The 44,087-nt window shown below is 50.2% G+C and carries 41 protein-coding genes and 2 pseudogenes; 21 read left to right on the top strand and 22 right to left on the bottom strand.

Annotated elements, in window-relative coordinates:
* Positions 1-201, top strand: a pseudogene (locus CFK45_RS12325) (3-octaprenyl-4-hydroxybenzoate decarboxylase); the annotation flags it as partial.
* A gap of 421 nt (positions 202-622) precedes the next feature.
* Here CFK45_RS12325 and CFK45_RS12320 read toward each other — a convergent pair.
* The gene (locus CFK45_RS12320) at positions 623-2,107 is read right to left on the bottom strand and encodes a trypsin-like peptidase domain-containing protein (protein WP_096086737.1); all 1,485 of its coding nucleotides are present in this window, start codon (positions 2,105-2,107) and stop codon (positions 623-625) included.
* On the bottom strand, positions 2,094-2,708 hold the full coding sequence (locus tag CFK45_RS12315; RefSeq protein WP_192870763.1) for a hypothetical protein: 615 nt from the start codon (positions 2,706-2,708) through the stop codon (positions 2,094-2,096). The genes CFK45_RS12320 and CFK45_RS12315 overlap by 14 nt, the downstream gene beginning before the upstream one ends.
* A 130-nt stretch (positions 2,709-2,838) precedes the next feature.
* On the opposite strand from CFK45_RS12315, the pseudogene CFK45_RS12310 reads away from it, so the two are divergent.
* Positions 2,839-3,210 (top strand): annotated as a pseudogene (locus CFK45_RS12310) (3-octaprenyl-4-hydroxybenzoate decarboxylase); the annotation flags it as partial.
* Between the two features lie 103 nt (positions 3,211-3,313).
* Here CFK45_RS12310 and CFK45_RS12305 read toward each other — a convergent pair.
* From CFK45_RS12305 to CFK45_RS12280, 6 genes are all read right to left on the bottom strand, one after another.
* Positions 3,314-4,495, bottom strand: coding sequence for a heme biosynthesis HemY N-terminal domain-containing protein (locus tag CFK45_RS12305; protein ID WP_096086735.1), 1,182 nt, complete (start codon positions 4,493-4,495; stop codon positions 3,314-3,316).
* Complete coding sequence (locus CFK45_RS12300; RefSeq protein WP_096086734.1) at positions 4,492-6,024, bottom strand: uroporphyrinogen-III C-methyltransferase; 1,533 nt, start codon at positions 6,022-6,024, stop codon at positions 4,492-4,494. The genes CFK45_RS12305 and CFK45_RS12300 overlap by 4 nt, the downstream gene beginning before the upstream one ends.
* Positions 6,011-6,787 (bottom strand): uroporphyrinogen-III synthase, encoded by a 777-nt coding sequence (locus tag CFK45_RS12295; RefSeq protein WP_096086733.1) that lies wholly within the window; start codon positions 6,785-6,787, stop codon positions 6,011-6,013. The genes CFK45_RS12300 and CFK45_RS12295 overlap by 14 nt, the downstream gene beginning before the upstream one ends.
* 5 nt (positions 6,788-6,792) lie before the next feature.
* Positions 6,793-7,719, bottom strand: coding sequence for a hydroxymethylbilane synthase (gene hemC, locus CFK45_RS12290; RefSeq protein ID WP_096086732.1), 927 nt, complete (start codon positions 7,717-7,719; stop codon positions 6,793-6,795).
* Between the two features lie 99 nt (positions 7,720-7,818).
* Positions 7,819-8,547 carry a LytR/AlgR family response regulator transcription factor gene (locus CFK45_RS12285; RefSeq protein ID WP_096086731.1) on the bottom strand — a complete coding sequence of 243 codons (729 nt, stop codon included), beginning with the start codon at positions 8,545-8,547 and terminating at the stop codon, positions 7,819-7,821.
* An 18-nt stretch (positions 8,548-8,565) separates the two neighbouring features.
* The gene (locus CFK45_RS12280; RefSeq protein ID WP_096086752.1) at positions 8,566-9,627 is read right to left on the bottom strand and encodes a sensor histidine kinase; all 1,062 of its coding nucleotides are present in this window, start codon (positions 9,625-9,627) and stop codon (positions 8,566-8,568) included.
* 79 nt (positions 9,628-9,706) lie between these two features.
* Between CFK45_RS12280 and argH the strand changes: the two genes are divergently transcribed.
* From argH to CFK45_RS12255, 3 genes are all read left to right on the top strand, one after another.
* Positions 9,707-11,104, top strand: coding sequence for an argininosuccinate lyase (gene argH, locus CFK45_RS12275; RefSeq protein ID WP_096086751.1), 1,398 nt, complete (start codon positions 9,707-9,709; stop codon positions 11,102-11,104).
* 188 nt (positions 11,105-11,292) lie between these two features.
* Positions 11,293-13,776 (top strand): DUF1592 domain-containing protein, encoded by a 2,484-nt coding sequence (locus CFK45_RS12260; RefSeq protein ID WP_143247572.1) that lies wholly within the window; start codon positions 11,293-11,295, stop codon positions 13,774-13,776.
* 18 nt (positions 13,777-13,794) lie between these two features.
* Entirely contained in the window at positions 13,795-15,141 is a 1,347-nt protein-coding gene (locus CFK45_RS12255; RefSeq protein WP_096086727.1) for a DUF1552 domain-containing protein, read from the top strand.
* Positions 15,142-15,225: 84 nt separating this feature from the next.
* Here the strand turns inward: CFK45_RS12255 and CFK45_RS12250 are convergent, their stop codons facing one another.
* On the bottom strand, positions 15,226-15,990 hold the full coding sequence (locus CFK45_RS12250; protein ID WP_096086726.1) for an exodeoxyribonuclease III: 765 nt from the start codon (positions 15,988-15,990) through the stop codon (positions 15,226-15,228).
* Between the two features lie 325 nt (positions 15,991-16,315).
* Between CFK45_RS12250 and pyrE the strand changes: the two genes are divergently transcribed.
* Positions 16,316-16,960 carry an orotate phosphoribosyltransferase gene (pyrE, locus tag CFK45_RS12245; RefSeq protein ID WP_096086725.1) on the top strand — a complete coding sequence of 215 codons (645 nt, stop codon included), beginning with the start codon at positions 16,316-16,318 and terminating at the stop codon, positions 16,958-16,960.
* A gap of 13 nt (positions 16,961-16,973) precedes the next feature.
* On the top strand, positions 16,974-17,606 hold the full coding sequence (locus CFK45_RS12240; protein ID WP_143247571.1) for a hypothetical protein: 633 nt from the start codon (positions 16,974-16,976) through the stop codon (positions 17,604-17,606).
* 42 nt (positions 17,607-17,648) lie between these two features.
* On the opposite strand, the gene slmA is transcribed toward CFK45_RS12240, so the two are convergent.
* Genes slmA through coaBC form a run of 4 tightly spaced genes read right to left on the bottom strand, consistent with a single transcriptional unit; the run spans position 17,649 to position 22,913 of the window.
* Positions 17,649-18,242, bottom strand: coding sequence for a nucleoid occlusion factor SlmA (gene slmA, locus CFK45_RS12235; protein ID WP_096086723.1), 594 nt, complete (start codon positions 18,240-18,242; stop codon positions 17,649-17,651).
* Positions 18,243-18,266: 24 nt separating this feature from the next.
* Complete coding sequence (gene argB / locus CFK45_RS12230) at positions 18,267-19,160, bottom strand: acetylglutamate kinase (RefSeq protein WP_096086722.1); 894 nt, start codon at positions 19,158-19,160, stop codon at positions 18,267-18,269.
* Positions 19,160-21,709: a phosphomannomutase/phosphoglucomutase gene (locus tag CFK45_RS18725; protein WP_096086721.1), complete on the bottom strand. Its 2,550-nt coding sequence runs from the start codon at positions 21,707-21,709 to the stop codon at positions 19,160-19,162. Before CFK45_RS18725 ends, argB begins: the two co-directional genes overlap by 1 nt.
* 10 nt (positions 21,710-21,719) lie before the next feature.
* Positions 21,720-22,913: a bifunctional phosphopantothenoylcysteine decarboxylase/phosphopantothenate--cysteine ligase CoaBC gene (gene coaBC / locus CFK45_RS12220; protein WP_096086720.1), complete on the bottom strand. Its 1,194-nt coding sequence runs from the start codon at positions 22,911-22,913 to the stop codon at positions 21,720-21,722.
* A 124-nt stretch (positions 22,914-23,037) separates the two neighbouring features.
* On the opposite strand from coaBC, the gene radC reads away from it, so the two are divergent.
* From radC to mutM, 4 genes are all read left to right on the top strand, one after another.
* Positions 23,038-23,712, top strand: coding sequence for a RadC family protein (gene radC / locus CFK45_RS12215; RefSeq protein WP_096086750.1), 675 nt, complete (start codon positions 23,038-23,040; stop codon positions 23,710-23,712).
* Between the two features lie 183 nt (positions 23,713-23,895).
* A complete protein-coding gene (gene rpmB, locus CFK45_RS12210) occupies positions 23,896-24,132 on the top strand; it encodes a 50S ribosomal protein L28 (protein ID WP_096086749.1) in 237 nt (78 codons plus the stop codon).
* Positions 24,133-24,144: 12 nt separating this feature from the next.
* Positions 24,145-24,300: a 50S ribosomal protein L33 gene (rpmG, locus tag CFK45_RS12205; protein ID WP_096086719.1), complete on the top strand. Its 156-nt coding sequence runs from the start codon at positions 24,145-24,147 to the stop codon at positions 24,298-24,300.
* A 507-nt stretch (positions 24,301-24,807) separates the two neighbouring features.
* Complete coding sequence (gene mutM, locus CFK45_RS12200) at positions 24,808-25,620, top strand: bifunctional DNA-formamidopyrimidine glycosylase/DNA-(apurinic or apyrimidinic site) lyase (protein WP_096086718.1); 813 nt, start codon at positions 24,808-24,810, stop codon at positions 25,618-25,620.
* Positions 25,621-25,804: 184 nt separating this feature from the next.
* Here the strand turns inward: mutM and rph are convergent, their stop codons facing one another.
* On the bottom strand, positions 25,805-26,524 hold the full coding sequence (gene rph, locus CFK45_RS12195; RefSeq protein WP_096086717.1) for a ribonuclease PH: 720 nt from the start codon (positions 26,522-26,524) through the stop codon (positions 25,805-25,807).
* A gap of 106 nt (positions 26,525-26,630) precedes the next feature.
* Here rph and CFK45_RS12190 point away from each other — a divergent pair, with 106 nt between their 5' ends.
* The 4 genes from CFK45_RS12190 (at position 26,631) to CFK45_RS12175 (ending at position 31,169) form a co-directional block, all read left to right on the top strand.
* On the top strand, positions 26,631-27,500 hold the full coding sequence (locus CFK45_RS12190) for a YicC/YloC family endoribonuclease (RefSeq protein WP_096086716.1): 870 nt from the start codon (positions 26,631-26,633) through the stop codon (positions 27,498-27,500).
* A 362-nt stretch (positions 27,501-27,862) separates the two neighbouring features.
* Entirely contained in the window at positions 27,863-28,687 is an 825-nt protein-coding gene (locus tag CFK45_RS12185) for a hypothetical protein (protein ID WP_204378469.1), read from the top strand.
* Positions 28,684-29,124, top strand: coding sequence for a hypothetical protein (locus CFK45_RS12180; RefSeq protein WP_096086715.1), 441 nt, complete (start codon positions 28,684-28,686; stop codon positions 29,122-29,124). Before CFK45_RS12185 ends, CFK45_RS12180 begins: the two co-directional genes overlap by 4 nt.
* Positions 29,115-31,169 carry an AAA family ATPase gene (locus tag CFK45_RS12175; RefSeq protein WP_096086714.1) on the top strand — a complete coding sequence of 685 codons (2,055 nt, stop codon included), beginning with the start codon at positions 29,115-29,117 and terminating at the stop codon, positions 31,167-31,169. The genes CFK45_RS12180 and CFK45_RS12175 overlap by 10 nt, the downstream gene beginning before the upstream one ends.
* A gap of 259 nt (positions 31,170-31,428) precedes the next feature.
* On the opposite strand, the gene CFK45_RS12170 is transcribed toward CFK45_RS12175, so the two are convergent.
* The 4 genes from CFK45_RS12170 to CFK45_RS12155 form a co-directional block, all read right to left on the bottom strand.
* Entirely contained in the window at positions 31,429-32,724 is a 1,296-nt protein-coding gene (locus tag CFK45_RS12170) for a type II toxin-antitoxin system HipA family toxin (RefSeq protein ID WP_096086713.1), read from the bottom strand.
* On the bottom strand, positions 32,714-33,007 hold the full coding sequence (locus CFK45_RS12165; protein WP_096086712.1) for a helix-turn-helix domain-containing protein: 294 nt from the start codon (positions 33,005-33,007) through the stop codon (positions 32,714-32,716). The genes CFK45_RS12170 and CFK45_RS12165 overlap by 11 nt, the downstream gene beginning before the upstream one ends.
* Positions 33,008-33,163: 156 nt before the next feature.
* Positions 33,164-34,924 carry a gamma-glutamyltransferase gene (gene ggt / locus CFK45_RS12160; protein WP_204378468.1) on the bottom strand — a complete coding sequence of 587 codons (1,761 nt, stop codon included), beginning with the start codon at positions 34,922-34,924 and terminating at the stop codon, positions 33,164-33,166.
* Between the two features lie 86 nt (positions 34,925-35,010).
* Entirely contained in the window at positions 35,011-35,745 is a 735-nt protein-coding gene (locus tag CFK45_RS12155) for a hypothetical protein (protein ID WP_096086710.1), read from the bottom strand.
* A 61-nt stretch (positions 35,746-35,806) separates the two neighbouring features.
* Here CFK45_RS12155 and CFK45_RS12150 point away from each other — a divergent pair, with 61 nt between their 5' ends.
* The 6 genes from CFK45_RS12150 to CFK45_RS12125 all read left to right on the top strand — a co-directional run bounded on the left by CFK45_RS12150 (position 35,807) and on the right by CFK45_RS12125 (position 41,863).
* The gene (locus CFK45_RS12150) at positions 35,807-36,337 is read left to right on the top strand and encodes a protein disulfide oxidoreductase (protein WP_096086709.1); all 531 of its coding nucleotides are present in this window, start codon (positions 35,807-35,809) and stop codon (positions 36,335-36,337) included.
* A 124-nt stretch (positions 36,338-36,461) separates the two neighbouring features.
* Entirely contained in the window at positions 36,462-37,094 is a 633-nt protein-coding gene (gmk, locus tag CFK45_RS12145; RefSeq protein WP_096086708.1) for a guanylate kinase, read from the top strand.
* A gap of 149 nt (positions 37,095-37,243) precedes the next feature.
* Positions 37,244-37,528 carry a DNA-directed RNA polymerase subunit omega gene (gene rpoZ / locus CFK45_RS12140; protein ID WP_096086707.1) on the top strand — a complete coding sequence of 95 codons (285 nt, stop codon included), beginning with the start codon at positions 37,244-37,246 and terminating at the stop codon, positions 37,526-37,528.
* A 17-nt stretch (positions 37,529-37,545) separates the two neighbouring features.
* A complete protein-coding gene (locus CFK45_RS12135) occupies positions 37,546-39,681 on the top strand; it encodes a RelA/SpoT family protein (RefSeq protein WP_096086706.1) in 2,136 nt (711 codons plus the stop codon).
* Between the two features lie 31 nt (positions 39,682-39,712).
* Entirely contained in the window at positions 39,713-40,096 is a 384-nt protein-coding gene (locus tag CFK45_RS12130) for a RidA family protein (protein WP_096086705.1), read from the top strand.
* A 9-nt stretch (positions 40,097-40,105) separates the two neighbouring features.
* Positions 40,106-41,863, top strand: coding sequence for an SLC13 family permease (locus CFK45_RS12125; protein WP_096086704.1), 1,758 nt, complete (start codon positions 40,106-40,108; stop codon positions 41,861-41,863).
* A 71-nt stretch (positions 41,864-41,934) separates the two neighbouring features.
* On the opposite strand, the gene CFK45_RS12120 is transcribed toward CFK45_RS12125, so the two are convergent.
* From CFK45_RS12120 to rrtA, 4 genes are read right to left on the bottom strand one after another with little or no spacing between them, the layout of a single operon-like run.
* Positions 41,935-42,246, bottom strand: coding sequence for a DUF1244 domain-containing protein (locus tag CFK45_RS12120; RefSeq protein ID WP_239923670.1), 312 nt, complete (start codon positions 42,244-42,246; stop codon positions 41,935-41,937).
* A gap of 50 nt (positions 42,247-42,296) precedes the next feature.
* Entirely contained in the window at positions 42,297-42,959 is a 663-nt protein-coding gene (locus tag CFK45_RS12115; RefSeq protein WP_096086703.1) for an SDR family oxidoreductase, read from the bottom strand.
* Positions 42,960-43,015: 56 nt separating this feature from the next.
* The gene (locus tag CFK45_RS12110) at positions 43,016-43,444 is read right to left on the bottom strand and encodes an MAPEG family protein (protein ID WP_096086702.1); all 429 of its coding nucleotides are present in this window, start codon (positions 43,442-43,444) and stop codon (positions 43,016-43,018) included.
* A complete protein-coding gene (gene rrtA / locus CFK45_RS12105; protein WP_096086701.1) occupies positions 43,441-44,085 on the bottom strand; it encodes a rhombosortase in 645 nt (214 codons plus the stop codon). Before rrtA ends, CFK45_RS12110 begins: the two co-directional genes overlap by 4 nt.
* Between the last annotated feature and the right edge of the window lie 2 nt (positions 44,086-44,087).

Here is a 44,087-nt window from a genome sequence, read left to right as displayed (position 1 = left end):
AAAAAAATGGTCGATAACACCCCCATCGACTACCTCGACTTCGCCTCCCCGGTCAGTGGCCTCGGTTCAAAAATGGGTATAGACGCCACCAATAAATGGCCAGGCGAAACGGATAGAGAATGGGGTGAGCCGATTGTTATGGATGACGAAGTTAAAAATAAAGTTGATGAGCTTTGGCCAGAGTTAGGAATTACATTTTAGTTTTTGGCGCCGTGAAAACCACTCTAAGGCATCACGGCTCTGCTAACCACTGATAAAAATAAGGTAAAACGCAGTGTTAATAATAGAGTCCGTCTGTAGTGCTCGTAGACAAAGGAGGCCTTAAATGCAAGGATTTGGTGCAGTTTGGCAAACCAGTACAAATTGTTAATAGTAGATCCTCCTACCCAAATCATTCGGTATTTGGATCTCACCAAAGTCGATATCACCAGTAGCACCACCCTTATTAACTTCAAGTATGCTCAGGAAGGTATTAGACAAAAAGCTCAGTTCTGAGCCGGGCAATCATTGATTCTTCGATAGTTGAGTCATCATCATGAAAAGTCTAAGGCCAGCTTGCTTATTACCCGCCAATCGTAAATTAGGTCAACTGCCCCCAGAATGCAGAAAAATTAACCACTTACTAAAAAAGAGGCTCATTCAACCAACTGTGAACACTTTCAAACATTGAGGAGCGGGCTTGTTCTTCGGTTAGAACACTAACAAAATCTTTGATTGCGATCTTCTGTATACCTGTATCAGCATCTGCAACATCCAGGTATTCGAGAGCATCCGCTATTGGAATTAGATAGTTTATGTTTAATGAGGCGCCCTCTCGAGTCATTACTGATGAAACTGCAATTGCAATTAACTCTCCGTACTCATTGAAAACCGGGCCACCAGAATTACCGAAGTTAATTGCAGCATCCGTTTGTAGGTACTCAAGCCCTCTCATAGTGCGCTTGGCAGACACTATCCCCCGGGTAATCGTGTGGCTAAACTTTAAATCCAGTGGAGTCCCAATCACGTACAACTCTTCACCAACGTCTGCGGGGGATTTACTAATTGAGGCCGGCATAACAGACCCAGAACCATCTGCAAGCCTTAACAAGGCAACATCTCGGGCTTGGTTCTGACGCACCATCTGCGCCTTAAAATTTCCTTTCAACGTTTGAATCGTTACCACTGGCTCTTCATCAACGACATGGGCATTGGTTAACACATAACCTCCACCAGCAACGAATACACCGCTTCCATGACCACCGTCGGTTTTTACAATGACTGTCTTTTCCTTCAGGGATTTAGCTTTGGCTTCAAAGCGGCCACCGCCATTTGAGTATTTTAAATCTAAAGTCAGCAGTTCGGATCTAAGTCGCTCAGCATCTCTATCGACAGACTCTCCGAGGATTCCAATAAATTGGGGACGAGAAAACAAATCGGCGATCGACATTTCAAACGCTGCATTAAAACTTTTTGCACGGCCATCCACCACTGCGCGTGCGTTAATTCCATGATGAGAGCCTCTGGTTTCAGCGGTCATAACCACTTCATCCGTTAGAGGGTCGTAGATAGTCCACTCAATTTTTATATAGCTGCTATCGCTTGAAATATTTCGCTTTTTCGACTCGACGCAGGTATTAAAGAACATACGTTTTATCTTTCCAGACAACACGAGCTCTCCAGCTTCTCTTACCGCAGGACCATAGGCTGCACTATAACCATAGCTCTCGACAATACCCGAGAATTGCGGCCCAACAAGGTCATTGTCCAGATGGATATAATTATTGGTCCAGTACAAATCAACCGGCCTGCCGCACACAACACGACCCACTAGTAGGTCTTTGTAATCCATACCAGGAAGATCAAGAGCTACTCCTGAAAGAACAATTCTTCTAGTCTCGCCACCATCAGCATTTATAATCGGCTCTTGAGACTCAACTGCCGGTACAGCGTACTTATCTTTAATAACAACTTTTTCAGCTCGTGATTTATCTTCTCGAGCCATATCACCATAGTGAACTTTTCCATTCTCATCAGTCCACTTATAGACTTCCGCCAAGAGGGAAGCAGACGAAATAAGGCAAGAAAATAGAAAAATCAGAGATACTGAGCAATTATATGCTTTCATACAGAAAGCCCTCACGGATTCGTTGTATTGCGCTCCAGCCACCCCACACCATCAGTGCAACACCCAAAGCAAAACCTTTACGGATAACCGGGTCAGGAAACGGAGAATAATATGCTATTAACCCACCCCCAAAGACCAAGACTAGTATCGGTATGAGTAGAGACCTCACGTAACTTAGAGCAACGGTCAAGGCCATAGCCTTTTTCTTAACTGCATCATATTGAACGATGGATTCATTTTCCGCCGGTTCATCTTGAGAGTCAGGGGTAGTTTTTTCTACATCTTGAATGGACTCAAGGTAAAAGGCATTGCCTTCTAGTTGAGCAGGTTTGGGAGGAGGAGGAGTTTGAACAAGCTCTACAATCTTTTTTTGATCATCCACTACAACCATCACTAAACCTTCGCGCCGAAGGCGAGAGTAAAGAGCTATAGCACGATCGCGAGACACCCCACGCTTGACAACAATTTTTCCACCGGAAAATAATTTTTCAACTTGCGCTTCAGGCAAGCCCATATTTTTGCGCAGATTGTCAGCGACTATATGCTTACTGAGGCCCGACTTAAGCCTTCCAAGGAATACAACGTCAAAACAGTCACTCATAACCAACCCACCTTTAAATAGACATCCTTTTCCGGTAGGCCGTAACCTGTTTCCGGTACACTGGTATTATAGACAGGCCCATCTCTGCATTACCAGCCGAGCTCCCGGAGCAGTTGGAAGCGACAACAACAAAAAAGCCTACCCCGGCCACGCCAAGCGTATTATGCTCGGTGTTTGGTCTTACTTGCGCCAGTTTATGTACACCAAGTTTGTTATTGTCACCGATGACGACGTCAACGCGCGCGACTGGAACGATGTCATATGGGCGCTGACAACCCGGGTCGACCCGAGCCGCGATACCACCATGGTCGATAACACCCCCATCGACTACCTCGACTTCGCCTCCCCGGTCAGTGGCCTCGGTTCAAAAATGGGCATAGACGCGACCAATAAATGGCCAGGCGAAACGGATAGAGAATGGGGTGAGCCGATTGTTATGCACGACGAGGTCAAACAGCGAATAGACGAGTTGTGGCCGCAGCTTGGTATAGAGTTAAAATAGATAAAAGTGCGCCGGCTTGGGTTTAATTAAAAATAACAAAATATAAGCCGGCCGCATAAAAACACATGCGTTAAATCATCCTGATTTAAACTTGCACAGCAAATCAAACCAAACTATTGGCCGCCTTTTTATAAAGCTCATAGCTCAGTGTTTTGTCGCCGACTTGCTCAGCGACCATCGCTTTTAAACTCAAACATTGAGCTTTTGGCTCAAGCTCGTAGCTGCGCTGTAAATAGTCGCGCGCTTTACCCCAGAGTTGATTTTTTATTGCAATCACACCGAGGCTAAACAATAACTCGGGGCGTTCGCCGTAGCGTTTTAACCAGCGCTCGGCGTGATTTAAACAAGAGTCGTTTTTTTCGGTTTTAATTTTTGCGTAGAGCTCAACCAAAGTTTTTTGATATTGATGGTCGACTTCAAATTCAATAAGCTCTTTTAACAAGCTGTGCTGATTTGTTTTTAATAAAAGCTCAGCGTAGCCGGAAAGTAAAAGCTGCTCTCTTCTCAACTTTTTAGGCACTTCGCGCCAGAGCCCAGCCACATCACTTTCGCTTATTTGCCCACTAGCAGCAAGGCCTTCAAGCTGACGTGCGTATTGCTGCACAAGTGAATCCTTGTCGAGCTGCTTGTTTTTTTGCATAGCCGGCAACAGCGCTGCCGACGCTTGAAACTGTTGTTGTTTGCTGAGCAGAAATTGCTCTTGCGTCAACAGCGCGGGATCATTTGGCACAAGGGCTTTTAAGCGCTGTAGCAGCGCTGACGCTTCGTCGTAACGCTCTAATTCAATTAATAAACGCAAGCGCTCAGCAACAATCCAGGGCTGATCTTCGCTGTATAAAAGCTCGGCATCGCTGAGCATGGCAAGCGCTTTATCGTAGTCACCACAACTGGCCAGGCTTTTTGCCTGCACCAACACCCGGATAACGGGTAGCTCTTCTCTGCGGCTAACTTTTTCCAATTGGCGCAAAGCTTCGCGCGGGTTACCGCTTAAATAGTTTAATAAACCCTGGCGATAGTGGTGTTCAACGCGCAGTACACGACGGCCGGAATACCAGCGTGTGCCGCGCAACAATATGCCCAACAAGGCGCCTAGCGAGCGCCATAAAAAAGTGAGCGTTAAAGCCACTAACAGCAAGCTAAATACCGCAAACCAAAAACTTGTTTCAAAACTCAAACCGTAGAGACTAATCAGCACATAACCCGAGTCGCGCTGAATCAGTTCGAGTAGGAATATACCGCCGGCAAAGGCTAATAATGCAAACAGTAAAACACTTAAGCGCTTCACAGCCTGTTCTCCTCTATCGGGTGTTCCGGTATCGGTGCCGAAGTCGGGGCCTGTGTTTTATTGCTATTGTTTTGCCGCTGTTTTAACTGATTTGCAGCAGATGTTTTTTCAAGTTCAGCCAAGCTGTGTAACTCGGCGATATAAGTATTTAACAGTTTTAGTGAATTGCTGATATCTGGCAGTGTTTGCAGCACTTCTCTATCCGCTAATCGCTGCAACTGTTCACGATATTGTTCACGCTGGGTGGTAATTGGAAAATAGCGTTCAAGCCAAATGTCTGCTTCAGTCAAACTGGATTTATAGACTTTGGGTTGTTCCCTAAGAACGGCTAATTGCGCCTGTTCCAGCAACATGCGCAAATTCAACTGCAGGTACTGGCTCTGCTCCGGCGGCATCAGCGCTGCTGGTTTTTCATCGTGTTTGATAATGCGTACGTAATCGCCAAGGCCGCTGATAAAACGGCTGAAGCTATTTTTGATCTGTGCTACTTCCTGCTCTTGGCTCTTGGCTTCCAGCTCGTAATCAAAACTTTGCGGTATAAGTGAAAGCTTTTCGACTTGTTTGCCCAGGGCTCGCAGTTCCAGATACAAACCTTCGCTGTCAATTTTTTCGGCGAGCCTTAGTGCCACCATGTCATCGCGTATTGCGGCTCTTACATCAAATAAGTCGGGGTCGGCAAATTCTTTTAGAATTGCATCCGCCTCTTGTAACAAGGCAATGGCGTTTGTTGCCTGGCGCTCGATCAATACCCGCTGATTAGCCAGCCGCAGTAAGTATTCCGCCTCGGCCAACAACCAGTCTTCTCTCGATGTGGTCGACATCGCCAGCAGGCGTTTTTTCTGACTCAGCTGGCGCTGCTTGAGCTCTTCAACTTCCGCCTGCAACTGCTGATTCTGCTGCTGCATTGTTTGCTGAGACTGTTGTAATTGTTGCTGCTGATTTTGCAAGCTTTGCTCAAAGCCCTGCAGGGTCTGGCTTAGGTTCTGCTGCAGAGTTTGCTGCTCTTTAGCGGCGCTGTCTTTATCGCGAAGGTGCTGCTGCCAGAACCAGTAGGCCAGCGCCGTAAGCGCAATTAACGCAAAGAGCACAACGATGGCAAAGGCCCACCTAAATAAGCGCGCAAGGCCAAATCGTGGTTTTGTCGCAGAGCCGCTGGCCCGCTCAGTATGTTTTTGTTTTGTTTGCGAATTTAAGCCTTCACCTGGCTTATCTACAGCGCCGCGCTTGGATGCTTGCGCTTGTGATGACTTATCGGTGGGGCGTCTATTCGCTGAAGGCTTCTGACTGGCTGAGGGCTTTTTATCCGCTGAAGGCTCATCACCCGCTGAGGGCTCTTTGTTCGCTGAAGGCTCATCACCCGCTGAAGGCGTTTTATCCGCTAAAGGCTCTTCACTAACTGCAGGTGTTTTATCGGCTAAAGGCCCTTTCTCAACCGAGTTGTTTTTGCCAGCAACTGGCTCGCTCTGTGTTTCAGGCTTTTGCTGTTTACCGGTGCCTGGGGGCGTCTCATTGTGCTTATCCGTGCTCATGCTTGTTGTTCTCCAAACGAGCTGCCGCAATGGCTTTAATACTTTGCATCATCGCTGTTTCGCTGGCGTTTTCAGCTTGCTGCACTTTGCTAAAACCCAGTTCTCGGGCTTGTCTTTCTACTCTGGAACTCGGTACAACAAGTTCCAGCTGTCTATTTGCGCAAACCGAGCTGAAGTTTGCAAGCGCCTCACCACTAAACACAGGGACTATGGTGCCATCGTTTACAGGCGTTAGATGTTTAGCTAGATCGCGCGGGCAAAGCCGCCGGTACAACTCGCAGTAATCAACCTGTGCACCGCGTTTTGTCAGCTCTTCGGCAAGTAGAGGCCGGCCACCTTGGCCGCGACAGATTAGAATTTTTTGATGTTGAACCTGCACCAGGCTCTCGAGCTGCAACAGCGCCTCACTATTCATAGCCTCAGTGCATTGAACTTCGCTGTCGAGGCCGAGCTTGTCTAAACCCGTTTTTAGTAACTTTGCTGTCGCCGCGCCAACCGCAATGTAGAGCTGGGCAATAGGCAACTGCGGCCACCAGCGATCAATCAGTGGCAACATCGCGTTGACCGCATTTTGGCTAACAAAAATTAGTTGCTGATATTGATCAAGGTCGGCGACCCGGCCGCGTATCGCAGCGTCGCTGTCGGCATCTAAAAGCTCTATCGCCAGTAGTGGTGCCAGCAGCGGCTGAAAACCTTCGGCGGCGAGCTTTTCAGCCCACTGCCGGTTCTGTGCTTCGGGCCGGCCGGCAACAACCGTTAACATACCGTTCAAGCCTGGCCGTAGACCTTGCTTAAGATTTTATCGGCACCGGCGGCAAGCAATTGTTCTGCAAGCGTAATACCGAGCTGCTCGGCATCGGCGCGCAAAGCGGAGCCCTCAACGCGCAGTATCTCTGTGCCGTCGGGCTCGGCGACCAGAGCCCGCATCTGTAGTTCATCGCCATTTAACACCGCATAACTGGCGATCGGCACCTGGCAACCACCTTCTAAACGGCGGTTTAAAGCGCGCTCGGCTAAAACACAATCGGCGGTATCGGCATGGTGCAGGGGCTGCAAAAGTTCGGCGATTCGATCGTCATCACTGCGCAGCTCAATACCAACCGCGCCCTGGCCACCTGCGGGCAGGCAAAACTCTGCTTCGAGATAGGAGCTAATGCGCTGGCCAAATTCAAGGCGCTTAAGACCGGCCGCCGCGAGGATGATCGCGTCGTAATCGCCGTTGTCGAGTTTGGCCAGGCGCGTGTTGACATTGCCGCGCAGGAAGCGAATTTCAAGCTCGGGGCGCGCCGCTAGCAGCTGTGCCTGGCGCCGCAAACTCGACGTACCGACAACCGCACCGGCAGGCAACTGCTCGATTTGCTCAAAGTTGTTGCTGACAAATGCATCGCGCGGGTCTTCGCGCTCACAAATCGGCCCAAGACACAAACCTTCGGGGAATTCCATCGGCACGTCTTTCATCGAGTGTACGGCAATGTCGGCTTCACCATTGAGCATGGCTGTCTCGAGCTCTTTGACAAACAAACCTTTGCCGCCCACTTTCGCCAGCGGGACATCGAGAATCTTGTCGCCCTTGGAACTCATAGGCAGCAAGCTAACGGTTAAATCGGGGTGGTGGCGCTCGAGCTCGGCTTTAACAAATTCGGCCTGCCAAAGGGCAAGGGCACTTTTACGTGTGGCAATACGGACTTCGGTCATGGCTTCCTCAAGCTCGGCGCTTTGTCGCTAAAGCCGAGCATAATAACAAAGCCCGGGCACTTGCGCTGACGCCGGCCAGTCAGAGCTTCGAACTACTTCTCAAAGGCGCTCAAGAAGTGCGCGCACACCCGGCAAGTGGCGGCGGCTGACCATCGGTTTAAACTCTGTACCGCTGAGTTTTAAGCAGTACTGGCCGCTGCGCTCTTTTTCCATCGCTTCGATTTTATCCTGGGCGACAAGTGCATTGCGGTGCACGCGGGCAAATAAGCGACTGAATTCACTTTCAAGCTCTTTGAGTGTTTCATCAATTAAGGTTTCGCCTTCGCGGTGTACAACGGTGACGTACTTTTGATCGGCGATAAAGCAGTAGATCGAATCGATAGGAATCAGCTCCATGCCTTTGCGGGTTTTCGCAGAGATATGACGCCGAATTTCGCCCTGCCCGTCTTGCAGCTGAGCACTTTGTGGTCGCGTCAGGCGGCGGCTCTTGGCGATCACTTGTTCGAGCTGCTGTTTTTGCACCGGCTTGACGATATAACCCTGAGCCAGGGTATTAAAAGCCTCGAGCGCGTACTCGTCGTAGGCGGTGCAAAACACTACCGCGGGCGGCTCATCGTACTCGGCTAAGCGCTCGGCGACACTCATGCCATCGAGGCCCGGCATGCGCACGTCGAGCATGACCAGGTCGGGTTGGACTTGCTCTATACAATCGAGCGCCTGCTGACCATTTGCCGCTTCGGCAACCACTTCGCAGCCTTCAATGTCCGCGAGCAGACGCTGCAAACGCAGACGAGCCAAATCTTCATCGTCAACTATGACTATACGCATACTTTTTATTCACTAACTTTATCTACGCGCTGGATAACGGACAATGACGGAAAAATCATGCTGACCTTTAACTACTCTCAAGTAGGCATCTTTGCCGTAATAAGCGTCCAGCCTACGTCGGATATTTGCCAGAGCAATACCATTGCCTCCTGTATCAGCCCTCGTTGTATTTAATAACTCCGCCTGGCGGGGGTTACTCACTTTGATAACGATGTCTGCTTTAAGCTCTTTTAGCTCAATTTCGACAGTGCCGCCTTCCGGCAGGGGCTGAATACCATGATAGATCGCATTTTCGAGCAGCGGTTGCAACAGCAGATTCAAAATCTGTGTCTCAGGCGGCAGTTGCTGTAGGTTCCAGTTCACATTCAGGCGCGCACCCAAGCGTATTTTTTCAATGTCGGCAAAACAGCGGCACAGGGCAATTTCTTCGTCGATTTTTATTAGGCGCGGCATTTTTAAGCTGGCCCGAAAAAGATGGCTTAAATCAAGCACCATCTTTTCGGCAGCTTCGGGTTTGATGGTAATCAAGCTGGCAATGCTGTTTAAACTGTTAAACAAAAAGTGAGGGCGTATGCGCGATTGCAAAGCTTGAATCCGGGCCTGAAGTTCGGCTTCTTGCTGCTGTTTCAGTTTTTGCTGCAAATACAAGTAGCGCATCAGCACGCCCGAAAAAATCGCCGCAATGCCGACATTGCTGAGTACAACCCACGGGTCAACAGCCGTGCCGAGCAGAAGTTTTTGGCCAATAGCGCTGAACACGGAGGTATAGCTCAGCACCACAAAAAAGCTGAATAAAAACGCCTTGGCACTGCTCCAGCGGCTGAGCCTGGCATTGACCGCACACAGAGTCGCCGCCGAGCAGAGCATGATCCACTGCACTAAAAAGCTGTGCATGCCAAAGGTCATCCATTCAAAGGCTTTTAAACCGCCGTCATCGAGCGCCAGCGCCAGCGCCAGCAGCTCACCGACAAGAATAAGGCTGAGCACAGCCGTGGGCTGGCACAGATTCGGTAAAAAACGCGCGCTGGCACTGTGCTGCTCAAAGTTGTTATCGCTGTTATTTAACCGGCGTTCGGCCACGGAGCTTCCTTCTTGTATAATGCGCGGCAAACGGCAGCGGCAACGCTGCACCCACCGTATTAATTTAGTAGATGCAACTATGAGCGAAGAACAAAACTCTGTAAAACCCTGGGGCGGCCGCTTCACTGAAGCCACTGACTCTTTTGTCGAACGCTTTACCGCTTCGGTACAGTTTGATCAGCGTATGTACTTCCACGATATTCAAGGCAGCATCGCCCACGCCACCATGCTCGCCGAAGTTGGCGTATTGAGCGGCGACGAAAAACAGCAAATAGTCGAAGGCCTTGAAGCCATCCGCAGCGATATTGAGGCGGGAAACTTTGACTGGAGTGTCACACTCGAAGATGTGCATATGAATATCGAAGCCGAGCTGACCAAGCGCATCGGCATTACCGGTAAAAAACTGCACACCGGGCGCTCGCGCAACGACCAGGTCGCCACCGATATTCGCCTCTACCTGCGCGACGAAATCGACAGCATCGCCGTCGAATTAACGCGCCTGCAATTGGGCCTGGTTAATCAAGCAATGCAGCACAGCGAAGTCATTATGCCCGGCTTCACCCATTTGCAAACCGCGCAGCCGGTGACCTTTGGCCACCACCTGCTGGCCTGGAATGAAATGCTCGAGCGTGACTTTGGCCGCCTGATCGACTGCCGCACACGCATGAATCAAAGCCCGCTCGGCGCCGCCGCGCTGGCCGGCACCACCTATCCTATCGAGCGCGATACCACCGCGTCGCTGCTCGGTTTTGATCACCCGACCCGCAACAGCCTCGACAGCGTTAGTGATCGCGACTTCGCCATAGAGTTCTGCGCCTTTGCGTCGCTGTTATTAACGCATCTTAGCCGCGCTTCAGAAGAGTTGATTTTATGGACCTCGGCGCAATTTAACTTTATCGACCTGCCCGATCGCTTCTGCACGGGCTCGTCGATAATGCCGCAGAAAAAAAATCCAGATGTGCCCGAGCTTGTTCGCGGTAAAACCGGGCGCGTGAACGGCCACCTGATCAGCCTGTTGACGCTGATGAAGAGCCAACCGCTGGCTTACAACAAAGACAACCAGGAAGATAAAGAACCCTTATTTGACTGCATTGATACCGTCAAAGACTGCCTGCGCGCCTTTGCCGATATGATTCCGGCGATCGAACCCAAAAAAGAAGTGATGTACGAAGCGGCCAAGCGCGGCTTTTCAACGGCAACGGATTTAGCCGATTACCTGGTGCGCAAAGGTATCGCTTTTCGCGACTCCCACGAAGTGGTCGGCAAAAGTGTCGCTTACGGCATAGAACAAAACAAAGACCTCAGCGAAATGAGCCTCGAAGAGCTCCAACAGTTCAGTGATGTTATCGGCGAAGATGTCTTTGATGTATTGACTCTCGAAGGTTCCGTGGCTGCGCGCGCCCATGTCGGCGGCACGGCACCGACTCAGGTAAAACTGGCCGCAGCCGAAGCGCTGGAGCGCCTGAAAAAGCGCTAGGCGCCGAGTTTTGTTCAGCAGGTGTCTGTTACAACCTAAAAGTACGAACACATCATAGTTTGAGCAAAGTAACCGACCGATGGTTGTGGCGCCACTTAGTCTTGAGTGGCGCCTCACAACTTTTTTTCCCGCCCCCCGCATAATCGCAGCCTTAAGCAAAATGATAATTACTCTCTTTGGAGGTCCACGTGACATCAAGGATATGGCTGCTTGCGTGCGCGTTTTTAGTTCTGAGCGCTTGCGGGGGTTCAGGCACCCCAACGGATTCGCCACTGCCCGGAAGTTCTGCACCGAGCCCGACAACTAACCCAGTTGCAAGCCCGAGCGCGAGCCTGGAACCTAGCCCGACCGAATCGCTGCGCCCGGAGCCCACCCAAACGCCTGCCGCCGGTACTTCAATCCCACCAGCGCCGCAGCCAAGTCCGGGGCAACCCAGCACTGCTCCAAGCCCGCTACCCAATCAGAGTCCGAATGTTCCCGTTGCCACGCCAACGCCGGTCGTGTCACTGCCACCGGTTGTTCAGCCAAGCCCGGCGCCATCACCGCTGCCAAGCTCCGCTCCCAGCTCAATACCGAGCCCCCAACCCAGCGCCGAGCCAAGTGTTGAGCCCAGCACACAACCAAGTGCACAGCCAAGCACTGTGCCCTCGCCTCAGCTGAGCCCGAGCCCTTTGCCCAGCACGGCCCCTGAACCCAGTCCAATGCCTAGCCAACCGGCTTCTGATATTGAAGTTGGCGCCGGGCTTTATCTCGCTGAGCTCGGCGGCGGGGCCAGTTGCGCAAGCTGTCACGGCGAAAACGGCGAAGGTGTGCAAAACCGCGGCGGTGAAATCCTCCACTGCGGGCCAAACTGTGACTCCCTGTCCGCACTTGAATCTAAAATCTCGCTGAGCATGCCCATCGGCAACGCCAGCGCCTGCAGCGGCGAATGCGCCACTAAGGTTGCCGCCTACATCTGGTCGGAACTGATGGGCAAGGCGCTCGACGACGAGCTCGCCTGCGACGCGGGCATTCAAAAAGTTTCACCCATGCGCCGCCTTAACAAGAGCGAGCTGATTAACGCTATCGACGATAGTTTTGGCCTCGGCGGCGATCAATTTGCCGACAGGCTGCCCGAGGAAACTGAAGTCATCGGCGGCTTTGCCACGGTTGGCAGTGCATTGACCACATCGCGCGACTGGACCGAAACTTACATCGACGCCGCCATCGACGCCGCCGATAGCATCGTCAGTATGGGCGCCTTTGCTTCAGAGTGTTCAGCGGGGTCAAGCGAGCCGCCGGGTTTTGACCCCAGCGGCGACCAGTGCAACACCACTGCGGAATGTCGCGCCGTCTTTGGCGATGCAGCCGACGATTGCGCCAACAGCGCCTCAAATCAAAGTATCTGTATGTGCGCGGGCCAGGCCTGTGCAGAGACCAAGCCAGTGAGCGATAACAACTGCGTAGAAAGCGCGCTTGCCGATGCGGCCAGTAAGCTCTACCGGCGCGGCCTAAGTGACGATGAGCTCGCGCGTTTGCAGAGCCTGTACAGCAGTGCCGGCGAGCACGAGCTCGGTTTGCAGCAGAGCCTGGTTGCGATGCTTAGCTCGCCGAATTTCTTGTTTGCCGTGCCCGCAGATGACAAGAGCACTCAGCGTAAGCTTTCAGAAAAAGAACTCGCCGAACGCCTGTCTATGGCGCTGTGGGGCTCAGTACCGGATGCCGAGCTGCTGCAGAAAGTAGACAACAAACAACTGTACAGCTCGCTCGACAGTGAAATTGAGCGCATGATCAGCGATGCCAAATTCGATCGTTTCAGCAATTTGTTTGCCTCGCCGTGGATAGGCCTTGGCGGCTACCAAATCGAAGGCAGTGACCTGGGCATCAGCGACAGCGAGTGGCAGCAGCTGTTGTCAGATATGCAGACGGAGACCAAGCTCTTTGTTGCCCACATCATTAAAAACAATCGTCCTATCGACGAGTTCTTCACCGCAAACTACAGTTTTCTGAACGAGCGTCTCGCTCGCCACTACGATATCTCAGCCGGCTTGAGTGGCGATAGTTTTGTACGCAGCACGCTGCCGCCCGAAAGCCACCGCCGAGGTTTGATGACACACGCCTCCGTGCTCGCCAAGGCCTTTGACGGCAATAAGACCTCGGTGGTCAAACGCGGTGTTATTCCACTCGAAGCCTTTAGCTGTAACGCGCCGGAATCCCCCGCCGACCCGAGCATTCTCGATGCGGTCGACGAGCAGGCTAGTTCGAGCAGCAGCGAAAAAGAAAAAATGGCCGAGCGCGCCGATCCGGGTAAAGCCTGTGCGGGCTGCCATGCGGTAATCGATCCGGTCGGCTGGGTGTTCACCGAATTTGGTGTCGCCGGCGAAAAAGTTAACAGCGACCCCGATGGCGATGCACTCGATACTGCCGGAGAGCTCTACGGCCACCACTTTGGCAACGCCTATGAAATGGCCGACGTTATGGCCGGGCAGGGAGATTTTGAGAGTTGCTTTGCCAACAAATTCCTTATCCACGCGCTCGGCCGCCGGGTCGATCTGCACAGCAGCGAAGACAACTGCGCCATCGAAGCTGCGCTTGATAGCGCCCGCGTCAACGGCAGCGTCGGCGCGCGCGACTTCTTAAAAGCGGTGCTGCGAAGCGATATCAGCACGATTAGCGGAACCATAGTTGAGTAGGATGCGGAGGCCAAAACAATGAAACTCAGCCGTAGAACATTTTTACGCAGTACCAGTTATGGCGTCGGCACCGCAGTGGGCCTGCCCCTGCTCGAAGCCATGTTTAACAGCAGCAGCGCCTACGCCGACGCCCCCGGCCTCTACCCTCGCTTTTTTGCGATGTACGTGCCAAACGGCATTATCGAAGAGAAGTGGTACCCGGAAAATGGCAGCAAAACCGATTTTGACCTCAGCGGTACCGCGCTTGAGCGCTTTCAAACACTCGGCCTAACGGATGCAATCAGCCTCTATCGCGGCTGTACCAATGTCTGTCGGCTCGAAGGTAGCAGCGGCAATGCGCACATGGTCGGCATCAGCAGTTGGCTGACTGGCAAAGCCATTGACTCGGACAGAAGCCAGGTGCATGTGAGCTCCCTCGACCAGCAGATTGCCGATGCTCTGCCGCGCACTAAAGTACACAGCCTGCAGCTAGCGGGTAACTCGGAGCTCGACAAACCCAACAACAATGTCTATTTCAACCCACTGAAAAACGCGCTGAACTGGGACAAAAACGGCCGCTTACTGCCGTTAAAGTCTGAGCTGAAAAATGAATTCGACAAACTCTACGCCGGAGATGGCGCCGCACCTGGGCAGGGTGTTGACCGCCGCACGGCCCTAAAAATCAGTGTGCTCGACGATATCAAAGAAGATAGACAGCGCCTGATCGCCAAGCTCGGCGCCGCCGATGCCCAGCGCATGGAGCAATATTTTGAAAGCCTGCGCGACCTTGAACTTAAACTCGAAGCGCTGAATAACAGCGATGACAGCTCAAGCTGCCCGCGGCCGACGATCGATGAGAGTAGCATTCCAAACCCCAATAACGGCTCGCGCAATAACAACATCAAGTTGCATGCGGAAATTGCCGCAAAAATCACCGCTCAGGCCTTTGCCTGCGGCCTAACCAACGCCATTACTTACTGTGCAGGTGGCGAGGCGGCCGGCTGTGAATACCGCGATATCGGCATCAATACCCACTTCCACAACACCATTTCCCACAATCGCAATGGCCGCTACGACGACTGGTGCAAGGTTGATCGCCTTCACGGCGATTTGTGCGCTGAGTTTATGCTGCAGCTTAAACAAACCCCACACGGTGCGGGTAACTTGCTCGACGGCACGGCGCTGATGTTTGGCTCCGGTCTCGGCAATGGCGATGCCCATCAGCACACAAAAATTGCGCTGATGGTTGGCGGTCACTTTGGCAACTGGCAACACGGCCGCTACCACCAGTTAAATGGCCGCAACCACGCCGACGTTGTCGATACGATACGTCAACAAATAGGTTTGGCAGAAAATTACGGCAGAAATCAGGTGCCTATTTCATAAGTGCGCTTGTTTACAATCGTGCTTGATGCTCGACACCTGAACTAGCTAAATAACTAAGTTCAGGTGTGATTTGTATGCGAACTTTTAGACAAGATCGTCGATATCGTAATCGACAATCAGTGGCAAGTGAGAGGAAAACTGCTTGGTTTTATAAAACGCCGCGTTTTCAACTTTGCGGCACAGCTTCTGGCTAATCACTTGATAGTCAATGCGCATGCCGTCGCTCTCTTCGGGCAACCAGCTGTATTCGTCACCCTCTTTGACAACTTGGCGAAAGGCATCGGCGTAACCGAGCTGCTTAAACAACTGGTTCATCCACTGCTGCTCGTGGCCTAAAAAGCCCGCGCGACCGACGTTCTCCTGCCAGTTTTGCACATCTTTTTTGCTTTGCGCCATAGCCCAGTTACCGCAGATAATAAAATTGCGTCGCTTGCGGGTAACCTTGTGCAACAGGGCCTGATAGTCGTCAAAGAATTTGATTTTTACTTCCATCGACTCGGTTTCATTAAACGCAGCGGGTGCGAGCAACGAGCCTATCGAATAGCTTTCAAAATCAATTTGCAGATAGCGGCCTTCCATATCCACACCGCTTGAAAAACCCAGCCCGTATATAAGCGCTTTGGGCTGGTGACGGGTGTAGATAGCAACACCGTTGTAGTGTTTAACACCGGAATCAAAAAAATAGGCGAAGTAACCATCGGGGTGAAAGATGTCGTGATCGAGCTCGTACTCGAGTGCCCTCAGGTCCTGAAGGCAGATAATGTCTGCATCTTGTGTGGCCAACCAGTCATAAAGACCACGCTGCGCGGCCTGATGGATGCCGTCAACGCTTAGACTGATGATTCGCATATTAACCCCTTGTGTAACGAGGGCCGTATCATACCGGTAATTCCTCTGGTTCGCACTTTGTTATGCATTAAAACTGCCACTTTTATAGACAGCAAGCAAAGCCGGTATTCAGCCCGGATTCAGTAAGCTTCGATTAGTTTGTGTGCGGAGTCACGCTTTCGCTGGTTGAGCAAATTCAAGCTGCATCGCTCTTAACTGAAGTAAAGCTTATAATTACAAGCTACGCCTAAAAGCCAGGCACTTAACAGCGCATACGCAGTCACAGATAGCTAGCCCAGGCGCTCAATTAGCCTACAGACATTAATAGCAGAGTTTTGTTGCAACGATGAAAGCTTATCAACAAGAATTTATTGAACTTGCCCTTGAGGCCAAAGTATTAAAGTTTGGGCAGTTCACCCTCAAATCAGGGCGCACTAGTCCTTACTTTTTTAATGCAGGCCAATTCCAAACTGGTGCAGCCCTGGCGAAATTGGGCCGTTTTTACGCACAGGCACTGAATGAGTCAGAAGCCGAATTCGACATGATCTTTGGCCCGGCCTACAAAGGTATCCCCCTGGTCAGTACAACCGCGGTCGCGTTTGCAGATCACTGCGAAAGAGACCTGCCTTTTGCCTATAATCGGAAAGAAGCCAAAAGTCACGGCGAAGGCGGCAGCTTAGTCGGCGCCCCGCTTGCCGGTAAGGTCGCCATCATTGACGATGTTATTACCGCCGGCACGGCGATACGCGAAGTTCTAGATATATTACAAAGTAGCGACGCCGAACCCGCTGCAATTGTTGTCGGCCTCGACAGGCAGGAAAAAGGACAGGGTGAACTGAGTGCAATTCAGGAACTTCAGAATGAGACCGGCGTGCCTGTTGTCAGCATTATCAAGCTCGATGACATTATCAATTATCTGGAAAACCAGGGCGACAAAGACTTGTTAGCTTCCATCAAACAATATCGAGAGCACTATGGTATTTCGGCTTAACAGCAAGCTGCCTGTGAAGTTGCTGTTACTAGCGCCGCTGTATTGCTGCTTAACACTTCAGCAGCTTTATGCGCAAACGGGTGAAGTACTGTACCGCTATGTCAATGAGCACGGCGTACCTGTGATTAATCACAGCATTCCTGCACGCTACGCCCAAAAGGGTTACGAGATCCTTAATCGCTCGGGTGAAGTGATCAAAGTTGTCGCCCCGGCGCCTTCACAGGATGAAATTGCCGAGGCAGAACAGCGCCGAAACTTGCTCGCCGAGTTTAAGATTTTAAAGCGCCGCTACAGCAGCATCGACGATATTGAACAGGCAAAGCAGCGAAAATTAGATAGCATTACTACCAATATCCGCATACTCAACGGCACCATCAGCAATCTCGAAAGTAATATTGACGATTTAGTCAGCAATGCCGCAGTGTTTGAGCGCAAAGGCCGCGCCGTGCCGGAAAACCTGCTCAACCAAATCAAAGATGCCCGCGCAGAGCTTGATGTCAGTAAGGATATGCTCGACTACCGTCAGCAAGAGTTTAATGATACCGCTAAAAAATACGATGAGGATATTCGTACATTTATTCACGGAGAAAAGCTGGAAAAAGAGCTCGCCAGTGACATGCCAGATCGCGAGCCTTTAACCAATTAAAGCCGGGCTTTGCTAACGCAGCGTGAAGCTATATAAAAATAATTAAGCTTCAGCCAGCCCTGCAATCAAATAAGGCCACATTTGCGGCCACTGATCTGTCGGCGAGCGCTTAAATTCACTGCGCACAAACTGCGCGATACGACCTTCCGCAGCACTCAACAACAAAGCCACGGTATTATTCACACTCAAAGAAAACTTAATGCCATCGCGCAGCTCGGCATCGCGCAGAATCTGGCGAAGCTCGGTTTCCAGGCGGTCAAAAAGTTGGCCAATGCGATTGCGCAAACGCTCGGTTTCACCTGTTAGTGCATCACCGGTAAGCAAACGGGTAATGCCGGGGTTGCGCTCACAAAAAGCGAGCAGCAAATAGAGAATTTTTTCACAGCGATCAAAAGCTTTACTTTCGTTGCTAACAATAATATTAATCTGCGAAAAAAGCGTTTGCTCAATAAATTCAATCAAACCCTCATACATTTTCGACTTACTGGGAAAGTGCCTATACAGGGCAGCTTCACTAACGCCCACCTGCTTAGCCAAAGCCGCCGTAGTAATGCGCGCGCCGGGGCTCGCTTCAAGCATTGTGGCCAACGCTTCAAGTATTTGCTGACGTCGGTTTTTTTTCTGTGCTGTGTTCATAATAAAAAAGGGCTGCCCTAAAACTTAACGTCGCTTAATCAGAGTACCGACACCGGTATCAGTGAAGATTTCAAGAAGCACCGCGTGAGGTACGCGGCCGTCGACAATATGAGCACTGGCTACGCCGGATTTAACTGCATCGAGCGCACAGGCAATCTTCGGCAGCATGCCGCCATAGATAGTGCCATCAGCGATTAATTCATCAACTCTTTCGGTGCTTAAACCTGTAAGCACTTCGCCTTCTTTATTTTGCAGGCCAGCGACATTAGTAAGCAACATTAATTTTTCAGCTTGAAGTACTTCCGCAACCTTGCCAGCTACTAAATCAGCGTTGATATTGTAAGACGCGCCGTCTTCACCAACGCCAATAGGGGCAATAACTGGAATAAAATCACTTTGCACTAACAGGTCGATTACTGCGCGATTAATTGATCGCACTTCGCCAACGTGACCGATGTCGATAATTTCTGTTGAGGTCATTTCCGGAGCGTTGCGACGAAACTGCAATTTTTTTGCTTGAATCAAGCTTCCGTCTTTACCGGTGACACCAATCGCCTGGCCGCCATTGCGGTTAATGAGGCTGACGATTTGCTTGTTAACCGAAGCGCCGAGCACCATCTCAACAACGTCCATCGTCGCACTATCGGTCACCCTCATGCCTTCGATAAATTCGGACTTAATATCAAGCTTGGTTAATAACTCGCCTATTTGCGGGCCGCCGCCGTGCACAACAATCGGATTCATGCCCACAGCTTTCATCAACACAATATCGCGAGCAAAACTATTTTGTAGCGCTTCGTCCGTCATGGCATTGCCACCAAACTTCACCACAACAGTTTTACCGGTAAATTTTTGAATATACGGCAGAGCTTCGGTTAGTACTTCAGCGACTTGAATCGCCTGTTCGGCACTTTGCATTATTGGTCCCAGTTTACTTCTATATCTTTATCAATCTTTCTTAATTCACCCACCAGCATCGCTTTGAGCTGGTGTAGTTTTTCTTCATCATCGGCTTCAAAGCGCAAAGTTAACTCGGCGCTGGTATTCGAGGCTCTGACCAGAGCCCAGCCATAGGCAAAATCTACTCGCAAGCCGTCGATGGTATTGAGCCTTGCGCCGCTAAACTCACCTTTTTCTTTGAGTTCATCAACAATTAAAAACTTGCGCGCTTCGTCAACGGCCACACGTATTTCTGGTGTTGCCAGCGATGTCGGAATATCGGCGAAGGCCTCGTCGACATTTTCCCCCTGAAGACTAAGCAGCTCAAGTAGGCGCGCCGCTGCATACATGCCGTCATCAAAACCAAACCAACGATCTTTAATAAAAATATGCCCGCTGTATTCCGCACCGACAACTGCACCGGTTTCGAGCATTTTCTGTTTCATCAAACTGTGCCCGGTTTTCCACATAATTGGCCGGCCGCCAGCTTGCGCAATTTCTGCGTTGAGGTGGCGAGTACTCTTCACATCAAATACAACATCGGCACCGGGGCTGCGCGACAATATATCGCGTGCAAACAGAATTAACAGCCTGTCGGCCCAGACGATCTCACCACTGCCACTGACCACGGTCAGCCTGTCTCCGTCGCCATCGAGCGCAATGCCCAGGTCTGCACCACTGTCTTTGACTCGCGCAATTAAATCTTGCAGATTGGCTTCGCGGGATGGGTCCGGATCGTGATTGGGGAAATTTCCGTCGAGATCACAATAAAGCGGCACAACCCGGCAACCCAGTTCTTCAAATAGCTGCGGAGCCACTTTGCCGGCAACACCATTGCCTGCGTCGATCACAACCGTCATTTCGCCGGCTAGGGCGACGTCGGAGAAAATGGTATCAATATAATTTGAGACCACATCGTGGTGGTGCTCCTGGCCCTCACCTTTGAGGAAGTCTGCACTGAGCATGCGCTTGCGCAATGCCAAAATATCTTCACCCGAACGCGCGACCCCATCGAGCACAATTTTAAAGCCGTTGAACTGCGCCGCATTGTGGCTAGCCGTCACCATCACACCGCAGCTAAATTCATCCATCGTCGCCAGGGCAAAGTACATCAGTGGTGTCGGTACGGTACCGATATTTAGTACATTACAACCGGTGCTCAAGATGCCTCTGACCAACCACTCCGTAAGCTGTGGGCTGCTCAGGCGCGCATCGCGGGCGACAACAATTGTCGACTGGCGCAACTGCAACACCTCGGTGCCCAGAGCCTTGCCCAGAGCCACAGCAAACTCTTTATTTATCTGCGCTTCGGCAATGCCGCGAATATCGTAAGCGCGAAACACCTCTTCGGCAAAACGCGCAGTCTCGTCGTCATGCATATCAAAAACATCGTCGTCGAGTGCAAGCTCTTCGTCGACATCGGCAGCACTGCTGCCATCGCCGCTGTCATCCTCCATCGACAACAGGGCTTCATCACCTTCGCGAACCTGGACATCGAGAATATTTTGGGTCTGATACATTGGGTCGATATAGGCATCGCCACTAGTACTGGATACGCCGTGCATGCTCGCGGCCATTTTGCGGCGATTCACCACCAACTCTATTTGGCGACCAATAACAAAACCGAGTGCGGCGCAGAACACTATGCAGAGCAAGCCGGCGCCAAAAATCGCCAGCGCAACAAAAGTAAGCCCAACGTGGGTATTTTTCAGCTGGCTGCTGTGCGCGCGATACTCAATCTGCCAGTGACTGTCGGCGATCTGTGCACGCTCGCTTAATTCGAGATCACTCACCCCGTAGCGGGTAACTTCGACCCGGGCACTCGGCCCGAAGTTTTGCACCAAGATATATTCGCCTTGCTGCGCACGTTCACCCTGCAGCAGCGCCGGCAACTGCTCAATTTGGGTTGTTAACCACAGCAGCGCCAGTACTTCTTTTGCTTGGGCTTGGCCACCCGAGAACTGCTGCTCGCCCATTACCGGTGCAACCATAGACAACAACCAGCGGCCGTCATGCTTTAATGCTTCAGGTGCCGGGCTCTGGCCATCTTCGGCTTTGCGAAACATAGCCAGCTCGGAATAGCGAATAGGTGGCACAAAGCTAGCGTCAGTATTTGCAAGGCCAGGCTCAATAAAGTGAATATGAGCCGCCACTGGTATTTGCTGCTTTAAGCGCGCACTGACCGATGCCAACATCGCCGCATCGCCCTCTTGCAGCGCTGTTTTAACCGAGCTCTGTTCAACAAAAAATGCCAGCTTGCGTTCTATTCCGTGTAAATAATCCTCGAGGCTTGCGGCAGCGAGCTCGGCATTTTGTTTGGCCAAGGTCTTTAACTGCTGCTGCTTTAGCTGCACCACTTGTTTATCGTAGATAACCAACGCACTCAAAACGGCCAAAAGCAAACCCAGCAACAAACCCACAAATAAACCCAGCAGGCGTATCCTGATAGCCGGGCTTTTTTTAGTCGTTTTTTGTTTGTTGTTTTTCTGTGCCGGGCTCTCTTGTGGAGCAGCTTTGGATAACTTCACTCTCTGTCCTTTATTTTAACGATGTTGCAATCGTTCGAATAAGCTCACGGGCTAACTGTTTTTTACTGCGTTGGCCAAGTTCTGTTTTACCCTCAGAGCTAAGCACAGTAACGGCATTGTCATCACTGTTAAAACCAATACCTGCAGCGGAAACATCATTGGCAATAATCATATCGAGCTTTTTCTTGTTGAGTTTGCTCTGAGCGTGCTCAAGCAAAGCCTCGGTTTCTGCAGCAAAACCCACAACAAAAGTCTGCTGCCCGGCGGCGGCAATATCGGCCACAATGTCGGGGTTTTTGACCAAAGTCAGAGTTAAAGTATCGTCGCTCTTTTTGATTTTTTCCTTGCTCGGTTCAGCCAAACGATAGTCGGCAACCGCTGCCGCAGCGATAAAAACGTCTGCATCGCGGGCGTGCTCAAGTGCCGACTGATGCATCTGCATAGCGCTGATGACATATTCAACATTGACGCGCTCGGGTGCATCGATATTGCACGGGCCGCTAATCAGCGTTGTGCGCGCACCGGCCTCGGCGGCGGCTTCGGCAAGCGCGTAACCCATCTTGCCGGAACTGTGATTGCTGATATAGCGCACAGGGTCTATTGCCTCGCGGGTCGGCCCTGCAGTAATAACCACTTTTTTGCCGGCCAAGCAGCCCGCTTCAAACAGCGCCTGCGCGCGCTCGGCAATGTCGTCCGGCTCTATCATACGCCCGGGGCCCACATCGCCGCAGGCCTGCTCACCTGAAGCTGGCCCCCACAGCTGAACTCCTCGGCCAGCTAATAAACTGACATTTTCCCGGGTGGCCTCGGCCAACCACATTTTTTCATTCATCGCCGGCGCCAATACCAGAGGCGAAGAACAGGCCAAACAAACCGTACTGAGCAGATCGCTGCCCTCACCTACGGCAAGTTTACTAATGAAATCAGCGGTCGCCGGGGCAACAATAAGTGCATCGGCCCAGCGCGCGAGTTCTATATGCCCCATACCGGCTTCGGCATCGGGGTCGAGCAGACTGTCGCGCACACTGTGGCCACTGAGTGCCTGCAACGTTAAAGGGGTAATAAAAGCTTTAGCTGCCGGCGTCATCACCACGCGAACATCAGCGCCGCGCTCTTTTAAGCGGCGAATCAATTCTGCGCTTTTGTAGGCAGCTATGCCTCCGGTGACACCCAGTAAAATCCGTTTATTGGTCAGAGAAGACATAGAATAAAGACATTGTGCTAGGGTTTAAGCGGGCAAATAAGATAGCACTAAAGCCTGTTTGTTGTTAGTGCTTACTAGCGAAGTTTTGCGCTAGTTCTGGAAATCGCCACAACAGGGAATGTTTATGGCTATTATCGACTGGCCAGCCAGTGAGCGGCCGCGCGAAAAGCTGCTTCAACAGGGCCCGGCAAGCCTCAGCGACGCAGAGCTTCTGGCGATATTTTTACGCACTGGCTGCGCCGGCATGAGTGCGGTCGATCTCGCGCGCAGCCTGCTCAAGCGCTTTGGCTCGCTGCGGGCCCTGCTCGAAAGTTCTGTTGCCGAATTCTGCGAGGCGCGCGGCCTCGGCGAGGCCAAATACAGCCAACTGCAAGCCGTGCTAGAAATGAGCCGCCGCCACCTGGCACAGAGCTTGAGCCGCGACTGCAGCTTAAACTCAAGCCAGGCGGTTAAAGATTTCTTGACCGCTCGCCTGCGCCACCGCAACGCCGAAGTTTTTACAGTGTTGTTTCTCGACAGTCAGCACCGGCTGATCGCCTGTGAGGAGCTGTTTCAAGGAACCATTGACGGCGCCAGTGTCTACCCGCGCGAAGTAGTAAAAGCGGCACTCAAGCACAACAGCGCAGCGGTTATCCTCGCCCACAATCACCCTTCGGGCATCGCCGAGCCGAGCACAAGTGACCAACATATCACCGAACGCCTGGTTCAGGCTCTGGCCCTTGTCGATATTCGCACACTCGACCATATAATTGTTGGCGAAGCTCAGTGCTTGAGCTTTGCTGAACGCGGACTGATCTAAATACGGATTTATGGCAAAAATCGTTGCGAAGCGAAGGCCTATCTGGTATAAATCGCGCCTCTTTTTTGACCAACCCCTCGGACTGGTGTCCAGATAGGCCTGTTAAGCGCGTATTGACGGTATTTGGTCACCCTGATGAACTTGATGAGCCGCCCTGTGCTGGCCGTAGAAATAGAGGCTGATATGTCTAGAGTATGTCAAGTTACCGGTAAACGTCCGGTAACGGGTAACAACGTAAGTCACGCTAAGAACCACACTAAGCGTCGCTTTTTGCCTAACCTGCACTCTCACCGTTTTTGGGTGGAGTCTGAGAAGCGCTTTGTTAAACTGCGTGTCTCTTCCAAAGGTCTGCGCATTATCGATAAAAAAGGTATCGATACTGTTCTGGCTGAAATGCGCTCTCGTGGCGAAAAAGTTTAAGGAGCATAGATCATGCGCGATAAGATCCGTTTGAACTCTACCGCTGGTACTGGTCACTTCTACACGACTGACAAGAACAAGCGAAACATGCCTGGCAAATTCGAGATCAAAAAATTTGATCCCGTAGTTCGCAAGCACGTTGTCTACAAAGAAGGCAAAATCAAGTAAGTTGATTTAGCTTTTGAAAGAACCCGGCTTAGTCCGGGTTTTTTTATGCCCGCAGTTTAGGCATTGGGTTTGGTTTTGTGCCTTCGAGACGCTTTCTATTCAGTAGCGCCTACTCAGGCACGCTCTAGACTCCCTGTTCGCTAGACGGCCGTTCTCGACGACTGCTCCTGCGTTGCTCTACCTTCTGCATCCCTGCAGTCGCCTACGGCCGACTACCTTCGCTGGCGCTCTCGGATAGAAAGCTCGGTAGGTGCCAAACCAAAGCTCTCCCCACTTTTGGAAGAAGTAGGGTACGAGTGAGACAGAACAAAGTCGCTCTAACTTGACCGTCCAATCAGGCCTCTAGAACGAACAGTACAAACCTTAAGCTTGCACTGAGCCAGCGATGAGGTATAGGTTGAAGGGCAATCGGCCGTAAGGAACGGCCGCTTAGTGCACATGGAAGTCTTGAACGTGCCCTGATGCCTATACCTCATTGATGGCGCTCTACAACACACACTAAAGAAAATGCCCGAGTTACCCGAAGTAGAAACAACCAAAGCTGGAGTTGCTCCTTATTGTGAGGGCAAGAAGCTCAGCAAGTTGATCGTAAGAAACCCAAACTTGCGCTGGCCCGTGCCTGAGGAACTGGCCAGCAAAATCGAAGGCAAAAAACTGCTCGATTTGAGCCGTCGCGGTAAATACCTACTGTTCAGATTCAACAACGGCACCGCCCTGCTTCACCTCGGCATGAGCGGAAACTTAAGAGTCATACCGACAGGCTCCGAACCCGGCAAACACGACCACGTCGAGCTCTGCTTCGGCAAACAAAGCCTGCGCTTCAACGACCCCCGCCGCTTCGGATGCTTATTATGGACGGAAGACAAGATAAGTGAGCACCCACTCATTAACCACCTTGGCCCCGAACCGCTAAGTGAGGCGTTCGATGCTGAGCTGCTTTACAACAAGACTCGCAAGCGCAGCCAAGCGATCAAAACCTTCATCATGGACAGCAAGATAGTTGTCGGTGTTGGCAACATCTACGCCAATGAAGCGCTCTTTGCAGCTGGCATTCACCCGACAAAAGCCGCTGGAAAACTGAGCAAAGCCAAGTGTGAATTACTGGTAGAGGAAATCAAAAAAGTACTCGCCGCGGCTATCAAACAAGGCGGCACAACACTGAAAGATTTTGTTGGCGGGGATGGCAAGCCCGGCTACTTTGCGCAAAAACTTAAGGTATATGGACGGGGCGGTGAGCCCTGTGTAGTTTGTGACAAAGCTTTAACCGAGAAACAGATCTCGACAAGAACGACGGTTTATTGCACCAACTGTCAAAAGTAGCTAACTCGGCAAGAACCAAATGAAGGGGAATCGGTCGTAGGCGGCTGCAGACATGCAGAAGGTAGAGCAACGCAGGAGCAGTTGCCGAGAACGACCGTTTAGCGAACAGGGATGTAACGCTTGTCAGCGCCCCCCGATGCCTTGCCTCCCTCCACTAACGGAAAGCCAAAGCACTGACCTCAAATCATTCAGCCAACGCAGCCTTCTGAAGCTCGTTCAGCTCCTTAATCCCTTTCTTGGCCAGGGCAAACATGCCGGCAAAATCATCTTCAGAAAACGGCTCCTGCTCCGCAGTACCCTGAATCTCAATCAGGCCGCCATCATCGGCCATCACCACGTTCATATCGGTATCCGCATTACTATCTTCAGGGTAATCCAAGTCCAATACCGGTTCACCCTGATAAATACCAACAGACACCGAAGCAATCATGCGCTTAAGTGGGTCGGTCTCAATAATTTTCTCGCGCTGCATATAGCGAATCGCATCCACCAGCGCCACACACGCACCGGTAATAGACGCCGTGCGCGTGCCGCCATCGGCCTGAATCACATCGCAGTCGATAATAATCTGGTTCTCACCGAGCGCCTGCAGATCCACAGCTGCGCGCAAAGAGCGGCCAATCAAACGCTGAATTTCAACCGTGCGACCGCCCTGCTTACCGCGCGCGGCTTCGCGCCCCATGCGCGAACCGGTCGAGCGCGGCAACATACCGTATTCGGCGGTAACCCAACCTTTGCCTTCGCCTTTCAAAAAACGCGGTACCGAGGTTTCAACACTGGCCGTGCAAATGACCTTGGTCTGGCCAAACTCAACCAATACTGAACCCTCAGCGTGGCAAGTAAAGTTGCGGGTGATCTTAATATCGCGAAGTTGTTCGGCGGCGCGGCCACTGGGTCGAATCATGCTAAAGCTCCTATTTTAATGCGCGCCATTATCGCACAACAGAGCCTGCCCGAGGTGCTAAACAGTGCTAAGATAAGCGGCCTTTAAATAACAAGATGAGCACAACATGCCACGCAGTATGACCGGCTTCGCCCGCCTGGAACAAAGCTATGCTTGGGGTACGCTCGCCTGTGAAATTCGCAGCGTAAACCACCGCTATCTCGAACCGAGCCTGCGCCTTCCCGAAAGCCTTCGCGCAATTGAAGGTGATTTGCGCACAGCCTTAAAAAAACAACTCGCTCGCGGCAAAGTTGAAGCCATGCTGCACGTTAAATACGAAAACAGCGAGCAGAGCGAACTGGCTTTAAACGAAGCCCTCGCCGACAACCTGATTCAACTTGCCGATACAATTTCCGGCAAACTCGGCCCCGACGGACAGCGCATCGACCCGCTCGATATTCTGCGCTGGCCCGGCGTAATTAAAGCCGAAGAACTCGACAAAGACGAACTCGCACAGCTCGCCGCTGAGCTATTCAACAGCACGCTAGACAAGCTTGTAGAAAACCGCGAGCGCGAAGGTGTAGAGCTCGCGAAACTGATCGAGCAGCGCTTAGACGCCATCGGCGAACAAGTCGATATTGTCGAAAAACGCATGCCCGAAATATTAACCGCCCACAAAAACAAACTCGAAGAAAAGCTCAAAAGCCTGCAACTTGAAGTCGACCAGGACAGGCTTACGCAAGAACTTGTTTTTGTAGCGCAAAAAGCCGACGTAGCCGAAGAGCTCGACCGCCTCAAAGCCCATATCGTCGAAGTTAAGCGCACCTTAAGCAGCAACAACCCCATCGGCCGCCGCCTCGACTTTTTAATGCAAGAATTAAATCGCGAAGCCAATACCCTAAGCTCAAAGAGCATGGCCAGTGATGTGACGCAAAGTGCTGTAGATTTAAAGGTGTTTATTGAGCAGATGCGGGAGCAGATTCAGAATATTGAATAAATTATTTCGCCTATTCTACCTAGTATCAGCCCTTTACATCTGAAGGGCTCAGCCACCTCTTAAGTTTTCACTCCCCCCAAAGATCCCGCGTTTTGAAAACTCTAGTAGATTCAAAATTGAATTTTGGGATAGATTTTGAGTAGGCCCACATCAATATATTAGGGTGTCTCAGATTGTGTAGTTTGCAAAACAAATGCAAATTCTTTAAAACTACTTACTTAGAAATAGGAAGAGGCTAAGCCTCACTAACTCGGAAGTATTGATGCTTGTAACTGAATACGGAACATTTGACGGGGATTCCTGGGAAGCGACTTGTCAGCTCATCTATAAAACGCAAGTATGTACATGACGGATACCAAGAAATGCCCGCTTCTCCTGGTGACTTTGGTATCGAAGGCTTTGTATTAAACAAAGGAATTGCTATTCAGTGCTACTGCCCTGACAAGCATTACACTCAAAAAGAGCTCTACGAGAACCAAAGAGACAAGATCACAGACGACCTGAACAAGCTTAAGCTGTATGAGTCCGACATACTTGAACGTATTGGCAACCGCAAAATATCTAAATGGATCTTTATAACCCCCCAAGTTAATAACCATCGACTTCTTAGGCATGCAACAAACAAGGCTCAAGAGATCCAGTCATGGAGATTAGACCTATTAGATGAAAACGTTGAAGTTCTAATTCACGATGCGGGCTTTTATGCTACTGAGATTCGAGAGCTTGATATTACCGAAGGTAAGAAAGTTAGCTTTATTCCCAGAGAGCCCCTACAGCAAGCAGACCCAAGCCAATACACCGAGTACGATGAAAATATAGCCAGAAAAAACTCCTATCGGTGCCTAGATGAACAAGGTAATTTAAATCTTCGTAAGCACCAGAAGCTAAATGAACGTACTAGCGACAACTGGATCAATGGGGATAAAGACCTAAAGAAGATAGAGAGCGAGGCTTCCGAGATTTTCTTCAAGCTAGAAAAGTGTTTTACACAGTTTCAAATCGAAGTTGAAGAGATATGTATCACTTGGACTGACACGGCTGAAAAGCTCGTAGAGAAAGTTAGGTCAGAACTAAAACTTCGAATTAAAGAGGCAGTACCAGAGCTAAACGATACTGACAGGCACAAACTTGCAAACAGCATGGTATCTAGGTGGATAGCATTATGCCCACTGGAGTTAGAGCCATGAGCAAGATTCGATTTCAAAGAAAGCCCATGCCTCTAATCGCGGACTATCGGCCTATCTATAAGATTTTTCAGATTTTGTCTGTACTTCACTATAGCTCTAGAGGGGGTAAATCGAGCCTAATTCGGCTGCACCTTATCAATTGGATTCTCAAATCTCCTGAACGAAAGGAGCAGCTAGCAACGGTCATCGAAGATTCCACCATCCCCTTTAAAGTATGGGGGATCGATCCAGCACTTAACTTTGGATTACAGTTCGGGGTTGCTCAGGGGCTAATAGAGCAAAATAAAGACAATTACTCTATAACCAAGGAAGGAAAGGAGTTAATGCTCAAAGCCAAAAAGGAAGGCCAAGAACTGCCCGAATCAACTTACTTACAGCGTATTGGTAAAGGTATTACTGAAACATTGGTTCAAGGGATTGTTGAAAAATGGAACTAGGAAAACTAAAGCTCAATAGATTTAAGATTGAACTACATACGAGCGATGGTGACTACGCTTTTGAGTGTGAATTTAAAGACGGTCTTAACGTTATCCGTGGTGACAACTCCTCGGGTAAAAGCACCTTGATCAACGCTCTTATATATTCTATCGGTATGGAAGAGCTCGTCGGAGGGCAAGGAACCAAATCTTTACCATACACTCTGAAAGACCACCTTTTATCTCCTACCGAGGCCAAGTGCTCAATCATAAGCTCTTTTGTGTATCTCGAGATTACAAATACATCTGAAAAGACTGTTGTATTAAAGCGTTCTATTAAATCTGACACGAAGAGCCCCAAGCTCATCGAGGTGATTCAAGGGGCTTACCTCACCGATCCAGACAAAAATTATGCAGTACAACCAACTTATATTCATGACAAAGGCTCAGCTCAACACCTCCAAACTGGTTATTTTAGATACTTAGAGGACTTTCTTGGTATTCAGCTCCCTAAAGTTTCTTCCTCTACTGGTGGAGAGACAAAGCTGTACCTTCAGTGCATCTTTTCAGCACTTCTAATTGAGCAGAAAAGGGGATGGACTGACTACCTTGCTAACATTCCGTATTTCGCTATCAGGGAGGCCAAGCTAAAGGTCATTCAATACATCTTGAATTTGGATGTATTCGAGAACGAGCGCAAACGCGATCAAAATTTGGCCGAAATTGCTGAGTTAACGACAAAGTGGGCTGAAGAGTGCTCTTTGCTTCAACTAGTTAGTGAATCAGAAGAAATGATCGTCCGAGGAGTCCCATCAAAGCCCGATGTTGATTTTGAGAAGGCACTTACAACCATTTTTAAACACTATAAGGGTGAAGATGTAGCGTTACCTGATTATCACCGTACCCTTATATCTCTTCTAAGGGACATCGAACAGAAATCTTCAAATCACGAACCCCAGTCCTCTGAGCAATTACATCGATATAACGAAGCAAAGTCTTCGTTGAAAGATTTGATCTCGATGTCTGATCGCTTGTCTACTGAGCTTTGTTTATCCTCGTCCAGACTCCGTAATCACCAGGAAAACCTGTCTTCTTTAAGCGAAGACTTAGAAAAGAACAAAGTTGCTAGGAAACTTAAAAGCTTTGGTGCAGAAAATTCGCTAGAGATCGCTAAAGACCAATGCCCATCGTGCCATCAAGCAGTAGATGATGCGTTGATGTTAGCTGATACGATGTTTTACCCGATGACAATTGACGAAAACATCTCTTATATAGAAAAACAAAAAAAAATGGTTGCCCGTTATATAGTTGGCTTAGAAGGGCAAATCCAAGAGCTAACAACCCAATCAAATTCAGTCGCTAGAGAGATTGTCGAGCAAAAATCGATGGTACTTAGCTTGAAACGAGATCTACAGTCCTCAGACTCTATTCAAGAGAGTGATATCAGGTTGAAAATCCAAGCCGAAGAGTCACTTAATAGATCAAATGAAACAAGCGCTAAAATTGATCAATCTTTAGACAAATTCATCATCCTTAGAGACGCTTTAAAAGGCCTGAAAAAAGACCTGAACTCAATCCCAAAGAGTTTATCAAAATCTGACTTCAACAAGATCGCGACATTTGAGATCGATTTCAGGGAACTTGCTGACAAATTTGGCTACAGAAGTGCATCAACAGAAGATATCGAAATCAATAAAGGGACACTATTCCCCTACCTTGCTGGTATCGAACTTAGAGAAATGCAAACAGATATAAAATCTGACTCTTCAGCCAGTGATTTTGTTAGGCTGATTTGGTCGTATGTAATCTCCCTATATCGTACGTCTAGAGAGAATAGTGGTAACCACTTTGGGATACTAGTGTTTGATGAACCAGCCCAACACTCAATGGCTATCGAACATGTAAAGGAGCTTCTATCCACTGTCGCGAGCGAGACAGGCCTACAAACCGTCGTAGCCGCTTCATTTGATCAGCGAGATGACATCTATCGAGATTGTGTGGGAGACACAAAGCACCACCTAATAAGGCTTCCCCCGAAGCTCCTTCAACCTGCACAGGCTCGCTAGGTCGAACTCTACCCGTCAGAATACCCGTTAGAATTTGGTATTCACTCATAATCTGGCCTTAGATCAGTGGGTTACGGTGGTATGGTTCCCAGTCCTCTCCTGGGTACTATAGTGCTATTCAGAACCAAGAGTCGCTAGATCAGAATACTGCACGAGCGAATATAATCGTAAATCTCATCGGAAAACGCAGATTAGCATCCAAAGTTGTCACTAGGAGAATTGAGTAACGATATTATGACCCAAGCACTTAATGTAAAAGCTAAAGCAGCTTTAAAACCCGAGAACTAGCAGCTTGTATTTGTTTGCTAATTAAACCGACTGTTTCGTTTTTTACACCCAAACCCCGAGCCACCTCACTAAACTCCGATACCAGCTCAATCTGTTCGCGAATAAGCGCTTCCGCCTGAGACCAGCGCGTAAAACCCGCTACATCGGCCAATTTCTGCAAAGCTTTAATTGGCGGTTCTTTAGCAAAGCCCGCATAAGCCATCGCATGCTCACCAAAAGGATGGGGGCTAAAGGTTACATCGTAAAAAGGTGCTGGCTGCCATTGGCCACTGTCATCCTGCAAAAACGCAAAGTTTTTACTGTGGTCGTCGTGGTTGCAGAACAATAAATTAAAAATCGCTCTTTTAAACTGCAGCTGTCCCGCTGCCGGTGAGCGGCACAGCATCTTGGTCGCTTTAATTAAATCTTCGTAATCAAGGCTCGGGGTGCGGAAGTCTGCGTCCAGTAAACCACAAGCGCTGATCAAATGGCGACGGCCTAACGCCTCTGCTGCTGTATGCGCTTTTGCCACACAATCAAAGCGCTTTACTGCCAACCAACGACTTGCTCCTGACTGTTTAGGTGCTGCAAGCAAGGTCCATTCAGGTGGATTTAAGCCCGCCCTCTGTGCAAGTGTCAGATAGGCCGCTTCGCACAAGCCTTCTTCATGGCCCAAGGCTAAGTTAGAAGACGTAAATTTTACTATCCAGGCATTGCTATCAGCTGAGACTTGAGTACTGCATTGCTCAGCCGCGTCTTTATTAAAAAAGACTTGAGCCTTGGGCCTTGCCCCACCAGAACTACCGGCCGCAATCAGCGCGGCTAACACCTCGTCAGTTTGTCCATCAAAAATCTTTTGAGCATTAAGACCTAACACCGCCAGGCTTGCGTCATTAGTCTTGTCACTTTGGTAACTAGAAACGGGGACGAACGATAGCGCACCAAGGGCTGAGTTGCCGACAAAGGCCAATCTGTCCATCGCGGTAAGGTTGCCAGGCAATAAACCCTGCTTACGAAACACGCGATCCTGCAGCAATAATCCCCAGCCATCCGGCAGCGCATCAGCAAAAACACCGTGTAAGCCGAAATGCGGCGTTAGCGGAGCTTGCTGCAGTGAGGCATCAAAATTTAAGGCAAACGGAGATAAGTTGCTAAAACGCTTTAGATAAGATTGTTCATATTGGAAAAACACGGCCTGCTGATTTTGTGCAAGCACCCCCACTGGTAACTTCTCGCCTGTTTGCAGCGTGCGAAAGACCTCGAGTTTTTGCACCGGTTTAAAGGCCACCTTTTAGCACCTCTTCAATCGAAGTGGGTGCCTGAGCTCCGCTAATTGCATTGGCTTGCGTTAAGCCATATAGGCGCTTTAGGTCATCAAGGCACTGCCACAGCAGCAGCAATTGGCGAAATGAGATTTGACCGCTTAACTCAAACTTCTTGATTGTTGCCGAGGGTACAGTGCTGCGTTCGGCCAAGGCCTCTCTGGATAAACCCGCTCGCTCTCTCAACGAGCGAAGGTGCTTGGCAAAAGCCTGCTGGACATCGGATTCGGCTAGAAGAGTATATTTCATCGCTTAAGACCATGGACACAATAATATCCATTATAGGTCAAAAATAAGCCAAATGGTCATTATTGTATCCATAACAGAGAGACTAACTCTGTGTAAAACGGTAGTGGCTAGCCCCCCAAAGTTTCGACACCGTGTGCTTTGCTTCAGGCAGCTTATCTAGTGATCCACCGCTACCGCTTTGGCATGTGGCCTGCGCGGGTCGGCTGCGCCGAGTGCGGCGCCGTCTTTTAGCATAAGGCTTTGCAGGCTACCCAGGCTTTTAGAAAGCTCAACTTTGTAACCCATATTTTTAAGCAGCGCTATGCTGTCGGTATTTACACCCTCTTCAACATAGAGGACATCTGGCTGCCACTGGTGGTGTATGCGCGGGGCATTGGTTGCTTCGGCAAGATTCATATCAAAAAACAGCACATTAACCAGCTGCTGAAAAACAGCCGAAATAATTTTGCTGCCACCGGGTGTGCCGGTGGCAAGAAAGGGTTTGCCATTTTTAAATACGATGGTCGGTGTCATTGAACTTAAAGGGTGCTTAAGTGGCGCAATCGCATTAGCTTTACCGCCAACAAGGCCATAACTATTGGGCACCCCCGCCTTTGCGACAAAATCGTCCATAGTGTTATTCATCAGCATGCCGGTACCGGGAATAGTAATGCCGCTGCCAAAGCTGTGGTTTAGGGTATAGGTGCTGCTGACAACGTTGCCGGCTTTATCAACGGCAGAAAAATGTGTTGTATCCGGGCTTTCATAACCGGGTGGTTTACCCGGGTGAATTTTATCTGACGGCGTAATTGCCCCCGCTTTAATGGTCTTCGCTAATTCACGCGCATATTTTTTATCTGTTAAACCGGCGGTGGGCACTTTCACAAAGTCGGTATCACCCAAATATTTGCTGCGGTCTGCGTAGGCGCGCTTGAAAATCTCCGCCTGTATATGCATCAGTTTTGCACTGCCGGGGCTTAAATCTTTGCTCGCCAACACTTCAAACATGTTTAACATCTGTACCAGATGCACGCCGCCGGAACTCGGTGGCGGCATTGTGACAATGTCGTAACCATTAAAGGTGCCGCGGATGGCAGGCCTTATTTCAACCTGGTAATTCGCTAAATCTTCAGCGCTAATCAAACCGCCAGATTTTTCCATCTCTGCAATGATTTGTTTAGCAATCTTGCCTTTGTAAAAGCCGTCGCGACCGTGCCTGGCAATATAGGCTAGCGTATTTGCTAAATCTGTTTGTTTAAAAATATCGCCGGGGCGATACAAATTACAGCCGGGTTTAAAATATACCCGGCAAGACTCGGGGTTTTGTCTCAAGCCTTCAGTAATTGCAAAGTTGCGGTACATATCGTCGTTAAAAACGATGCCCTGGCGAGCAAGCTTTTCCGCCGGCTTAATAACTTGTTTCCAGCTTAATTTGCCGTAGTTAGAGTGCGCATAAAATAGGCCGGCAACTGTACCGGGTACACCCGCTGCAGCGAGCGTATGTAAAGACAGGTCTGCAACGGGTTCGCTATTTTTATCGAGGAACATATTTTCGCTAGCAGCGGCAGGGGCAACTTCCCGGTAGTTTATCGTTAGGCTAGTATCCTCTTCAGCCAGATACAGCAGCATAAAACCGCCGCCAGTTAAGTTGCCAGCCCGCGGCAGCGTTACCGCCAGGCTAAAGGCTGTTGCTACCGCGGCATCAATAGCATTGCCACCTTGTTTTAATATTTGTGCGCCCACTTCGCTGGCAATTTCATTTTGGCTCACCACCATGCCCGCACGAGCGATAGTGGGGTGAAAACGATCGTAATAATTTATCAGGCCATCTGGCTCTTGAAGATCGGCTGCGTATAAGCAGCCAGGCAGCAAAATAAGCGCGCAGCTAAAAATAATGCAAATATGAGTGTATACAAAATTGGCCCGGTACTTAGGCATAATCATTCCCTGTGTCATCCCGCTTTTTTCAGCTTAAGCCTGTTCAATCGAGGCGGCCTTCGCTGTAAGTCGCTGCTGAATAAAGCTCAACTTACCACAGTTAAAGAAACATTCCGCCGGTGAGGATTTGGGAAATCTTTAGTTTTGGCGCCTTGTTCAGCGCTTTTACACAAACCTTTGGCAAAACGGTACAAACTGTCGTCGAGAAAACGCTCAAGTGGTACAAAAGATTCTTTGCCACCACCGGCTTTTTTAGCCCGTTTTTTATTCATGTTGATATGTTCTTGTAAGTTCCAGGCGTGTTTTTCGCTAAAGCGGTCAATATTTAGCTGCTGGCAATAGTCTTCTATCCAGTGTTTGCTATCGGTTATGTGGCCGCTAATGCTCTGATCCAGATTGCGAACCATCTGTGGCGGCGCCAAGCTTTTATACTGTGTAAGAATCAAATCCATATCACCTTGATCGTACACCAGATTCGTACGCCCCAAATGCAGAGCAAGTTGCTCCATCCACAGCAGCTGAAAATCTTTCTCGATTTGTTGCCACGTAGGCAAACTCGCAGTGTAAGCTAACAGCAAGGTAAAACGACTATAAGCTTCGATAGCAATAACAACGTAGTCGCTAAAAAAACCAACGCGCCGCTCGTGCAGTTGAAACTGCCAACTTATCTGCGTGCTGTGCGTCTGCAAACTCTGCGCACCCACATTTTGTTGGCCTTGCGCCCCGGCAAAGCTCGGGCGTACGAGCTCTAGTTTTAACTTTGTGGCGAGTAGCTTACTTAAGCTGTACACAAGTTGTGTTGGGTGTTTTGGCTGCTTCATATCGTTTTTTGCACATTAACGTATAGACAGGCCTCGACGGACCTTAATAAAGACATGGTACATGAGTACAGACAATAGCGTTCAGACTAAATCAATTCGCTCACAGCTGGCTAAAATCGCTGGCCAGTTGCTAGTCTTTGTTTTGGTTTTCAGCGCGCTGAGCGTCGCCTTAGACTGGTGGCGAGGTCAAAACCTGCAAAGCCGGCCGGCCAGTATCGCAAATTTAAGCGATGTTCACGGGCGAGCGATTGAATTAACAGACGAGCTGCAGATTATCTATTTTTGGGCCAGCTGGTGTGGCCCCTGTAAAGTAACAACACCTTCTATTCAGCGCCTCAGCCGCCATTACCCTGTAACAAGTATCGCCATGGCCTCGGGCTCCGACAGTGAGCTTAAGCAATACCTCAACGATAAGAAGCTGAGCTTCACTGTTATCAACGACAACGAGCAACAGCTGTCTAAAGCCTGGGGCGTCGGCGTAACGCCGAGCATTCTTTTTGTTAAAAATGGCGAGCTGGTACACCAAACCAGTGGTGCCAGCAGTTACCCCGGGCTATTGCTGCGCAGCTGGTTAGTGGAATACTTTTACTAACGCCGCTTAGGCGCCAACTTCTCAGCAACGGTGTTGATCGGGGCAACATTGCTCTAAACTAGCGAGCAAAGACATTACAAGAGCCGCTATCGGCCTTGAACAACAGCACCCTGAACAACACACCATGAGCAATCAAAACCTCGGCACCCTCTACACGGTATCCGCGCCATCCGGGGCGGGTAAAACCTCGCTAGTCAAAGCGCTTATTGAAAAAGAGCAAGGCCTACAAGTTAGCGTCAGCCACACAACCCGAGCAATCAGGCCGGGCGAAAAAGACGGGGTGAACTACCACTTTGTTGAACACAGCAGCTTTGAAAGCATGATCGAAGCCGGCGACTTTCTCGAGTACGCACAGGTGTTTTCAAATTACTACGGCACCAGTTTACGCTGGGTAGACGAGACACTTGCCACCGGCAAAGACGTTGTGCTCGAAATAGATTGGCAGGGCGCCGCTCAGGTCAGGGCCAAACACCCTGGCACGGTGTCTATTTTTATTCTGCCGCCATCAATCAACGCCCTGCGCGAGCGCCTAACCGGGCGCGGGCAGGACGATAAAGAAACCATCGACAAACGCATGGCCGAAGCCTTTAGTGAAAGCTCACACTACGGCGAAGCTCATTTTTTGGTCATTAACGATGATTTTGAGCTGGCACTCGAAGAGCTGATTACGATAGTGCGCAGCCAGCGCTTAAAACTTGAAAAACAACAGCTGCGCCACCACGATTTATTAGAGCAGCTTTGTAAAGGCGAATCATAAACACAAAACTTGAGCCCAGCGCTCGTTAAAGTGTTTATCATTGCGCGACAATAGTTGTCCAATGCGCCCACAAAGCGTACAATTTGGCCCCTTTTGCTCTGTGCGCCCTGCCCAGAGCGCCTTGGCAATGTAAAACTAAGTGGATAATCATGGCTCGAATCACTGTTGAAGACTGCCTTCAGTATGTAGACAACCGTTTTGAACTGGTCCTGCTCGGCAGCCGCCGCGCTCGTCAAATTGCAGTAATGGGCAAAGACCCGCTGGTACCTGTCGACAACGACAAGCCCACCGTTATCGCCCTGCGCGAAATTGAAGAAGGCCTGATCGACCAAGCCGTACTGGCTGAAGCTGAAGCCGAAGATGAAGGTTTTGAAGAGCTGCTGAACCTCGATGCAGCCGTAGACGGCAATCAACCAGCCGCGCCCGAACTCTAAGGAAGACCGCCTTATATATGGAAGCCTCTGGCCCTGTTCTCAGCATAGATAATTTTGCACACAGGCTAAGCTCCTACCTCGAGCCCGCCCAGATCACCAAGGTCAAGCGGGCTTATTATTACGCCGAACAAGCCCATTTAGGCCAGTTCCGGCGCAGCGGTGAGCCCTATATCACCCACCCTCTGGAAGTTGCCAATATCCTTGCGTCGATACGCATGGACCATCAAACTCTGATGGCCGCAATGCTGCACGATGTTATTGAAGACTGCGCCATCGGCAAAGACGCCGTAGAAAAGCAATTTGGCCCAACCGTGGCCGACCTGGTTGACGGGGTCAGTAAGCTCGCAAAAATTGAGTACGAAACTCAGGCAGAAAAGCAGGCTGAAAACTTCCAGAAGATGGCTTTGGCAATGGCCAAAGACTTGCGTGTAGTTGTCATCAAGCTCGGCGACCGCCTACACAATATGCGCACACTCGGCGTGATGCCGCCTGAAAAAAAACGCCGCATCGCCAAAGAAACACTGGAAATTTATTCGCCAATCGCCCAGCGCCTAGGCATGAACGACTGGCGTGTGGAATTTGAAGATCAGTGTTTTAAAGCCATGCACCCGCTGCGCAGCTCACGCCTGCAGGCGAGCTTAAAACAGGTTCGCGGCAACCGGCGCTCCATCGTTGAAAAAATTCAATTGGCCATTGAGGAACGCCTCGACCGCCACGAAATCGACAACCTTGTTATCGGGCGCGAAAAGCATTTGTACAGCATCTACAGCAAGATGCGCAGCAAACACAAAAGCTTTAAAGAGATTATGGATGTCTACGCCTTTCGCATTATTGTCGACAGCATAGACACCTGCTACCGCACACTCGGCGCCATTCACAACTTATATAAGCCCATTCCCGGCGAGTTCAAAGATTATATTGCCATCCCCAAGGTCAACGGCTACCAGAGCCTGCACACCGTAGTCATCGGCAAGCAGGGTGTGCCGATTGAAGTCCAGATACGCACCAAAGAAATGGATGAGCTCGCCAGTTCCGGTGTCGCCGCACACTGGCTCTATAAAAGCACCGACGAAGACACCTCGGCCATTGCCAGCTTTGATCGCGCCAATCGCTGGATCAAGCGCTTGATGGAAATTAAGCAACACACACAGAGCTCACTTGAGTTTGTTGAAAACGTAAAAATCGATCTGTTTAAAGACGAGGTTTACGTCTTTACACCCAAGGGCGCGATTATTGAACTGCCTGTCGGCACCAGCGCCGTCGACTTTGCCTACGCCGTACACACCGATGTTGGCAACAGCTGTGTAGCCTGTCGCATCAATGACAGGCCTGCACCACTGAGTCAAAAACTCGAAAGTGGCCAAAAGATTAAAATTATTACTAGCGAGCGCAGCCAGCCCAACCCAAATTGGCTCAACTTTGTCGTTACCGCCAAAGCGCGCTCAGCTATCCGCCACTATTTGAAGCATCAGCGCCACACAGAAAGTGTTGAGCTCGGCAAGCGCATGCTCGAGCGCGCCCTCGTGCACGCCAGCCACGAACTCGAAAGCCTCGAAGCTGAGCACTATCAGCAGATTCTGGCCCACACCCATACCGACAGCACCGAAGAATTGTTTGAAGCGATCGGCCTCGGCAAGCTCAGCGCCGCCAATGCCATTAAGGCGCTCGCGCCGGAAGCTCAACTCGACGGCGGCGCGCCGATCACCGTCGACCGCGCCGACGGTGTACTGATCAGCTTTGCGCGCTGCTGCTGGCCGATTCCGGGCGACCCGATTATCGGCCACTTAAGTGTCGATAAAGGCATTGTTGTGCACCGCGCCAACTGCAATAACGTCAGCGACCTGCGCAGCAAAAAAGAAAACATTGCCGATACCCACTGGGCGCACAATGTCGAAGGCGAATTTATGGTAGAAATTCGCGTCGAGGTACTAAGCGAGCGCGGCATTATCGCCAGCCTTGCAACCAGGCTGTCGTCGACCGGAACCAGCATTGAGCGTATTCAGGTCGACGAGCGCGACGCCGAACACAGCGTTATTACCCTGACCATCAGCGTCGAGGGGCGCATCCACCTCGCCAATATTATGCGTAAAGTCAGAACTATGAGCGCCGTCGAAAAAATTTATCGCGTGCGCAACCATAAACGTTCACGCTAATTTATATAGCGTTTTTAGTTAAGGAAAGAGCATGCCTAACAAAGCCATTATTCACAGCGACAACGCCCCTGAAGCTATCGGCACTTACAGCCAGGCCGTCAAAGTGGGCGACACCGTCTATCTCAGCGGTCAAATCCCACTGATTGCCGAAAGTATGACTATGGTTGACGGCGATTTTGCCGCCCAGGCTCACCAGGTATTTAAAAACCTGGCCTCGGTCTGCGAAGCGGCCAACGGCTCGCTGCAAGACATCGTCAAACTCAATATTTACCTGACCGACCTTAGTAACTTCCCCATCGTCAACGAAGTTATGGGCCAGTATTTTGAGCAGCCCTACCCTGCGCGCGCCGCCATAGGCATCAGCCAGCTACCCAAAGATGCACTGATCGAAGCCGACGGCATCATGGTGGTTTAAAGGCCAATCATGGACGCGTTGCTGACCCTGGCCGTGCTGGCTTGTGTATTACTGGCCTTAATCAGCAACAAAGTTGCCGCCGACCTGGTATTAATGGCGGCGGTCACCGTACTGATTATCAGTGGGGTATTGAGCCCCGCCGAAGCCTTGGCGGGTTTTGCCAACCCCGGCGTTATTACCATTGCCACGCTCTACGTTGTTGCTGCGGGTTTGATTGAAACCGGGGCGGTGCAGTGGCTCGCCCACTATGTACTCGGTCGGCCGCGCTCGCTGCGCAGTGCGCAGCAGCGGCTAATTTTTCCTACCGCGCTGCTCAGCGCTTTTACCAATAACACAGCCATCGTCGCAATGTTTACCCCGGCCATCCAAAGCTGGGCCGAGCGCTTAAAGATCCCGCCGTCAAAGCTGTTAATTCCGCTGAGCTACGCCGCAATTATCGGCGGCACCTGTACCATTATCGGTACCAGCACCAACTTAATTGTGCACGGTTTATTAATCGACAACGCCAATATTGAACTGGGGCTATTTGATATCGCCATCGTTGGCCTGCCGCTGTGCCTTGCCTTTGCATTGTTTATGTATGTATTTGGCAGCAAGCTGCTGCCAAGCAGAGGCAATACCGCTGAGCAACTCAGTGAAGTTAGGCAATACTGTGTTGCTTTTCGGGTAACGGAAGGCCCGCTCGTTGGTCGCAGCATACGCAACGCCGGCCTGCGCCATCTGCGCGCAGGTTATCTGATTGAATTACAGCGCAACGAACAATTACACACGGCCATAGACCCGAGCTGGAATATCGAGAAGCACGATATTTTGCATTTTTTAGGCGGGCCGGAACTAGCCGCCGAACTGCGCAATATTCGCGGCCTGCAACCGGCCAGTCTCGCCGTCGAGAAGCTGGCCATCGCCAACCAGCAGCGCCGACTAGTGGAAGTTGTACTCGGCCCGGAGTTTCCCGCGCTGGGTAAAAGCGTTCGCGAGAGCCGTTTTCGCAGCCGTTTTAACGCGGCGATTTTATCCATTAGTCGCAACGGTAAACAACTGCCGGGCAATGTCGGCGAACAGCACTATAAAGTTGGCGATACTTTATTGCTCGAAACTGGCGACGAATTTGTCGATCAATACCGCTTCCGCAAAGATTTTTTATTGGTCAGCCCTTTAAGTGATGAGGGCCTAAGTGATTTTAGAAAAGTGCCGCGCGCTGTCGGCATACTGCTGCTTATGATCGCTTCGACCAGCTTTGGTTTTACCAGCATACTCGAAAGTGTTCTGTTAGCTGCTGGCGCAATGTTGCTCACACGCTGCGTCGGTGCCGCCAAAGCCCGGCGGCAAATTGATCTACAGGTATTGGTGGTGATTGCCGCATCCTTTGCACTGGGCACTGCGATGAACCAGAGCGGCGCTGCGGCCATGATTGCCGACACCTTGATGCACGACAATCTCGCCTCACCGATGCTGGCATTGGTGATTATCTATTTGTTGACGGTTGTTTTTACCGAATTAATGACCAATAACGCCGCAGCAGTATTAATGTTTCCCATTGCCCAGAGCTTTGCCGAACAGCTCGGTGTCAGCATCATGCCATTTGCAGTGGTATTGATGGTTGCCGCTTCGGCCAGTTTTATTACACCGCTGGGTTATCAAACCAACTTGATGGTCTATGGCCCGGGCCAGTATCGCTACAGCGATTACGTTAAAATTGGCACGCCGCTGAGCCTTGTGATAGCGGCGCTGACTTTGTTTTTAGTACCGATAATCTGGCCTTTTTAATTAGGGCCTTTTTAATTAGGGCCTGTTTATTACTTTCCCCAGCAGCCGTTTTTTCGCAGGGCTGCGCGGTTTTAGTCGCCGCTTTTATTTTTCTCAAATGCCGCCAGTTGTTCTGCGCTGGCTTCGGTTTGATAACGCTGTTTCCACTCGCTGTAAGGCATGCCGTAAACGCGTTCACGTGCACTTTCTTTAGCGATGTCTTTGCCAAGATTTTTTGCTTCGGCAACATACCACTTGCCAAGGCAGTTGCGACAAAAGCCAGCGAGATTCATTAAATCAATATTCTGTGCATCTTTGCGCTCATCGAGGTGTTTTAGTAGATGGCGAAAAACCGCCGCTTCGATTTCTACCTGCTCTTGAGCTGTCAGCTCATCTACCTTTATTTCGCTGCTCTTTATTTCGCTACTCTTTATTTCATTGTTATCTGTTCCATCTACCACGGTAATTGCTCCCCATTGCTGTGCCAAAATGATCCGCTGTTATGAATTGTTAACTCATCAATTCGTTTACTCAAACGCTCGGCAGCCGTTTGCGCATCAATATCACCCGCGTAATTTACCATTTCGGTCTGTACAAAACCCGGATGCAGTAGCGCAACCGCTACATTCTGCCCTTTAAGATCCAGAGCCAGTGACTTGGCGCCGGCATTTAACGCAGCCTTGCTCATTCGATAACCGTAGTAGGCTCCCGAACCGTTGTCGGCGATTGACCCCATGCGGCTGGTTATACACGCGATTTTTGCCCCGCCGTTTAAGCTTGGTTTTAACGCCGAACTCAAGCGTATCGGTGCCAAGGCATTGATCGTGTACTGTTCTAACATCGACGCCGAAAAAACCTCATCGATGCTTTCAGAAAACAACACACCGGCGTTGTTAATAAGTACATCAATAGCTGTTGCCGACAGCGTTTCAGCAACAGCACTGAAGCTGGCCTCATCGGCCAGATCGACATCTTCGATAATTCTATCTGCACAATGCTTAAGCTCTTCACTCGAGCGCCTAACAAGTGCAATAACACGGTCACCGCGATTTTTATAACACTGAGCCAGGGCCAAACCAATACCGCGATTTGCCCCACTGATAACTACCGTTTTCACTTTTTGTCCCCCTGAATTAGTTACACACCACTGAGCCTGCGCAAAAGCAACGCCGTCTACAACTTCAAAACAATCAGCACCAACAAAACCAGTGTGCTAAAAAAGCCGATAGCAAAAAAATACGAGCGCGGGCTTGGGTTTTTTTCTGTTGCAATAGCGTAATAAAGCCCCATATGGGCGATGCGCGCAAGCGCGTAGATCCAACCCAGCCACGCCAGTGTTGGCGCGGCAACACCAACGTTCATTGCCAAAAAAATACAGGCAATCATAATCAATGAATTTTCCAGGCTGTTGCGAAAACAGCGATCGCTGCGAAAAACAAAGCTCTCTTGGCCAAGGTTTGCATCAACAATGCCCGGTATATAAGATTTCTGGCGACGGTGAGCAACCATGGCGATTAAGCTCTGTACAAACATCGTCGCTAAAATTAACCAAACTGCGAGCAAGCTCGCGTGGTAGTCTTCAAGAATACTGGCAAATTTCATAACGCTTCCTGTTGTTGTGTTTTAAATAATTTAAAAACAAATAAACTCGCCGCAGCGACATTGCCCAGAATCAAACCATAAAGGTGCGCACTGGCAATCACATTGCCACCGATAAAGGCTTTCATTTCACTTGCATCGTAGTCGGCGCCCTGCTGAGCAACAACTTTATATACAAGTACGGCGTAGATAAATAAGTACAGCCAGGGCTGCTGGCGGCTTTGTAATAATAGCTGCTGGGCGATCATGCCATAGAGTACGCCACTAAGGCCGACGTAGTTCTGCAGTGAAGCATCAAAAACATACAGCGCCAGGCCGACACCAGTGGCAATAAATAAAAAACTACCGTACCACTGGCGCCAACCGCAGTACTTTTTAAACAGGAGTGCGGCAAGCACATAGATGCTTAGATTCATCAACATATGGTTGACGTTAAGATGAACAATATTGCCCGTTACAATACGCCACCACTGCCCCTGCTCTATTGCGCTTCTATCCCAACTGAGAATAGGATTCAACTGCTCGTGGGCCACGCCTAAGCAAAATACGACCAAGCTAACAATAAACAAATCACTTAGTGCTTTGAAACGCTCCGGGCTTAGACCGGGCTTTTGTGGTGGCGTTATACTTGGGTTATTGGACATAG

This window comes from Agaribacterium haliotis (assembly GCF_002312815.1).
Classification (GTDB): Bacteria; Pseudomonadota; Gammaproteobacteria; order Pseudomonadales; family Cellvibrionaceae; genus Agaribacterium; species Agaribacterium haliotis.
Note: the sequence above shows the minus strand (reverse complement) of the source record. Positions and strands in the feature narration are given on the sequence as shown.

What these genes read in the sequence shown, in the direction of transcription:
- rph (WP_096086717.1), bottom strand. Translation starts at nt 26,524, where the DNA reads ATGATTCGACCCAGTGGCCGCGCCGCCGAACAACTTCGCGATATTAAG.
- CFK45_RS12250 (WP_096086726.1), bottom strand. Translation starts at nt 15,990, where the DNA reads ATGCGAATCATCAGTCTAAGCGTTGACGGCATCCATCAGGCCGCGCAG.
- CFK45_RS12320 (WP_096086737.1), bottom strand. Translation starts at nt 2,107, where the DNA reads ATGAAAGCATATAATTGCTCAGTATCTCTGATTTTTCTATTTTCTTGC.
- CFK45_RS12285 (WP_096086731.1), bottom strand. Translation starts at nt 8,547, where the DNA reads ATGCGTATAGTCATAGTTGACGATGAAGATTTGGCTCGTCTGCGTTTG.
- mutM (WP_096086718.1), top strand. Translation starts at nt 24,808, where the DNA reads ATGCCCGAGTTACCCGAAGTAGAAACAACCAAAGCTGGAGTTGCTCCT.
- rpmG (WP_096086719.1), top strand. Translation starts at nt 24,145, where the DNA reads ATGCGCGATAAGATCCGTTTGAACTCTACCGCTGGTACTGGTCACTTC.
- CFK45_RS12295 (WP_096086733.1), bottom strand. Translation starts at nt 6,787, where the DNA reads ATGTTAACGGTTGTTGCCGGCCGGCCCGAAGCACAGAACCGGCAGTGG.
- CFK45_RS12180 (WP_096086715.1), top strand. Translation starts at nt 28,684, where the DNA reads ATGAGCAAGATTCGATTTCAAAGAAAGCCCATGCCTCTAATCGCGGAC.
- ggt (WP_204378468.1), bottom strand. Translation starts at nt 34,924, where the DNA reads ATGCCTAAGTACCGGGCCAATTTTGTATACACTCATATTTGCATTATT.
- CFK45_RS12130 (WP_096086705.1), top strand. Translation starts at nt 39,713, where the DNA reads ATGCCTAACAAAGCCATTATTCACAGCGACAACGCCCCTGAAGCTATC.
- CFK45_RS12175 (WP_096086714.1), top strand. Translation starts at nt 29,115, where the DNA reads ATGGAACTAGGAAAACTAAAGCTCAATAGATTTAAGATTGAACTACAT.
- argB (WP_096086722.1), bottom strand. Translation starts at nt 19,160, where the DNA reads ATGCAAAGTGCCGAACAGGCGATTCAAGTCGCTGAAGTACTAACCGAA.
- gmk (WP_096086708.1), top strand. Translation starts at nt 36,462, where the DNA reads ATGAGCAATCAAAACCTCGGCACCCTCTACACGGTATCCGCGCCATCC.
- coaBC (WP_096086720.1), bottom strand. Translation starts at nt 22,913, where the DNA reads ATGTCTTCTCTGACCAATAAACGGATTTTACTGGGTGTCACCGGAGGC.
- CFK45_RS12110 (WP_096086702.1), bottom strand. Translation starts at nt 43,444, where the DNA reads ATGAAATTTGCCAGTATTCTTGAAGACTACCACGCGAGCTTGCTCGCA.
- CFK45_RS12125 (WP_096086704.1), top strand. Translation starts at nt 40,106, where the DNA reads ATGGACGCGTTGCTGACCCTGGCCGTGCTGGCTTGTGTATTACTGGCC.
- CFK45_RS12315 (WP_192870763.1), bottom strand. Translation starts at nt 2,708, where the DNA reads ATGAGTGACTGTTTTGACGTTGTATTCCTTGGAAGGCTTAAGTCGGGC.
- pyrE (WP_096086725.1), top strand. Translation starts at nt 16,316, where the DNA reads ATGAAAGCTTATCAACAAGAATTTATTGAACTTGCCCTTGAGGCCAAA.
- CFK45_RS12165 (WP_096086712.1), bottom strand. Translation starts at nt 33,007, where the DNA reads ATGAAATATACTCTTCTAGCCGAATCCGATGTCCAGCAGGCTTTTGCC.
- CFK45_RS12150 (WP_096086709.1), top strand. Translation starts at nt 35,807, where the DNA reads ATGAGTACAGACAATAGCGTTCAGACTAAATCAATTCGCTCACAGCTG.
- radC (WP_096086750.1), top strand. Translation starts at nt 23,038, where the DNA reads ATGGCTATTATCGACTGGCCAGCCAGTGAGCGGCCGCGCGAAAAGCTG.
- CFK45_RS12255 (WP_096086727.1), top strand. Translation starts at nt 13,795, where the DNA reads ATGAAACTCAGCCGTAGAACATTTTTACGCAGTACCAGTTATGGCGTC.
- rpmB (WP_096086749.1), top strand. Translation starts at nt 23,896, where the DNA reads ATGTCTAGAGTATGTCAAGTTACCGGTAAACGTCCGGTAACGGGTAAC.
- slmA (WP_096086723.1), bottom strand. Translation starts at nt 18,242, where the DNA reads ATGAACACAGCACAGAAAAAAAACCGACGTCAGCAAATACTTGAAGCG.
- CFK45_RS12155 (WP_096086710.1), bottom strand. Translation starts at nt 35,745, where the DNA reads ATGAAGCAGCCAAAACACCCAACACAACTTGTGTACAGCTTAAGTAAG.
- CFK45_RS12135 (WP_096086706.1), top strand. Translation starts at nt 37,546, where the DNA reads ATGGAAGCCTCTGGCCCTGTTCTCAGCATAGATAATTTTGCACACAGG.
- CFK45_RS12185 (WP_204378469.1), top strand. Translation starts at nt 27,863, where the DNA reads ATGCCCGCTTCTCCTGGTGACTTTGGTATCGAAGGCTTTGTATTAAAC.
- CFK45_RS12300 (WP_096086734.1), bottom strand. Translation starts at nt 6,024, where the DNA reads ATGAGCACGGATAAGCACAATGAGACGCCCCCAGGCACCGGTAAACAG.
- rpoZ (WP_096086707.1), top strand. Translation starts at nt 37,244, where the DNA reads ATGGCTCGAATCACTGTTGAAGACTGCCTTCAGTATGTAGACAACCGT.
- rrtA (WP_096086701.1), bottom strand. Translation starts at nt 44,085, where the DNA reads ATGTCCAATAACCCAAGTATAACGCCACCACAAAAGCCCGGTCTAAGC.
- hemC (WP_096086732.1), bottom strand. Translation starts at nt 7,719, where the DNA reads ATGACCGAAGTCCGTATTGCCACACGTAAAAGTGCCCTTGCCCTTTGG.
- CFK45_RS12190 (WP_096086716.1), top strand. Translation starts at nt 26,631, where the DNA reads ATGCCACGCAGTATGACCGGCTTCGCCCGCCTGGAACAAAGCTATGCT.
- argH (WP_096086751.1), top strand. Translation starts at nt 9,707, where the DNA reads ATGAGCGAAGAACAAAACTCTGTAAAACCCTGGGGCGGCCGCTTCACT.